This window comes from Roseovarius salinarum, from assembly GCF_002834145.1.
GTDB classification, from domain to species: domain Bacteria; phylum Pseudomonadota; class Alphaproteobacteria; order Rhodobacterales; family Rhodobacteraceae; genus Roseovarius; species Roseovarius salinarum.
In genome coordinates, this window is sequence record NZ_PHNT01000017.1 from 1 (window position 1) to 54,917 (window position 54,917).

The window sequence follows — 54,917 nt, forward strand, 5'->3', positions numbered from 1 at the left end:
CGCCGGCCAGCGCGGCCGGCACGACGAACAGCGCCAGCGCCCAGCCCCGCGCCGCGGCGACCAGTTCGGCCTCGGGCCGGCGGGCCGCGCGCAGCAGCCGGGGCGCGGCGGCCTGCACCGCGCCGTAGAGGATGATCCACGCGGCCATGAAGCTGCCCACCATGAAAAAGGCGGCACGGTCTCCCGCCCCGGTGCCGTCAGACAGGACGGCATAGAAGTAGACCGGGATGCCGACGACGAACCACACGTCGCGCGCGCCGAACAGGAACACGCGCGCCGCGCTCAGCCAGTTGACGTTCGCGGACTTCGAGAAGACCTCCGAGAACTTCGCGTTCTTGCGGCCCGTTGGCAGCCCCGGCGGCATCGCGGCGGCCACCGCCGCCAGGATCACCGCCAACACGGCGGCCATGCCCAGCACCGCCCATGCGAACCCCAGCGTCGCCAGCAGCGCCGCGCCCAGAAGGAAGCCCAGGCCCTTCACGGCGTTCTTGGAGCCGGTCAGGACGGCGACCCAGCGGAAGAGACCGGCGTTCTCGCTTAGCGCGAGCAGCTTGACGGCGGATTTCGAGGACATCTTGGCAAGGTCCTTGGCCACGCCGCTGGCGCCCTGGACCGCCATCACATAGGCCACCGAGAGGCCCACCGCCCAGCCGGCGTCGAGCTGCGCCAGCGCGACCAGCGCCGCCACCTGCAGCACCAGCCCGGCATAGAGCGTCGAGGTCAGCCCGAAGCGCGCCGCGATCCAGCCCGCCGAGAGGTTGGTGACCATCCCCGCGATCTCGTAGAGCACGAAGAGGTAGGCCAGCTGCACCGGGGTGAAACCCAGCGTGTGGAAATGCAGCAGCACCAGCATCCGCAGCGCGCCGTCGGTCAGCATGAAGGCCCAGTAGGCCGCCGTCACGGCGATGTAGGCGGACAATCCCGCAGGCCGCGTCACAGCGTGCTCCCGACCATCAGCGCCACGTCGACGAGCCTGTGGGCATAGCCCACCTCGTTGTCGTACCAGGCGTAAACCTTCACCTGCGTGCCGTTCACCACCATGGTCGAGGGCGCGTCCACGATGCCCGAGCGGGTGTCGCCCTCGTAATCGGCGCTGACGAGGGGGCGGTCCTCGTAGCCCAGGATGCCGGCCAACTGACCCCCGGCGGCCGCCGCGAACAGCGCGTTGACCTCGTCCGCAGTGGTTTCACGTTCGACCTCGAACACGCAATCGGTCAGAGAGGCATTGAGCAGCGGCACACGTACCGCGTGGCCGTTCAGCCGGCCCTCGAGTTCCGGGTAGATCAGCGTGATCGCCGTGGCGCTGCCCGTGCTCGTCGGGATCAGGCTGTTGAGCGCCGAGCGCGCGCGGCGCAGATCCTTGGCGGGGCGGTCCACGATCGTCTGCGTGTTGGTCACGTCGTGGATCGTGGTCATGCTGCCGTGGCGGATGCCGAGGCCCTCGTGCAGGACCTTGACCACCGGGGCCAGGCAATTGGTCGTGCAACTCGCCGCGGTGACGATGTCATGCGATTCGGGGTCGTAGGTGCCGTGATTGACACCGTAGACGATATTGGCCGTCGGCCCGTCCTTGACCGGTGCCGAGACGACGACCTTCCTGACGCCGGCCGCGAAATAAGGGGCGAGCGCGGCCCGGGACTTGAAGACGCCCGTGCAGTCGATCACAACGTCGATGCCGTGCAGCGGCAGCCCCGACAGGTCGTGCGCCCCGACGAAGGGCAACCGGGTGCCGTCGATCGTGACGCTGTCCTTGTCATGGGCAAAGGCTGCGTCCCAGCGCCCGTGCACGGTATCGAATTCCAGAAGATGCGCATGCATCTCCGGGTCGCCCACCGCGTCGTTGATCCAGGCGACATCGGCACCGCGGTCAAGCAGCGGGCGCAGGGCCAGCTTGCCCACGCGCCCCAGCCCGTTCAGGGCATATGTGGTCATGACTGCACCTCGCCGTCATGCGTCGCGATATCGTCGACGGCGGCCTGAAGGGCCACGCGGTCAAGCGTCCCGAGCGGCAATGCCGCGAAGGCCCGCATCCGGTTCTTCAGCATGCCGTAGGCCTGCTGGAAGGCGAGGCTCTTCTCGGCGTCGCTGCCCGTGGCCTTGACCGGATCGGGCACGCCCCAGTGCGCGGTGATCGGCTGCCCCGGCCAGGGCGGGCATTCCTCGTTCGCGGCGCGATCACAGACCGTGAAGACGAAATCCATCGCCGGCGCATCCGGCCCCTGGAACTCGGCCACGGTCTTGGCGCGCAGCGGTGCGGTGTCGTGGCCTTTCTGTTCGAGCACCTCGAGCGCGAAGGGGTTGAGCTGCGAATAGGGCCGGGTGCCGGCGGAATGCACGACGAACCGGTCGCCGGCCATGTCGCGCAGCAGCGATTCGGCAAAGATCGAGCGGGCGGAGTTGCCCACGCAGATGAAAAGGACGTTGTAGCGGCGGTCGGGCATCTCGGGATCTCCGGCAAGGGTCGACAGGTCGAGGGGCGGGCAAAGGTCCGGGCGGGCCCGGCAGCAATCGGCGGCAAGGAAACGCAGGAGGTCGCGGACGGCCGGCATCTCGATCCGGTAGCGCAGCGAGGTGCCGACGCGCCGCTGCGCGATGAGACCGGCTTCGGTGAGGGCGGAAAGATAGACGGATGTCGTGGATGGCTTGAGCACCAGCGCGCGGCCGATCTCGCCGGCCGCCACCTCGTCCGGGTAGCGGCGCATCAGAAGCCGGAACACGGCCATACGCTGCGGGTGGGCGAGCGTGGCGAGTTGTGTCAGCGATTCCCTTTCCATATTTCATGAATATATGAAATATTACGGCGATCAAGCCCTCCCGGCATGCGAAAGCACGGTTTCCATCACGGCGCCTTTCCGAAGCGGAGCGCGCAGGGCGCGCGCATGATGTCTCGTCCGCGGCCTTCGGCCGCGTCCTCGGGGTGCCTCCGGCGGGAGTATTTCCGCCAAGGTGAAGCGGGGGGATCAGTGCGCGCCGAAGCGCAGCACCTCGCGTTCGGTGACGATCATGTCGAGGGGCTGATCGGTGGGTTCCAGCGGCAGGGTCTCGGCCTCCTGCGCGGCGTAGGCAAAGCCGATGGCGCGCGTCGGGCGGCGCGCCCGGAGCTTTTCGAGCGTGCGGTCGTAGAACCCGCCGCCGTAGCCCAGCCGCCCGCCTTGCCGGTCGAAGGCCACAAGGGGCACGATCAGGACCTCGGGTTCGAGGAAGTCGTCCACCTGCGGCACCATGGCGCCGAACGGGCCTTCGCGAAGCGGGCAGCCGGGCCACCAGCGCAAGAACTTCAGCGGCAGCCCCTTGCCCTGGATCACCGGGACGCCCACGGGACCGTGCGCCGCGGCCTGCGCCATCGCGGGGCGCGGATCGATTTCCGTGCGGATCGCCATGTAGCCCGACAGCGGCACGCCGCGGTGGTCGGCGAGCACCTCGCACAGCAGCCGGGCCTCGTCCGGCCCGGCGGCGTCGTGGGCGGTCTTTCGGCGCGCGAAGGCGGCCCTGCGCGCTTCGGCCTTGATGGTCTTGAGGTCGGTCATGTCAGGATCACCGCGGCGAGTCCGAGAAAGGCGAAGAAGCCGACAACATCCGTCACCGTGGTGACGAACGTCCCCGAGGCGAGCGCGGGGTCGATGCCGACACGGTCAAGGATCACGGGGATGACCGTGCCCGCGAGCCCGGCAACGACAAGGTTTATCACCATGGCGGCGGCGATGACGTACCCCAGTTGCGGCCCGCCGAACCACAGCACCCCGACGCCGCCCATGACCACGGCGAAGGCCAGCCCGTTGAGCAGGCCCACCAGGCATTCGCGGCGGATCACGCGCCAGACGTTGCTGCCGGTCAGGTCCCGGGTGGCGATGGCGCGCACCGCCACCGTCAGGCTTTGCGTGCCGGCATTGCCGCCCATCGAGGCCACGATGGGCATCAGCACCGCCAGCGCCACGAACTGCGCGATCGTGGCCTCGAACTGCGCGATCACCACCGAGGCAAGGATCGCCGTCGCCAGGTTGACGGCCAGCCACGGGAAACGCCGCCGCGTGGTATCGATCACGCGGTCGGTCAGCCGGCCCTCGCCCACGCCGGCCAGGCGCAGGATGTCCTCTTCGTGCTCCTGGTCGAGGACGGCCATGGCATCGTCGATTGTGATGACGCCGACGAGGCGCTCGTTCTCGTCCACCACCGGCGCGGAGATCAGGTGATACTGGTTGAAGGCATAGGCGACATCGGCCTCGTCGCGGGTGACGGGGATGACGTGGAAAACCTCCTCGACCAGGTCCTTGAGCAGCACCTCGCGGCGCGAGCCCATGATCTTGCCCAGCGTCACGTTGCCCACGGGCCGCAACCGCGGGTCCACGAGGATGACGTGGTAGAACTGGTCGGGCAGGTCGTCGCGGTCGCGCAGAAAGTCGATCGCCTCGCCCACGTTCCAGTGCTCGGGCGCCATCACGACCTCGCGCTGCATGAGGCGACCGGCGGAATACTCCGGGTAGGTCAGCGATTTCTGGACCGCCGCGCGATCGCTGTCCTCGAGTGCACCGAGAATCGTTTCCTGTTGGCGGTCCTCGAGGTCCTCCACGAGGTCGACCACGTCGTCGGATTCCAGATCGCGCACGGCATCGGCCAGGACCTCGTCGGGCAGCAGCGCGATCACTTCCTCGCGCAGCGACTCGTCGAGCTCCGAAAGGACGTCACCGTTGAAATCCGGCCCGTACAGCTCGAGCAGGCGGCGCCGGTCGAAGGCGTTGACCTGCTCGAGCAGGTCGGCGATGTCGGCGGCGTGCATCGACGCCATCTCGTCGAGCAGCCGGTCGCGGTCGCCGGTGTCGACGGCGTACATGATCGCGGCAACGGACCTGGGATCGAGCTCGTAGGCGTCGTCGCCGCGCTCGGTGTCGGCCTCGGCCTGGTCGTCCTGATCGGTCATCTGCGCCCCCTTCGTCCGCGGCCCGGCCTAGGATTAGTGAAGCGGCCCGACGAAGACAATCGCCCCGCGCCGCGCAGGCGTTTCAGCAGCCGGGCCGGCCCAGAACCATCACCCATGTGCTGTCCGGCCCCAGCACCAGCCCGTAGCCGGTGACGCGGCGGTTGAGCAGGTTGCGTCGGTGCGGGCGGGACTTCATCCAGCCCGCCAGCACCGCCGACAGGCTGCCCCGGCCCCTCGCAAGGTTCTCGGCCACCACGCAGAAGCCGTAGCCCTGCCGGCGCACGCGGTCGCCCACCCCAGCCCCGTCCGAACCGGCGTGTCCGAAGAACCCGCGGGCGGCCATGTCGCGGGCATGCGCCACCGCGGCCGCGGCCAGCCTGTCATCCACCCGCAACGCGCCGCGCCCGTGCTGCGCGCGGATCGCGTTGATCGAGGCCCGGGCCGAGACCCCGAGGTCGGTCACGGCCTGGGCGCCCGCGGGCGCGGCGACGGCAAGCGCCACCATCAGAAGCAGGATCACGCGGGCACTTCGGCGCATGGCGACCTCTGGTTGCTGTTGAAAACGTGCCCCGAGTCTACCCCTGGGCCGGCCGCCGTGCCAGCGCGTTGTGCCAAGTCAACAGCGCCGGCAGACCACGGGTGGCCGGACGGCCATCCTTCACCGCGGCACGGCCTTCGACGAACAGGTCGCGGACCCGCAAGCGCGAACGTGACGGGATCCCGGGTGCCGGCGCTTTCCGGGCCGGAGATGTCGCGGGCCAGGATATCGGCCCGGGCACCCGGCGCGATGCGCCCGAAATCGGGGCGGCCGGGGACATCGGCGCCACCGCGCCTGGCGATCTTCAGCGTGGCACGCGGGCGTCCCGCATTGCCCCGACCCGCGCGATGACACCGTCGCGGATCAGGATGTCGGCGCCGTCCAGTGGGCTGCGGGCATCGTCCATCGTCGGGACGTGGTCGGCGCGCGACGGAAAAGGGGCGAAGAGCCGCGCGCGTTCGTCACCCTTGGCCCGACCGCCCGAGGCCGATCAATCCACCGCTGCCGGCTGATCGAAGTGCGCGAGACGTTCGAGGGCCTCTTCGTGCTGCCGGCGGCCGGCGGCGGCGATCACCCGTCCGCCGTTGTGCGCCGGCCCGCCCCGCCAGTCGCTCACGATACCGCCCGCGGCGGTGATGACCGCCTGTGGCGCCTGGATGTCGTAGGCGTTGAGCCCGGCCTCGATCACGAGGTCGACGTGCCCGGCGGCCAGCATCGCGTAGGCATAGCAGTCCATGCCGTAGCGCGTCAGCCGCGCGGCGCGGGCCACCCGGGCGAAGGCTGCCGTTTCGGCCGGGTCACCCACGTCGGGCGAGGTGGTGAAAAGGATCGACTCCGCCAGCGGCCGGTCGCCCCGGACGCCGAGCGCGCGCCGGCCCATCGGCCCCTCCATCCGCGCCCGGCCCAGGCCGCCCTCGAACCGCTCGCCGATATAGGGCTGGTCGATGAGCCCGTAGAGCGGCCCTGAATCGTCCGAGAGCGCGATCAGCACCCCCCACGTCGGCGTGCCTGACAGGAAACCGCGGGTGCCGTCCACCGGATCGAGCACCCAGGTCAGCCCCGACTCGCCCGGCACGGCGCCGAATTCCTCGCCCATGATCCCGTCGCGCGGGCGGCGTTCCGCCAGCACCGCGCGCATCGCGCGCTCGCCTGCGCGGTCGCCTTCCGTCACCGGGTCGAACCCCCCGGCGTCCTTGTTGTCGGCATGAAGGCCGTCCGACCTGAAATACGGAAGGATCGCGGTACGCGCGGCATCGGCCATCGCGTGGGCCGTGGCCGGAATGTCTGGGTCGGTCATGCGCCTGCCGCTCCGGGTCTTGGGGGTGGCAGGCCCGCCACCGCCGGGTCGCCGCGTCAGGCGACGTCGCTGAGAACGCGGGCGAGATCGAACAGGCGGCGTCGCTGGTTCTCGGGAATGGCGTAGTATGAGCGCACGAGTTCCAGCGCCTCCTTGTTGGCCAGAAGATCGGACGGCATGGAGTAGTCCGCGCGCGCCTTGCCGCCGCTGCCGTCGAGCCCTTCGAAGAAGAAGGCAACGTCGACACCCAGCGCGTCGGCGATATCCCAAAGCCGCGAGGCGCTGACGCGGTTCGCGCCGGTCTCGTATTTCTGGATCTGCTGGAACTTGATGCCGACGCTTTGTGCCAGCTGCTGCTGCGTCATCCCCGTGAGCCACCGGCGGTGGCGAATGCGTTTACCGACATGCACGTCGACCGGATGCGTCATAACCAACTCCTTCGTAATCATCACCCACGAGGGCAAGCCCCGGGCCGGGCGTTTCGCCAAACCCCCACGCACCCGCCGCGCGCGACGCCTGGACGCTTATCGGTGCAACCACCCTGTAATGCGCGGCACATTATCCAGACAAGATTCCCAAATCAACCTATAACACACCACGCATGAGAGACCTATACGAAATGGATGCAATCTGCACGGGCACCTATGCTTCCGGATAGGTCGCGTTCGGGCCGCGTTTGACTCGCGCGGGAGGATCGGTCAAATCGCGGTGGCCGTCGCGGCCGGACACCGCAGCAGGACGAGGGGCAGGGCTTCAAGATGCGCGCATTCCGGATCACCGCGCCCGATGCCGGCGCAACTCTTGCGGAGGGTCTGCCGCGGCCCGAACCCGGCCCGGGAGAGTTGCGGTTGCGCATCCACGCCTGCGGGCTCAATTTCGCCGACCTGCTGATGATCGAGGGCAAGTACCAGGACATGCCGGAGCCGCCCTTCACGATGGGGATGGAGGTCGCCGGAGAGGTCGACGCCCTCGGCCCCGGCGTATCGGGGCCGGCGCCGGGGACGCGTGTGGCTGTCTTCGGCGGCCATGGCGGGCTGGCCGACTACGGCTGTTTCCCCGCCGACCGCGCGGTGCCGCTGCCCGACAGCATGGATCACACCGAGGCCGCGGCCTTCCAGGTGGCCTACTGCACCAGCCACGTGGCGCTCGAGCACCGCGCGCGCCTGCAGCAGGGCGAGACGCTGCTGGTGCTCGGCGCGGCCGGCGGCGTCGGGCTGACCGCAGTGGAAATCGGCAAGCTGAAGGGCGCGCGCGTGATCGCCTGCGCGCGCGGACGCGACAAGCTGGCCGTGGCCCAACGGGCCGGTGCCGATCACCTCGTCGACGCCGAAACCGAGGACATCCGCCAGGCCTGCAAGGATCTCGGCGGGCTCGACGTGGTCTATGACCCCGTGGGCGGGGAGCAGTTCCGCGCCGCCTTCCGCGCCTGCCGGCCCGAGGGGCGGATCCTGGCGATCGGCTTTGCGTCGGGCGACGTGCCCCAGATCCCGGCCAACCACCTGCTGGTGAAGAACCTCAGCGTCCTCGGCCTCTACTGGGGCGGCTACCTGCGGTTCCGCCCAGAGGTCCTGACCGGCAGCCTGGCCACATTGCTGCGCTGGTACGAGGCCGGCCGGCTGGCCCCGCACGTCAGCCATACCCTGCCGCTCGAACGCACGGAAGAGGCGCTGGACCTGCTGCGCCGGCGCAAGTCGACCGGCAAGGTCGTGGTCACGATGCGCTGACCGCGCGGGGCGCCGCCGGCCGCGCCGGGGACACCCCGAACCCCTGCCGGACCATCCCGGCGAGCCGTGCGATGATCTCGTCGCGCGCGGTGCCGCCACCGTACATGTTGATCTTCTGGTGCCCCAGGTCGGGCAGCCCCTCGCCCGGCGCGATCTGTTCCAGGTGCGGCGGCGCGTGCCCTTCGAGCATGGAGGTCACGGCGAGGTCGGCACTGACCGTGGCCTCGACGGTGCGGTCGGATTCCGATTCCACGGCCATCTCCCAGTCGATGCCGGCGGCGTCGAGGCGCGCGATGTCGCCGGCGCGGAAGACGCACTGCCGGCAATAGGCCAGCCGCAGCGGCCGCTGCCGGAAGGCCGAACCGCCCGGCGCCCCGATCCAGCGCAGCGGCACCTCGCCCAGCGTTTCCGCGCCCGGGCCGACCTCGGCCTCGGTGGTCAGGATCAACTCGACCTCGCCCTTGTCGTGGGCGCGGCGCAACTCGGTGGTGTGCGAGGAGTTCAGATTGACCTTCACCCGTGGGAAGGCCGCGTTGAACTGTTGCAGCACCCGCGGGATCACGGGGTAGACGATGTCGTGGGGCACCCCCAGCGTGACCTCCCCTTCCCAGACAGTGTCGGTCAAGCGGCCGACCGCTTCGTCGTTGAGGGCGATCATCCGCCGTGCATATCCCAGAAGCTGCTCGCCCGCCGGCGTCAGCGTGACGCGCCGGTTGCCACGATCCAGCAGGGCCAGGCCCAGCGTTTCCTCGAGCCGCTTGAGCTGCATCGACACGGCCGATTGCGTCAGGTTCAGAGTGGCGGCCGCGCGGGTTACGCCCCCATGATCGGCAACCGCCATGAAGGACCGCAGCGTGGTGGTGTCCAGATTCCGCATGTATCACGACCCCTGATGTGTTGCCCATTAAACATTCATTTTTCAAATGAAGCAGATCATGCCAGAAACATCAACAGTCGAAATGAAACCGGCGCATTGCATCACGCGATGAAAAGGAGGCCGCCATGACCCTACTGGAACAGACACGCCGCCGCGCGGGTTGCCCCCCGGCACGGCGGCACGGCCTGCGTGCGCTGGCCGCGCTTTTCCGCCAGCGCCAGGCCCTTCGGCGGCTGGAGGATGCCGCCCTGGCCGACCTCGGGCTGACGCGCGACGAGGCCGAGCGCGAGGCGCGCCGCGCGCCGTGGGACGTACCCGACAGCTGGCGTTGCTGACCCTGCGAAAACGGCGCGTGGCCGGCCGGAAAGCCTTGAAAAGCCGCCGTGCCTGACCGATATTGTCGGTGACTGGCCCTGCCGGGCCCGCGCGTTCACAACTCGGAGGCATAGATGGCTGAATTCGACACGATCCGGTCGGCGGCGGGCGCCCGCTCCGCCCAGATCGACCAGGGCCTGCGCGCCCACATGAACAAGGTTTACGGCACCATGTCGGTGGGCATGTTGCTGACTTTCGCCGCGGCCTGGGCCGTGGGCAACAACGCGGCGATGATGAACACCCTGTTCACGGGGTTCACACGCTACATCGTCATGTTCATGCCGCTGATCATGGTCTTCGCCTTCAGCGCCGCGATCAACCGCCTGTCGGCCGCCGGGGCGCAACTGTTCTTCTACGCCTTCTCGGCGGTGATGGGTGTCTCCATCAGCTACATCTTCGTGGTCTTTACCGACTACTCGATCGCGCAGGTGTTCCTGATCACCGCGATCGCCTTCGCGGGCCTGTCGCTGTGGGGCTACACGACGAAGAAGGACATCTCGGGCTGGGGCAGCTTCCTGATCATGGGGCTGATCGGCCTGATCGTGGCCTCGATCGTGAACATCTTCCTCGGCTCGCCCGCCATCATGTTCGCCATCTCGATCATCGGCGTGCTGATCTTCGCGGGGCTGACGGCCTATGACACGCAGGACATCAAGAACGAGTATCTCGCCCACGCCCAGCACGGCGACAGCGAATGGCTCGGCAAGTCCGCGATCATGGGCGCGCTGAGGCTCTACCTCGACTTCATCAACATGTTCATGATGCTTCTCAGCCTGCTCGGCGGGCGCGAATAACGCCGATCCCTCCGGATCGCCAGGGAAGGGCCGGTCGCAAGCGACCGGCCCTTTCGTTTTGGCGCCGCCCCGCGGGCACCGACGCGGGCCGGCGGCGCGGTCGACGTGCATGCGCCACCTCGTCGTCCACCCGCGCTTTCATGCTTCGCGCAGACGGCCGGAACGAAAAAGGCCGCGCCAACGTGGCACGGCCCTTTCCAAAGTCCGATGCTGGGCAGGATTACTTGATCTTGCCTTCCTTGTACTCGACGTGCTTGCGCGCGACGGGATCGTACTTCCGGATCGTCATCTTCTCGGTCATGGTGCGGGCATTCTTCTTGGTCACGTAGAAATGGCCCGTGCCCGCGGTCGAGTTCAGGCGGATCTTGATGGTCGTCGGTTTCGCCATAATCGGGTCTCCTGCGGCGGGCGGCCTTGCGCGCCCCGTGGTATCTGTCGTGAGGCCTGCCTTTTACCCGGGACGCGCCCCGAGTCAACCGGCCGGGCGGCCAAATTTCACGCGCGGAGGGCCTGTAAGCCGGATTCTGTCCAGGGGGAGGCCCCTTGGATGGCCATTCCTCTGGACGCGCGGTTGCCCGCGCGCCTCGAGCTGCCTACCCGGATCCCGGGCCAAGGCGGCCCATGCGGGATCCCTATTCGGCATTGCTCCCGGTGGGGCTTGCCGTGCCGGCCCTGTTGCCAGGGCCGCGGTGGGCTCTTACCCCACCGTTTCACCCTTGCCGGCCCGGGGGCCGGCGGTCTGTTTTCTGTGGCGCTTTCCCTCGGGTTGCCCCGGCCGGGCGTTACCCGGCACCGTTGCCTTGTGGAGTCCGGACTTTCCTCGGGGGGCATACCCCCGCGGCCATCCGGCCCTCCGCGCAAGGGTGACTTAGGCAGTCGCCGCGCCCTGGTCAACGGGAAAGCGGCGCGCAAGATCGGCGGCGAGAGCGGCATCGACAGCGTCCGGTGCCCCGCCCCGTGCCGCCGCCCAGGGGCGAAACCGCAGGCGAAAGGCGCGCAGGATCCAGGTGCTGCCGACAGATGTGTCGTAGCCGAAAGCGGCCGCATCGGTGGCGAAGCGGGCCGGGTCGCCGCAGCGGCCGCCCGCCTCCGCCGCGGGCCAAACGGCAAGCCCCGCACGGGCAAGTGCGCCCCAGTCGAACCGGGCGCCGGGGTCGGATTTCCGCGCCGGCGCCATGTCGGAATGGCCGATCACGCGTGCCGGCGGGATCGACCGGCGCGTCATCACATCGTACAGCAGCGCCTCGAGCGCGGCCATCTGCGGCGCCGGGAAGGGATGCGCGCCGGTGTTCACAAGCTCGATACCGATGGAGCGTGAGTTGACATCGTCCACCCTGCCCCACCGGCCGGCCCCGGCGTGCCACGCGCGCTCGGCTTCCTCCACCAGTTGAAAGGTCGTGCCGGTCTCGTCGACCAGGTAGTGGGCGGACACGGCCGCCGATGGCTCACACAGGCGCGCCAGCGCCGCCCCGGCGTTCGCCATGCCCGTGTAGTGCAGCACCACGAGATCGGGGCTGGCCCCGCCGCGGCGCGCGCCGTAATTCGGCGATGGATGCCGGATCAGCCGGCCGGCCACCGGTGGCTCACCCGCCGAGGGCCTGCCGGAAAGGTTCCGGATCCCACGAACAGGCATAGCCGTCGCCATCGGGATCAAGGGCCTTCCGATCGCGTTCGGGCCCACCCATGTCGAGGAACGCGGCCTGCGCCTTGTCGGGCGACGGGTATTTCGCGCAGTTGCGCTGGTTCCTCGCCTCCAGGTTGAAGCCACGCCGCTTGTAGACCTGCGTGCCCACGGGGTGGCTGGTGGACAGCGCGTAGGCCACGATGTTGGGACCGGTGTCGCCACGGCGCGCGGGCAGCGCGGTCGGCTCGACGACCTCGTACTGTTCGCGAATGCGCGCGATACGCTCCGCGTCTTCCTCGATGGAACGCTCGGCGTCCACCGCCTCGAAGTCGTTTTCGCGCGAGATCCCGCTGGCTGTCGTCACAGCCTCGGGCGGCGGGTTGCCGGGCGCGGCATGCACCACCGGCTCGCCCGAGTTGGCCTGCGTTTCCGCGAGCGCGGCCCGCGTCTCGGCGGCCAGCCGCGCGCCGTCGTCGCCCTGCGCGCTCCGGTCGGTGACCGTCGCATCGCCAGCCGGCGCAGCCGCGGTGCGCCCGCCGCTGCGCGCGTCGTCGCCCGGTGCCAACGGTTCGGTCGCGATGGTGCCCGGCGCCGCCAGCGGCTGCCCGGCAACCCGGGAATCGCGGGCCGTCTTGCGGCTTTCGTACTGCGCCGGGCGGTCGAACCCGGGGCCGCTGTCGGGCACCTGCGGGCTGCACGCGGCAACGCCCAGCAAGGCCGTGCCAACAATCAAGATGCGCATCTGCTTTTTCCTGCCACGCCTGTTTTGAAGCGGGGTTCTACCACCATTTCCCGGGCTTGGCTACAAAGCCCGCGGCCGTCTCGAGGCTGTGGGCACAATTCAGCAGATCGCCTTCTTCCCACGGCCGGCCGATGAGTTGCAGGCCCAGCGGCAGACCGGACTTGTCCTGCCCGGCGGGCACGCTGATGCCCGGAAGGCCCGCCAGGTTCACCGGCACGGTGAAGACGTCGTTGAGGTACATCTGCACGGGATCCTCGTCGCCGACCTCGCCAAGGCCGAAGGCGGCCGAGGGCGTGGCCGGGGTCAGGATCGCGTCGACGCCAGCCTCGAACGCCTGTTCGAAGTCGCGCTTGATCAGGGTGCGCACCTTGCGGGCACGGTTGTAGTACGCGTCGTAGAACCCCGCCGACAGCACGTAGGTGCCCACCATCACGCGGCGCTTGACCTCGTCGCCGAAGCCTTCGGCGCGGGTCTTTTCGTACATGTCGACGATGCCCTCGCCCTTGTCGAGCGTGGCGCGGTGACCGTAGCGCACCCCGTCGTAACGTGCGAGGTTCGATGACGCCTCGGCCGGCGCGATGACGTAGTAGGTCGGCAGCGCATACTTCGTGTGCGGCAGCGAGATGTCGCGGATCTCGGCACCGGCGTCCCGCAGCATCTCGATTCCGCGCTGCCACAGCGCCTCGATCTCGTCGGGCATGCCGTCCACGCGGTATTCGCGGGGGATGCCGATGACCTTGCCGCGGATGTCGCCCGTCAGCATCGCCTCGAAATCGGGCACGGGCAGGTCGGCGGAGGTCGAATCCATCGGGTCGTGGCCGGCCATCGCCTGCAGCATCAGCGCCGCATCGCGCACCGACTTGGTCATCGGCCCGGCCTGGTCAAGGCTGGAGGCGAAGGCCACGATCCCCCAGCGCGAGCAGCGCCCGTACGTGGGCTTGAGCCCGGTGATCCCGGTGAAGGCCGCGGGCTGGCGGATCGAGCCGCCGGTGTCGGTGCCGGTGGCGGCCAGGCATAGGTCGGCGGCCACGGCCGCCGCCGAGCCGCCCGAGGAGCCGCCGGGGGTCAGCCGGCGGTCATCCACCTTCCACGGGTTGACCGCGTCACCGTAGACGCTGGTCTCGTTCGAGCTTCCCATGGCGAATTCGTCCATGTTCAGCTTGCCCAGCATCACCGCGCCCGCATCGAAAAGGTTGCGCGTGACGGTGGATTCGTATTCCGGGCGGAAGCCCTCGAGGATGCGGCTGCCCGCCTGGCTGGCCGTGCCGCGGGTACAGAACAGATCCTTGATGCCGACGGGGATGCCGCACATCGCCGGCGCGTCACCCCGTTGCAGCCGCGCGTCGGCGGCGCGGGCCTGGTCCAGCGCCTGTTCGGGCGTGTCGTGGACGAAGGCGTTGAGGGCCCTGCCCCCCTCGGCCGCCGTCAGGCAGGCCTCGGTCAGCTCGACCGAGGTGACATCGCCGGCGCGCAGCCGGTCGCGGGCCTGGGCGATGGTGAGGGCGTTGAGTTCCCGGGTCATCATTCCACCACCTTGGGCACGGCGAAGAAGCCCTCGCGCGCATCGGGCGCGTTCGACAGGACCTTGTCGGTCTGGCCGCCGTCGGTCACCTCGTCGGCGCGACGCTTGAGGCGCATGGGCGTGACGCTGACCATCGGCGCGACGCCGTCCACGTCGACCTCGGCCAGTTCGTCGATGAACCCCAGGATGCGGTTGAACTCCTGCGCCAGCCCGGGCAGCGCGTCGTCGTCCACGCGGATGCGCGCCAGCCGGGCCACGCGCGCGGCGGTCTCGGTATCGATCGACATCGTCAACTCTCCGTTTCAGGCCACGGGGCCTGCGTTTAGCGCCCACGCGAGGGTTGCGCAACCACGTGGACACGATAGACCTCGATCATCCAGCCCAGCATCGCCGCGTTCAGCAGATGCCAGCCGAAATGGGTGCCCAGGGGCACGATGGCGCAGAGCGGCGCGTCGAGGCTGCGCAACAGGATCGAGACCGCCAGCAGCGCGGCGCCCACCGCCAGCCCCCGCGCCGTGGCCGGCGCGCGACGGGCCAGCGCCACGGCATAGCCCGCGATCAGCAGCGGCAACGGCAGGTAACCGGCCGACACCCCCACGACCGGCAGCCCCGCCAGCAGGGGCACGGCCGCCGCGCACACCGCGAGCGCCAGCACCGTGCCCAGCGCCGCCCGCGCCGGGCCAAGCCCCCAGAAGGCGCGGTTCGCCGCATAGAGGTAAAGGGTCACGAAGGCGGCGATCGGCACCACGTCGGCCAGCCCGGCCCAGGCGCGCGCCACGGTGTGGAACAGGAAGCTGCCCAGGCCGATCAACGCCAGCACCACGGCCAGCACCCGCGCCAGGCCCGTGTCCGCGCCGTTCAACCGGCGCCAGACGACCACTGCGGCCACCACGAAGGCAAGGTTGGTCAAGGCGTTCACGGGCTCGGCCCAGAGGGCCGGGGTGAGCCTTTCGCAATAGGCATCCACGGTTCTTGTCCAGTCCAAGGGTCTTTTCTCCGCCCGCCGGGCTGTTAGGCTGCCCGGGGACAAACCTAGGGAGGCTGACATGAAAATCACATGGCTCGGGCACGCGTCGTTCCGCATCGAGATCGGCGGGCAGGTCCTGCTGATCGATCCCTGGCTGGAGGGCAACCCGATGCTGCCGGCCGAAAGCCACGATGCCGCCATCGCGGGCGCCACGCACATCCTGCTGACACATGCGCATTTCGACCACGTCCAGGACGTCCTGCCGATCGCGCGCACCCGCAAGCTGCCGATCGTGGGCCAGTTCGACCTGATGTCCTACTGGGAAGAACACGAGCACATGACGACCCTGGGCTTCAACAAGGGCGGCACGTTGGACCTGGGCGGCGTGCAGGTGACGATGGTGCACGCGGTGCATTCCACCAGCTTCGGCACCGACAAGGGCCCCGACGTGCCGGGCACCGAGTGCGGCTACATGATCGCGGGCGAGGGCCACACGATCTATGTCTCGGGCGATACCGACGTGATGGCGGACATGAAGGTGTTCCATGACCTGCACGCACCGGATATCGGCATCCTCTGCGCGGGCGGCCATTTCACCATGGACATGCGGCGCGCGGCCTATGCCGCCAAGACCTTCTTCGATTTCAAGACGGTGATCCCCTGCCACTACCGCACCTTCGATTTCCTCGAACAGTCGGCCGACACGCTGGTCGAGGCGCTGCCGGGCGCGGACGTGATCGAGCCCGAGGTGATGACGCCCATCGAGATCTGAGCGCCAAAGGGGGCGCTGCCCCCTCTTGGCCTTCGGCCAATTCACCCCCGGAGTATTTCGGGCAAGATGAAGGGGCGGGCGATCCGCCCTTCCCCGCCGGGGCGCTTTGCGGTATCGCGCGGGACATGAGCGGCACCGAGCACAAGGGCGAGCGCATCGCCAAGGTCATCGCCCGCGCCGGCCGCGCCAGCCGGCGCGAGGCGGAACGGCTGATCTCCGCGGGGCGCGTGGCCGTCAACGGCCGCACCATCGAGCGGGCCGCGCTCAACGTCACGGACAAGGACAAGGTCACCGTGGACGGCATCGCGCTGGACGCGCCCGAGCCGCCGCGGCTGTGGCTTTACCACAAGCCGGCGGGGCTGGTGACGACGGCCCGAGACGAACAGGGACGGCCCACCGTCTTCGACGAATTGCCGCCCGGAATGCCGCGGGTGATGAGCGTCGGGCGGCTCGACATCAACTCCGAGGGGTTGTTGCTGCTCACCAACGACGGCGGCATCAAGCGCAGGCTGGAACTGCCCAGCACCGGCTGGCTGCGCAAGTACCGCGTGCGCGTCAAGGGGCGGCCCACCGACGACACCGTCGCGCCGCTGCGCGAGGGGCTGACGCTCGACGGGGAGCGGTTCCAGCCGATGCAGGTGTCGATCGATCGCCAGCAGGGCGCCAACGCCTGGATCACGGTGGGCATCCGCGAGGGCCGCAACCGCGAGGTGCGCCGCGCGATGGAGGCGGTGGGACTTTCGGTGAACCGGCTGATCCGCGTCTCCTACGGGCCTTTCCAGCTGGGCAATCTCGGGCCCGGCGCCGTGGAGGAAGTGCGCCCGCGGGTACTGCGCGACCAGCTCGGCCCCGAGGCCGGGCGAAGTGACGGCGGCGGGAACGGCAAGGCGCCCGAACGCCGGCGGGTGAGGCGCAAGCGCCGCGGCTAGGGCCCATTTCCCCGGGCCGGCCCGTTTCATCTTGCTTTGACACGGGTCTGCGTTATTGCGGCGGTGACGGACAGACCTTGCATGGAGCCGATCCGATGGCCGACCTTCTGACACTGGAAACCCTGGGCAACCTGCTGATGCTGTGCTTCCTGCAGGCGGTGCTGGGCTTCGACAACCTTCTGTACATCTCGATCGAGAGCAAACGCGCACCGGTGGCACAGCAAAGCGCCGTGCGCTACTGGGGCATCATCATCGCGGTGGCGCTGCGCATCGTGCTGTTGTTCGCGATGGTCCGGCTGATCGACGCGCTGGCCGAGCCGTTCCACGTCTTCGACTGGACGGGCGTGCTGGAGGGCGGCGTGAACTTCGCCACCTGCGTCTTCATCCTGGGCGGCATCTTCATCATCTACACGGCGGTCAAGGAGATCGGCCACATGCTCACGATCGAGCGGCTCGACACCGACGTGAACGACAAGCCCGGCAAGTCGGCAACGCAGGTCATCATGATGATCGTGACGGTGAACCTGATCTTCTCGTTCGACTCGGTGCTGTCGGCGCTGGCGATCACGGATGTCTTCGTGGTACTCGCCTTCGCGATCCTGCTGTCTGGCGCGGCCATGCTGCTGCTGGCCGAAAGCGTGACGCAATTCCTCGAGAAGAACCGGATGTACGAGGTGCTGGGCCTGTTCATCCTGCTCATCGTCGGCGTCGTGCTGCTGGGCGAGGCCGGCCAGGCCGCGGCACACGCCGCCCACGACGACAGCCTGGCGCTGAGATTCTTCGGCTACGAGGTCGTGCCGATGTCCAAGACCACCTTCTATTTCTCGGTCGTCGTCCTGGTCGCCACCGAGGTGATCCAGTCGGGCTACCGCCGCAAGCTTGCAGCCGAGCGCCGCAACGCAGGCCGGCACTAGAACGGGGCGCGGGCATCGACTATGTTTCCGGCAGGAAAGGACGGTTGCGATGGCGAGGCTCCTGATGCTCCTGGCGCTGGCCGTGATCGCCGCGGCGCTGCTGGTCGCCGCACTGGCGACGGCGACCCGCGGGATCGAGCAGGCCGAAGGCGCGCTGAGGAAAGGGAACATGGTACAAAATGTCGCCTACATCGCGCTCCTGGTGCTGCTGACGGGCATCGTGACCGGCTGGATCGGGGGGCTGTAGGGCATGGCGCACCGTTACGGCGGCAAATACAGCCCCGGCGGCGACAACGCCGAGGCCTCCAGACCGGGGCCTTACGACGGGGCGCGCGTGGACCCCGTCGGCGCGCGCTGCAATCTTCTGCTGGTTCCACCGGTGGTGCTGGCCGTCCTGTCGCTGGACGACGGGGCGACCGGGTTGGCCGCCGGGCTGGCCGGCGCGGCGCTGCTGGGCCTTGGCGCGTGGCTGCTGCGCGACGGGCTGCGCGCCGAGGCCGCCTATGACGCGCGCAATGTCGCCCGCCGCCCCGCCGTGCCCCGCAAGCTGTTCGCGGCCGCGCTGACCGGGCTGGGCACCGCGGCGGCCGCATGGCGGATCGAGCCGGGGCTGCTGGCACCGGCGGTCTATGGCGCGGCGGCCGGCGTGCTGCACGTCGCGGCCTTCGGCACCGACCCGCTGCGCGACAAGGGATTGGGCGGCATCGACGACTTCCAGAACCGGCGCGTGGCCCGCGCCGTCGACCAGGCCGAAAACCACCTGTCGGACATGGCCGACGCGATCAGCCGGGCGGGCGACCGGGAACTCGAAGCCCGGGTGGAGCGGTTCCAGACCACGGCACGTCACCTGTTCCGCACCGTCGAGGAAGACCCGCGCGACCTGACGGCGGCGCGCAAGTACCTGTCCGTCTACCTGCTGGGCGCGCGCGATGCGACGGTGAAGTTCGCCGACCTTTACAGCCGCCGGCGCGACCCCGAAGCGCGGCGCGATTACCTGCGCCTGCTCGACGATCTCGAACAGAATTTCGCTGCGCGCACCGAGAAGATGCTGCTGGATGACCGCAGCGACCTGACAGTCGAGATCGACGTGCTGCGCGAGCGGCTTCAACGCGAGGGCATCCGCCCGGCCCCACCCGAAACCGAGGAAAACGCAAATGTCTGACACCATCCGCCAGCAAGCCGAGCAAAGCCTGGCCGACATCGAGGAAATCAGCCGCCACACCCTGCCCGAGCCATCGGAGGCCGACGCGGTGGTTCCGATGGAGAAGGCCGATGCCGACGCCCGCAGCGAGATCGCCCGGCGCATGGAGGAAATCGACCTGGACGACACCAATTCGATCGTCGCCTTCGGGTCCGGGGCACAGGCGGAATTGCAGGAGATCTCGCAGTCGATGCTGTCGGGGGTGCGCAACAAGGACGTGGGCCCGGCCGGCGACAGCCTGCGCGGGATCGTGACCACGATCCGCGGTTTCTCGGTCTCGGAACTGGACGTGCGGCGCGAACGCAGCTGGTGGGAGAAGCTGATCGGCCGTGCCGCGCCGGTCGCCAAGTTCACCGCCCGCTACGAGGAGGTGCAGGGCCAGATCGACCGCATCACCGAGGACCTGCTGGGCCACGAGCACCAGCTGATGAAGGACATCAAGTCGCTCGACATGCTCTACGAGAAGACGCTGGACTTCTACGACGAGCTGGCGCTCTACATCGCCGCCGGCGAGGAGAAGCTGCGCGCGCTCGACACCGAGGAAATCCCTGCCAAGCAGGCCGCGGTGGACGCCGCGGCCGAGGACGACCAGGTCATGGCCGCGCAGGAACTGCGCGACCTGCGCGCGGCGCGCGACGACCTCGAACGCCGGGTGCACGACCTCAAGCTGACGCGCCAGGTCACGATGCAGTCGCTGCCCTCCATCCGGCTGGTGCAGGAAAACGACAAGAGCCTGGTGACCAAGATCAACTCCACGCTGGTCAACACCGTGCCGCTGTGGGAAACCCAGCTGGCGCAGGCGGTCACGATCCAGCGCTCCGCCGAGGCCGCGAAGGCCGTGCGCGAGGCCGGGGACCTTACCAATGAACTGCTGACCGCCAACGCCCAGAACCTGCGCGAATCCAACAGGATGGTCCGCGAGGAAATGGAACGCGGCACCTTCGACATCGAGGCGATCAAACAGGCCAACGCCGATCTGATCGGCACGATCGAGGAAAGCCTGCAGATCGCCGACGAGGGCAAGGCGCGCCGCGCAGAGGCCGAGAAGGAGCTGCAGAAGATGGAAACCGAACTGCGCGACAAGCTGTCTGCCGCGAAGGCGCGCGAGACCGGCGCGGGCGACACGGCCGCCACCAGCGTTCCGAAGGCATCGTGAGGCCGGCGTGACGGACCTGCGCAGGATCACATCTGCGGTTGCCGGGGCGCTGCTGGCTCTGACGCTGGGCGCCTGCACGCCCTTGACGGGCATGCTTGGCTCCGCGCCGGAGCAACGCCCCCCGCAGCCATCGGCCACGGGCGAACGGGAAGATGACCGTCCCTCCAGCCGCAGCCGGGCGCTTGCGCGGCACTACGCCCGGGTGCAGGAGGATCTTCTGGCCAAGGGGCTGTTGCGCACCGACGGCGGCGGCGCCGACACGCCGTTCTACGACACCGACCTGCAACGGAATTTCGAACGCATCGCCTTCTACGACGAGTATGCCCGCGACGGCGGGCTGCGCGCCTCGGACGGCCGTGCCAGCCGGCTGCGCAAGTGGGCACGGCCGGTGCGCATGTCGGTGGAGTTCGGCGCGTCGGTGCCCGACGACCAGCGCGAGACCGACCGGCGCATCATCGCGGACTATGCCGCGCGGCTGTCGCGCGTGACGGGCCATCCCATCCGCACCGGCGCGGGCAACGCCAACTTCCACGTGCTGGTGATGGGCGAGGACGACCGCGATGCCGCGATCACGCGCATCAAGACGCTGGTGCCGCGGATCAACGCGTCGTCGCTGGCGCTCTTCCGCACGCTGCCGCGGTCGATCCACTGCCTCGTGATCGCCTTCTCGGGCGGCGCGGGCGACTATTCCTACCGCAAGGCCATCGCCTTCATCCGCGCCGAGCACCCCGACCTGCTGCGCCGGTCCTGCGTGCACGAGGAACTGGCGCAGGGCCTCGGGCTGGCCAACGACAGCCCCGAGGCGCGCCCGTCGATCTTCAACGACGACGACGAGTTCGCCCTGCTGACCACGCACGACGAGAAGCTGCTGGAGGTGCTCTACGACCCCCGGCTCAAGCCGGGCATGAGCGTCGAGGAGGCCCGCCCGATCGTGCGGCGCATCCTCGACGGTTTCTCGGGGCCCGTGTAACCCACAGGAGACCAGACAGGATGGGCATTTTCGATTTCCTCACCGGCGAGTTCATCGACGTCATCCACTGGACGGACGATACCCGCGACACCATGGTCTGGCGGTTCGAGCGCGAGGGCCACGAGATCAAGTACGGCGCCAAGCTGACGGTGCGCGAGGGGCAGGCGGCGGTCTTCGTGCACGAAGGCCGGCTTGCCGATGTCTTCACACCCGGTCTCTACATGCTGGAGACCAACAACATGCCGGTGATGACGACCCTGCAACACTGGGATCACGGTTTCCGCTCGCCCTTCAAGTCCGAGATCTATTTCGTCAACACGACGCGGTTTTCCGACCTGAAATGGGGCACCAAGAACCCCATCATGCTGCGCGACCCCGAATTCGGCCCCACGCGCATCCGCGCCTACGGCACCTACACCGTGCGCGTCAGCGACCCCGCGCGGTTCCTGTCCGAGATCGTGGGCACCGACGGCGAGTTCACGATGGACGAGATCAGCTACCAGATCCGCAACATCATCGTGCAGGAGTTCAGCCGCGTGATCGCGTCCTCCGGGATTCCCGTCCTCGAGATGGCCGCCAACACCCGCGACCTGGGCAAGCTGGTGGCCGAGGCGATATCGGACACGATCGCGGATTACGGGCTGGCCCTGCCCGAGCTTTACATCGAGAACATCTCGCTGCCCCCGGCGGTGGAAAAGGCGCTGGACAAGCGCACCTCGATGGGGCTGGCCGGCGACCTTGGCGATTTCTCTCAATACTCGGCGGCCGAGGCGATGTCGGAGGCCGCCGCAAACCCGGCCGGCGGCGGCGCCATGGGGGCCGGCCTCGGCGCGGGAATGGGGCTGGCGATGGCCCGGCAGATGACGGGCGGGCGGCCCGGAGCCTGGGGTGCGCGGCCCACCGGCGACACCGCAAGGACCGCGCCGCCGCCCCCGCCGGTGGAACATGTCTGGCACATCGCCGAACAGGGCCAGACGCACGGCCCCTATTCCAAGGCCGCGATGGGCCGGATGGCGCGCGAGGGCAGCCTGACACGCGACAGCATGGTCTGGACCCCGGGGCAGGATGGCTGGATGCGCGCGGAGGACGTGGCCGAGCTGGCGCAGCTTTTCACCGTCATGCCCCCGCCCCCGCCGCCGTCCGCGCCGAAGGGGTGACACAGTGGTGAGCACCCCGCCCCCGCCGCCGCCCGCGCCCGAGGCGTCCGCGCCTGCCGCGCCGGCGGCGGCACGGTCCGAGCACCGCTTTCCCTGCGATCAATGCGGCGCCGACTATCGCTTCGACGCCGAGACCGGGCGGTTGCTGTGCGACCACTGCGGCCATGCGCAGGAGATCGCGGGCGCGGGGCCGTGGGACTCGCCGCTGGCCGAACTCGATTTCGACAGCGCGCTCGCCGACAGCCTGCCCGCCCAGGAAACCGAGGAAACCCGCGTCCTGAGCTGCCCCAACTGCGGCGCCCAGGTCGAGTTCGACACCAATCTGCACGCGGCCGAATGCCCGTTCTGCGCCACGCCCGTCGTCACCGACACCGGCACGCACCGCCATGTCAAGCCACGCGGCCTGCTGCCCTTCGCCCTCGACGAACGTGCCGCGCACAAGGCCATGACCGACTGGCTGGGCACCTTGTGGTTCGCACCCGGCGGGTTGCAGGACTACGCCCGCAAGGGGCGGCGAATGCAGGGGATCTACGTGCCCTACTGGACGTTCGACGCCGACACCGCCTCGCGTTACCGGGGCGAGCGCGGCACCGTGTATTACGAAACCCGCAGCGTCGTGCGCGACGGCAAACGCGAAACCGTGCGCGTGGCCAAGGTGCGCTGGCGCCCCGTCACGGGGCGCGTGGCACGATTCTTCGACGACGTGCTGGTGCTTGCCTCCACCTCGCTGCCCAGGCGCTTCACAGACGCGCTGGAACCCTGGGACCTCGCCGCGCTGGAACCCTACCGGCCCGAGTTCCTTGCCGGTTTCCGGGCCGAGGCATACACTGTCGAACTTCGGGACGGCTTCGCCCGGGCGCGCACGCGAATGGACCGGGTGATCGCCCGTGACGTGCGCTTCGACATCGGCGGCGACCGCCAGCGGATCCATGACATCGACACGCAGGTGTCCGACGTGACCTTCAAGCACATTCTTCTGCCGGTCTGGGTGGCCGCCTACGCCTACCGCGGCAAACCCTACCGCTTCGTCGTCAACGGCCGAACGGGGCTGGTTCAGGGCGAACGGCCCTGGTCGGCCTGGAAGATCGCCGCGGCCGTCCTGGCGGGCGCGCTTGCGGCCGGCGCCGTGGGTTACGGCATTGCCATCAACCAGGGGGCATTCTGATGGACGGAACGCAGACCGAACCGGATTTCGCCGCGCTCGAGCGCATCCTCGCCGAGCGCTACAGCTGCCGCGCGTTCCGGCCCGACCCCGTGCCCGATGACACGATCGCGCGCATCGTGCGGGCGGCGGGGCGCGCGCCATCATGGTGCAACGCCCAGCCTTGGCAGGTCACGGTGACGCGCGGGGCGGAAACCGACCGGTTCCGTGCGGCGCTGCTGGCCACCGCGGAAAGCACGGCACCCGCCTCGGACCTGCCGTGGCCCGAGAGCTACCCGGGGGTCTACGGCGCGCGCCGGCGCACCTGCGGCTTCCAGCTCTACGAGGCGGTGGGCATCGCCCGCGACGACCGCGCGGCGCGCAAGGAACAGTCGATGCAGAACTACCGGCTGTTCGACGCACCCCATGTGGCCATCGTTCATTCCGAGGCCGCGCTCGGCCCCTACGGCGCCATGGACACCGGCGGCTTCGTCACCGCCTTCACGCTCGCCGCGACCGCGCTTGGCGTGGCGACCATCGCGCAGGCCTCCGTCGCGGCCTTTCCCGGCTTCATCCGGGCGCACTTCGGCCTCCCGGAAACCCGGATGATCCTGTGTGCCGTTTCCTTCGGTTATGCGGACCCGGACCACCCGGCCAACGCGTTCCGCACCGAACGCGCCGACGTGGCGGACATCATGGACACGCGCGGCTGACCGGCGCGGCCCCGGCGCCGCGCGGGCGCCGGGGCGAATGGGCGTCAGCCCTTGGAAATCTTGATCTTGCGGGCCTCGGGGGACTGCGGCGTGCGCTTGGGCACGGACAGCGTCAGGACCCCGTCCTTCAGGCCGGCCTCGATCTTGTCGCCGTCGGCGTCGGCCGGCAGGCGGAAGGTCCGGCTGAAGGCGCCGTACTGGCGTTCGGAGAAGAACCAGGTATCGCCTTCCTCCTGGTGCTCCTGGCTTTTCTCTCCCTTGACGGTGACCACCCCGTCATGCACCGAGATGTCGATGTCCTTTTCCGACACCCCCGGCAGCTCCACCGAGATCCGGTAGGCATCGTCGCTCGCAGAGGCGTCCGAGGCCGGCGACAGCCACTCGGCCACGCGCGTGCCGAAGTTGCGAAGCGGTTCATAAAAGGACGGCCAAAGGCCGGTCGACTGGGATTTTTCCACCATTCTCCGGACTCCTTTCAAGGTTGGTCGGGTGCATGTTGCAAACGGTTGCCGCCATCCGCCTTGATCGGCGTCAAACCGGTGTGGGCGACAGCGTTCTCGGGTCGATATAGGAAGCGCCAGCAGCAGTTTAAGGGGGCGCTTGGGTCTTGCGCGACGCGGCGGAATGGCCGATGCCTGTCACCCGGAAAAACGAAGGAGACCCGACCATGCGCGCCCTGCTGCAACGTGTCGCCCATGCCTCGGTCAAGGTCGAAGGCGAACTGATCGGCCGGACGGGACCCGGCCTGCTGGTGCTGGTCTGCGCGATGGACGGCGACACCGAGGCGCAGGCCGAGCAACTGGCCGCCAAGACGGCCAAGCTGCGCGTCTTTGCCGACGACGCGGGCAGGATGAACCGCGCGCTCTCCGACACCGGGGGCGGGGCGCTGGTCGTCAGCCAGTTCACGCTGGCGGCCGACACACGCCGCGGCAACCGCCCCGGGTTTTCCGCCGCCGCCGCACCGGAGGTCGGCGAACGGCTTTACCACCACTACGCGCGGGCGCTCGCCGCGCATGGCGTGGCGGTGGAAACCGGGCGGTTCGGCGCCGACATGAAGGTGGAGCTGCTCAACGACGGCCCGGTGACCATCTGGCTTGAGGTCTGAACGCCGCTCAGGGTTCGCGCAGCGCCTCGCGCGACTTGTAGAGCGGCTTGAGAAGGTACTGCAGGACGGTCTTGCCGCCGGTGTGAAGCTCGACCTGCGCGCGCATGCCCGGGCGCATCTCGATGCCTTGCTGGCGGTCGGTCATCGCGTTCTTGTCGACGCGCAGCGTGACCTTGTAGTGCGGATCGCGCTTGCCGTCCGGGGCGTTTTCATTCTCGAAGGTGTCGGCCGAGATGAAATCGACCGTCCCCTTGAGCGTGCCGAAGATCGTGTAGTCATAGGCCGTCAGCTTGATCGTCGCCTCCTGCCCCTTGCGGATGTTGGCGATGTCCTCGGGCGCGACGCGCGCCTCCACCAGCAGCTCCTCGCCCATCGGGATGATCTCGAGGATTTCCTCGCCGGGCCGCACGACCCCGCCGATGGTGGTGACGGCCAGGTTGTTGACGATCCCGCGCATCGGGCTTTTCAGGACGGTGCGGTTCAGCTGGTCCTGGCTGGCCTTGAGTTGCTGGCGCAGCTTGTCGAGCTCGCGCAGCGTTTCCGAATAGGCTTCGGCGCGCTCCAGTTCCGTCTGGGTGACGATCTCGTCGTGGCGCTTGCGCGCGTCGGCATGGGCCTTGCGCGCGCGGGTCACCTCGATCAGCGCAACGATCTTCTTGTCGAGCATGTTCTCCATCAGCGCGCGTTCCTCGGCCGCCTGTTCGAGCACGCGCTTGGCGCCCTCGCGCCGCTTGACGTAATCGGACTGCCGCGCCGCAAGAAGCGCGCGTTCCGAGGCGACGATGCGCGGCGACCGCCGCGCAAGGTCCTCGGGCACGGTGAAATCGAACTGGCCCGCCAGCTCGGCCTCGAAGCGCAGGCGCCGCACCTCGAGCGCGTCGATCCGGTCGCGCAGCTCGGCCACCGACGACTTGAACTGCGTGCCGTGCAGCCGGGCGACCACCTCGCCCTTGTCCACCACGTCGCCCTCGGACACCAGGAGCTCGCTGAGGATGCCGCCCTCGAGGTTCTGGATGATCTGCGGCCGCGACGAGGCGATGAAGGTGCCGTCGGCGCGCACGATCTCGTCCACCCAGGCGAAGGCCGCCCAGAGCAGGAACAACCAGACCGTTGCCGCGCACAGCCAGATGGTCAGGCTGGGACCGCGCAGTCTCCACGCCAACTGCCCGGCTCGGTCGAGGGCGCGTGCCGCCGTCACCTCAGCCCCCATCGCCCGCGGCCGCGCCGCCGGCGCGGGCCAGGTGCGCCATCACCTCGTCACGCGGGCCATCCACGGCCATGCGCCCGTTCTGCAACACCGCCGTGCGCTGGGCGAGCTTCAGGATCGGCATGCGGTGGGTGGCAAGGATCGCCGTCCGTCCCTCCAGCCAGCTTTCCAGCCGGCTGACCAGCGTGCGCTCCAGCGTCTGGTCCAGCGCCGCGGTCGGCTCGTCCAGCAGGCAGACCGCCGGGTCCTGCAGCCACAGCCGCGCCCAGCCGATCGACTGGCGCTGCCCCGCCGAGAGCCCCTTGCCGCCGTCGCGGATCTCGAGGTCCAACCCCTTGGGATGGCCCTTCACGAAGGGGCCCAGCCCGGCGAAATCCAGCGCCCGCAGCAGGCGGTCGTCGTCACGCTCCAGCAGGTTGAGATTGAGGTTGTCGCGCAGTGTCCCCGTGAACAGGCGCACGTCCTGCCCGAGGTAGCCCACCAGCCGGCGGATGTCGCGCGGGTCGATCTGGCCCATATCGGTGCCATCGAGCGCGACGCGTCCGCGGTCGGGCGCGTAGAGCCCCGACAGGACCCTGAGCAACGTGGACTTGCCGGACCCGTTCGCGCCCAGCACCGCCACGGTCTGTCCCGGCGGGATGGACAGGGCGGGAATGTCCAGCACCGGCGGCCCCTCCGCATCGTAGCTGAACTGCATCTCGCGGATCTCGTAACCGCCCTCCAGCGTCTCGCGCCGAAGGTAGCGCCGCCCCGGCGTGGCGTCCTGCTCGGCCAGCGCGATGGCATCCAGCCCGTCGAGCGCCGACTTCGCGTTGCCCCAGCGTGCCATCGTGCCGGCCAGTTGCGTCAGCGGCGCCAGCGTGCGGCCGGTCAGGATGCTGACGGCGATGATGGTGCCCACGGTGAATTCACCGGCGAAGACGAGGTAGGTGCCGGCGATGATCGCGGCGACATAGGTCGCCTGCTGCACCCCCTGGCTCCAGAACGTCAGGTTCGAGGCCAGTCGGCGCTGCTCGCGCGAGGTCGCGGCCGACTGGTCCGTCAGGTCCTGCCACTGCCGGCGGAACCGGTCCTCGGCGCGCTGCGTCTTGACGGTGTCGAGCTCGAAGATCGCCTCGTGCAGCAGGCGCGAGGCCCGCGCGCCCGCGCCCTGCGCATCGCGCGTGACCCGCATCATGTGCTTTTGCAGGAACAGGCCCGGCACCACCATCAGCACGCCGCCCAGGATCAGCACCCAGACCACGTTGCCCGCGATCGAGGCCACGAGCGCGAGGAACACGAAGATGAAGGGGATGTCGGCCAGCGTGCCGATGGCCGAGGCGGTGAAGAAATCGCGGATCGCGCCGAATTCGCGCATGGCGCTGAACAGCTTGCTGGGCGCGCGGGCCGCCAGGGCCGAGCGCATGCCCAGCATCCGCTCCATCAGCAGGCCCTGCACGCGCGATTCGATCTGGCGGCCCGCGCCGTCCAGCAACCGCGCCCGCGCGATCTTGAGCATCGCCTCCATCACCAGCGCGAGGCCCGCGCCCGCCGCCAGCACCCAAAGCGTGGCCTGTGACTGGTGGGGGATCACGCGGTCATAGACCTGGAGCGCGAACAGCGCGACCGCGACGGCCAGAAGGTTGGCCATGAACGAGCCGAGCGCGACCTCGGCCATCGGGCGGCGCAGCCGGTGAAACTCGCCCCAGAACCAGTGCGGCGCCTCGGCGCCGTCGCTGTCGTCTGCCCGCGCAGGCGCTTGCGCCGTGACCACCGTCCCGGTGAAAACCGGGTCGAAGTCCGCGCGCGGCACGGTGGTGCGGTTGTCCGGGCAGGTCGTGTCATGGATTTCCAGCGCGCCGTCCCGGCGCCCCAGCACCAGCACGTATTGGCCGCTGGTCATCTCGGCCAGCGCGGGCCAGGTGTCCGCGTCGGTGGTTTCGACCGTTTCGGCACGGGACGGAAGCCCGCAGGCCGACAGGCCGGCGGCCAGCGCCCGGGGCGTGGGCCGGTCGTCCGCGCCGTCCAGGGCGCCGTCGGCGGCCATTGCCTCGAGGATGTCCCGCGCGGGCACGCTGGCCCCCAGCAGTCCCGCGTAGGCGGCGGCAAGCTGTGCCCGCGCACGCGTGCGGGGGCCGACCCGGGCGACGCCGGCCGCCCGCGCGGGCGCGGCATCGGCATTGGACACCGGGCGCAGCCGCCTGGCGGCCCCGGGCGGCATGGTCACTGACACGGGCGCGCCGGTCAAATCTCGCTCCCGTCCGCCAGCAGCCCGAGATGGCGGGCGACCTCGAGCCGGGTCTGCGCCAGCTCGTGCTTGCGGGCGACGTGGTCGCGTTGCCGCTGCGCGAAGGTCTCGTAGACACCGACCACGTCCATGACCTGGCGCTGGCCGTTTTCGTACTGCGCCTGGAACAGCTCGAGGGTGCTCTTGGCGCGGCGTGCAAGCTCGCTCGTCTCGGCGACCTGCCGCGACAGCGCGACCAGCCGCTGGTCCATCCGGCGCAGGTCGCGGTCGGCATCCTCCTTGGCCTGCCGCACGCGGCGGGACGCGGCCTCCTTCTGCGCCTCGATCGCCTTCAGGCGCGCGCCCGTGCCCAGCCCCAGCAACCCGTCACCGCCCAGTTGCAGGCCCATGCCGCTGCCGTCGTCCCCGAGGCTGCCACCGGCGGTGACCCCCGGCAACTGATCGGCGCGGTCGATGCGCGCGCGCGCGATGTCGCGCGCGCGCATCGCCTCGGCCGCGAGAACCTCCAGCGGGACGGCGTCGCCCGCCGCCACGCGCACGTCGCTGAGCCCCTCGACCTCGTCCAGCGGGTGCACGGACATCGCGTTGAGTTCCGCGAGCCCGGTGGTCGCGACTTCGCGTTGCGCGGACAGTTCGGCGCGGATCTCGGCCAGTTTCTGGCGCACCACGTCCAGATCCGAGCGGTCCGAGATGCCGCCGCGCACGCGCTCGCGCATGATCCGCTCGAATTCCTGCATGTCCCGCAGCGCGCGGCGCTCCAGGCCGACACGTTCGCGCGCCTCGGCCGCGTCGAGATACAACGACAACGCCTCGGCCAGCCGGTCGTTGGTTGCCTCGGCCAGCTTGACGGCGGCCACCTCGACATCCGCGGCCGCGAAGGCGCGTTCGGCCTTCTTGCGCCCGTGGTCGAACAGGACCTGCTCGACCAGCAGGCGCGAGACGACGTCGTCGAGGCTGGTCAGGGTGATCTCTGGGCCGACGCGCGGCAGCCAGTTCTTGGCGGCCGCCTGCGCCCGCAGACGCGCGCCGCGCAGTTCGGTGGCCTGCGTGCGGCTGTCGGCCTCGAGGACGGCGCGCGCCACCCGGTCGAAGCTGCCACCCGGCGGCAGCGCGCTGCGCCGCGCCTTCAGGTCCGCAATGATGGCCGAGGACTCCGCCTGTGCCTCGCGGTCGGCCGCGAAGAGCGACTGCGTCGTGTCGCGGAACCGCGACACGATTCCGCCGTCCTCGCCCGGGCCGGTCGCGCATCCCCCGAGCGCCAGGGTGACAATTGCCAGAAGGCCCCATGTGCCGGTTGTCTGCGTCTTTGTCATGCTGTGTCGCTCCAGCGGTCGGTCGGCGGGCGGGACGGGGGCTGCGGTCAGGTCTGAACGGTGACATCCTCGTCGACGATGACCGTCGCATCGCCGCCGAAGCTGTATATGTCGTAGGCATCGCCATCGATCTGCGTGTCGCCCGTGTCCTGCGCGCCGGCCAGCGTCACGGTGTCGTCGGCCCCGCCATGCACGACGAGCGTGTCGGAGGTGTCAGACAGCGCAGTCACCTCCGCCTCGGTGGCCGTCATCTCGGCGTTGTCGCCGAACCGCAGGTCCACGGCGGAGACGTCGAACTGGTCCAGCGCGGCGGAGTCGAGCTCGACCTCGCTCGTCGCCGTCTCGTCGAGGACGACAAGGGTGCTGGAGGCGTTTCCGGCATCGTCGGTACTGGTCACCACGAGTTGCGAGCCGTCGGGCACCGTCGTGGGATCACCCGAGCCGTCGAGGAAATGATGGTCGGACTCACCCAGGAATTCGTCCTGCGTGGTGTGCAATGGCACGGCGCTGACCGATCCGTCCGGCTCGATCTCGTGGACCGTCACCGTTTCCTCGGTTGTCTCGGTGGTCACGTTCCGGTACCCGCCCCCCTGCCGGAAATAGCCGACGATCCCCGGCGCGTCGGGCACATCGGTGTCGACGGTCAGCGAATCCTCGATGCTGGTCGTGTTTCCGGCGGCGTCCGTCGCGGTGACCTTGAAGCTCTCGGTGCTCTCGCCCTCGGGGATGTCGCCGGACGGGATGTCCAGCGTCCAGTTGCCGTCACCATCCACATCCGCGTCATAGGTCTTGCCGAAGATCTCGACCTGCACCGCCGAGCCGGCCTCGACCTGCCCGGCCAGCGTGATCCCGTCCCGCGCTTCCGCGGCGTTGACCGTCCCGTCGGTTGCGACCGAAGCCGCATCGGCCGACAGGGTATTGACCCGCGTGTCGACGGTGACGGTGTCCTCGATCGTCTTGGTGTTGCCGGCGGAATCCGTCACCTCGACGGTCATGTCCGCGGTGTATTCGCCCTCGGCCAGGGCCCCGGCTTCGAACTGCGCGGTCCAGTTGCCGTCGTCGTCGACCTGCGCCTCGCGCGTCACCCCGTCGATCGTGACCCCGACCGTCGAGCCCGGCTCGGCGGTGCCCGTCACCTCGAACCCTGCGTCCGCGGTGGCCTTGTTGACCACATCGGTGCCATCGGTCGAAACCGCGACGTCGAGATCCTCCATGCCGGTGTCCTCGACCCGCGTGTCGACGTTCACCGTCTTGTCCACACGGCGCGTGTTGCCCGCGGCATCGGTGGTGATCGCGACGAGCTGCGCGTCGTAGCTGCCCCGAGGGATCTCGCCGGCGGCGAACTCCACAGACCAGTCGCCGTCATCGTCGGCGGTCACGGTTCGGGTCGTGCCCTCGAACGTGACCTCGACCTCGGCGCCGGGATCGGCGCGCCCCCCGACGGTGATGCCAGAGGCCGCCTCGTCGGCGTTGACCGTACCGTCACCACCCACCTGCCCGGCCTGCACGGAAAGCGTGCCGGCCTCCGTGTCGACAGCGACCGTATCCTCGATCGTGCGGACGTTACCGGCGGCATCGGTCGCCGTCGCGATCAGTTGCGTGGTATAGGTGCCTGCCGCGATCTGGCCGGCGGTGAACCCGGCCGTCCAGCTGCCGTCGGCGGCAACCGTCGCCTGCGTCACGGCGTCGCCGAGTTGCACGGAGACGCTGGACCCCGGTTCGGCCGTGCCCGTGACCTCGAGGCCGGACTGCATCTCGGCCTGGTTGACGACCGCATCGCTTCCGCCGACCTCGCCCGTCCAGGCAAGGCCCTCGACGACGGTATCGATGGCCACCGGTTCCTTGATGGTGGCGCTGTTGCCGTGCGCGTCGGTGGAAACGACGGTCATCTGCGCGGTCTGCACGTCTTGCGGCAGGTCCGCGGCTTCGAAAACGACCGTCCAGTCGCCGTCGGGACCGACCTGCGTTTCATGGGACACGCCGCCAATGGTCACCTCCACCGTTGCGCCGGGCTCGCCCGTGCCGGAGATTTCCAGCCCGTCGGCGAAGGCGCCCGTCGCGCTGTCCTCTCCGGTGCGCACCGTGCCGCCGGTCACGTCGAGTGCGGGCGGAGTGAAATCGACGACGACCTCCGGCCCTTCGATCTCGGTCGTGCCACCGCCGGCGCCGATCACCGTCACGACGGCGGTGTGGGTGCCTTCCTGCGGCAGGTTGCCGGAGAAATCGGCCGTCCAGGTGCCATCGCTGCCGGCCACCGTCTCGACAGTGCTGCCGCCGATCGTGACTTCCAGCGTGGTGCCGGGCACCGCCTGCCCCGAGATGACGTAAACGTTCGTACCGCCGGAGAAAACAACGGTGTCCATATCAACGCTCGGCGCCGGCATCTCGGGAAGGTCCGGGAGAACCCCGGCAGGCGGGCTGCCCGGTTCGGCCGGCACGGGCACGGACCCGTCCTCGTTCGACGTGAGCGCGGCCGCTGCCGTCACCGAGGCCACGCCGGCACCGGTGGCGCCCAGCAGCGCGTTGCCGCCCAGGAGCCCCATGCCCAGCATCGAGACGGTTTCCTCGTCCTCGGGTTCGGCCGCGGCCACCTCGTTGCCACCGAGAAAGATCAACTCCTCCGAGGGGCTCCACTTGCCCCATTGCGCCGTTGCACCGTATTGCGCGTAAAGCGCGCCGTCGTCGCCCTGGATCAGGGTCACCTCGTTGAGGTAACCGTCCGAGCTTATGAACAGCCGGCTTGCGGGGGCGCCGTCCGCGCCGAAGTAATCCTCGAGCACGATCACCCGCCCGTCGGCGAGAACGATCTCGAGATCGGATCCCGCGCGCAGGAAGCCGTTGATGTCCGACTGCCGAATGTTGAAAGAAATTTCCTTGCCCCGGCCAACCCCGATCACGGTCGGGTTGTCACTGGCCGGCACCGTCCCGAAATCGGACGCACCGGATTCGGCGCGAACGACGAAATCAATCGCCTTCATGCTGCCACCACTCTGCCTCAAATCGCCGGGCTCGACTGCCCGAACTTTACTATTTTGCACAAAGTACCCGTTTTGCGACGCAATCTCCAGACATTTCTGATGCCCTGCCACATTTCCGCCGCAATTCGGGGGATTTACACGGCATAGCTCAGGCACCGGATGAAAACTCGCCCTATGCGTGTCGGCCACGGCAAGCGAGCGCGTCCTTTTCGCAACAACGGCCTGCGCGCCATTGGCGGGGCCGGGATGCACGCCGGTCTCGCACGGCCTGCGCGGGCCGCTTTTTGGCTTGACGGAAAAGGCTTTGCGCCACAGGGTGCCGCAGGTTCCGCAAATGGAGAAGACGGCCCGTGTCGACGCAGCTTGCCGATACAGTCGCCCTGCTGGGCGATCTGATTGCCTTTCCGACGGTGTCCGAGTTCAGCAATCTCGACATGATTGCGTACCTCGCGCACCGGCTGGAACAGGCCGGCGCGCATGTCGATGTTTTCCACGACGAATTCGGGCACAAGGCGAACCTTTTCGCCACCATCGGCCCCACCGACGCCGATGGCGGGATCGTCCTGTCCGGGCATTCCGACGTGGTGCCCGTGGCAGAGCAGGACTGGGCCAGCCCGCCGTTCGAGCTGATCGAACACGACGGCCGCCTTTACGGCCGCGGAACCTGCGACATGAAGGGCTTCATCGCGGCGGCGGTCGCCATGGCGCCCGTTTTCGCGGACCGTGTCGGGAAGCGGCCCGTGCACTTCGCCTTCACCTACGACGAGGAGGTCGGCTGTTTCGGGGCGCGGGCGCTGGCCGAGAGCCTGCGTGACCGCGGCATCAGCCCCGGCGTGGCGATCGTGGGCGAACCCACGTCCATGCGCATCATCGAGGGCCACAAGGGCTGCTACGAATACACCACGCATTTCCACGGGCTGGCCGGGCACGGCTCGAACCCCGACCGCGGCGTCAACGCGGTGGAATACGCGGTGCGCTACGTCAACCGGCTGCTCGAGCTGAAGGAGGCGCTGCGCCTGCGCGCCCCCGCCGACAGCCGCTTCGACCCGCCGTGGACCACGATCAACACCGGCAGCCTCGTGGGCGGGGTGGCGCACAACGTGATCGCCTCCAATGCCTCGGTGGAATGGGAAATGCGCCCGGTCCGGGCCGCGGATGCGCAGTTCGTCAAGGACGACCTGAAGCACTATTGCGAGGACACGCTGCTGCCGGCGATGCGCGCGATCTGCCCCGACGCGGAGATCACCACCGAGGTGATCGGCGAGGTACAGGGGCTCGAACCCGCCAGCGAAAGCGAGGCCCGCCGCATCCTCGAGGAACTGACGGGCACCGACACGGCGGAGCTTGTCGCCTTCGGGACCGAGGCGGGCATCCTGCAATCGTGCGGCATGTCCACGGTGGTATGCGGCCCCGGGTCGATCGAGCAGGCCCACAAGCCCGACGAGTTCGTCTCGCTCGACCAGCTCCAGCAGTGCCTGGACATGCTGGACCGGCTGGGCGACAAGCTGGCCGCCTGACGGCGTGCCGCCGGTGGCAAGGGGGCGCTGCCCCCTCGGCCTTCGGCCTCACCCCCGGAGTATTTCGGGCAAGATGAAGACCCGTTCAGCGCCGCCGGAACGTCAGGTAATGCGGCCGGCGCCCTTCCTGCAGCGCCTTCTGCTCGTAGCGGGTGGACAGCCAGCCCGCCCAGGGCTCGCGCCAGTCCCCCGGCCTTTCCGCCAGCCAGTCGAACCCATGGGCCGGCACCTGTTCGAGCGTCTGGCGCGCGTAGTCGGGGATGTCCGTGGCCACGTGGAACAGCGCGCCGGGTTGAAGGATCCGCGAAAGCGGCACCAGGTGCTCTGGCGTGACGAAGCGGCGGCGATGGTGCTTCTTCTTCGGCCAGGGATCGGGGTAGAGCAGGAAGCCCCGCGCGACCGACGCCTCGGGCAGGACATCGAAAAGGTCGCGGACGTCGCCGGGGTGTACCGCGATGTTGTTCACCCCCGCCGCGCGGATCTTGCCAAGCGCCATGGCGACGCCGTTGACGTAGGGCTCGCAACCGAGGATGCCGACATCCGGGTGGGACCGGGCCAGGTGGACCATGTGCTCGCCCCCGCCGAAGCCGATCTCCAGCCAGACGGGGCGGCCACCGAACACCGCGCCCGGGTCGATGGGCCGGCGTTGCGGGTTGTCCTCCCAGCTGACCGGGCCGGGCGAGAGGCGCGGCAGATCCTCGTCGAGATAGGCTTGCTGCGCGGGGCGCAGGCCCTTGCCCTTGAAGCGGCCGTAGAAGTTGCGCCACGGGGCGCCGGAGGGATGCCTTTCGCTCATGTGGCGCGGGTTTAGCGGGGACGGACACGACGTGCAATCACAGGCGGGCGGGCGGCACCCAAGCCAATGGGCGGGCCGGCGCCGCGCGGGCTGCATCATCATTGATCACGGTCGCGAATACACTTGATGGAGACGATCGCGCGTCGCTGCAAACCTCCGCCGCGGCGACGGTTGCCGGCGGGTCATACCGCGCGTTTCAACGCCTCGGCCAGGTCCGTGCGCTCCCAGCTGAAGCCGCCGTCGGCCTCGGGCGCGCGGCCGAAGTGGCCATAGGCCGCCGTGCGCTGGTAGATCGGCTTGTTCAGGTCGAGATGTTCGCGGATCCCGCGCGGGCTGAGGTCCATGCAGTCGGCGATCGCCGTCTCGATCTGCGCCGCCGTCACCTCGCCGGTGCCATGCGTGTCGGCGTAGATCGACAGCGGCTTGGCCACGCCGATGGCATAGGACAGCTGGATCGTGCAGCGTTCGGCCATGCCGGCGGCGACCACGTTCTTGGCCAGGTAGCGGGCGGCGTAGGCCGCGGAGCGGTCGACCTTCGTCGGGTCCTTGCCCGAGAACGCGCCGCCGCCGTGCGGCGCGGAACCGCCGTAGGTATCGACGATGATCTTGCGGCCCGTCAGCCCGGCGTCGCCGTCCGGCCCGCCGATCACGAAGGTCCCGGTGGGGTTGATCCACCACTCGGTGGCCTCGGTGATCCAGTCGGCCGGCAGGACATCGCGGATGTAGGGCTCGACGATCTCGCGGATGTGCGCCGAGGTCTGGTCGGCCTCGGTGTGCTGGGTCGACAGCACGACCGAGCGCACCTCGACCGGTTTGCCGTGAAGATAGCGCAACGTGACCTGGCTTTTGGCGTCGGGGCCCAGCGTGGGTTCCGCGCCGGATTTCCGGGCCTCGGCGAGGCGGCGCAGGATCGCGTGACTGAACTGGATGGGCGCGGGCATCAGCGCGTCGGTCTCGTTGGTGGCGAAACCGAACATGATCCCCTGGTCGCCGGCACCTTCCTCGCGCCCCGCCTCGCCGGTGACACCCTGTGCGATATGCGCGGACTGCTCGTGCAGGTAATTGTCGATCTCGCAGGTATTCCAGTGGAACTTGTCCTGCTCGTAGCCGATGTCGCGGATGCAGTCGCGGGCGATCTGCGGCACGTGGTCCATGAAGGTCTTCAGGCGCCCCTGGTCGGTCAACCCGACCTCGCCGCCGATCACCACGCGGTTGGTCGTCGCGAAGGCCTCGCAGGCCACGCGCGCCATCGGATCCTCGGCCAGAAAGGCGTCGAGGATGGCGTCGGAAATGCGGTCGCAGACCTTGTCGGGGTGCCCCTCCGAAACGGATTCGGAGGTGAAGATGTAGTTCTGTCGGGACATGAGAAGCGCTCCATTGGATACATCCGTCACGCCAGGAAGCCGTTGTGACGGGGTTGAAGCTCGTTACGCAGAACGTGCGACGAGGTCAATCGCATTTTCCGCCTGCCGTGCGGCGGCGCAGCGCACCGGCCAGCAGCAGCGCCAGAAGGGCGGCGGCGGGCACGGGCCAATCGCCCATGCGGGCATAGGGCGTTGGTGGCAATGCGGGCGGCAGCGCCGCGTCGCGCCAACCCGCCTGCCCCAGCGGCAACCGTGCCGTGATGCGGCCCGCGGCGTCGATCACGGCCGACACGCCGGTATTGGCCACCCGGACCATCGGCAGCCCCTGCTCGACACTGCGCAGGCGGGCCTGGGCGAGGTGCTGGTAGGGCCCGGACACGCGGCCGAACCACGCGTCGTTGGTCACGAGCAGGATGAAATCGGCCCGGCCGGGGGCCGCGGCCACGTCGCGCGGGAACACGCCTTCGTAACAGATCAGCGGCAGCGCGCGGCCCAGATCGCCCATGCCGATGAGTTGCGGGCCGGGACCGGGGGAATAGCCGTGACCGTCCTGCGCGGCCAGACCGCGCAGGCCGTACTGGCCCAGCACGTCGCCGAAGGGGATGTATTCCCCGAACGGAACAAGGTGATGCTTGTCATAAAGTGATCGAACCTTGCCGTTTGTCCCCAACACGATCAGGGAATTGTACAGGCGCCTGTCCTGGCGGCGCTGTATCCCCAGGGCCACCTGTGCCCCGCCCGCGGCCGTCGATATGGCCTCAAGCGTCCTTGCGGCATGGTTGTAGGGCACCGGGATCGCCGTTTCCGGCCAGACGATCAGGTCCGGGCGCCCCCCCTCGCCCGGCTGGCGGGTGAAGCCGATCTGGCGGTCGAAGAAACCCCGTGCCTTGGCAGGGTCCCATTTCTCGTGCTGGGGCGCATTGGGCTGCACCAGCCGGACCACGGGGGCGTCGGGCCCCGCCCCGGCCGGGGGCGCGACAAGCGGGCCGGTGGCGTAGAGGATGGCCACGACGGCCAGCCCGGTGCCCCCGGCGCGCCATTGGCCCGCCAACAGGGCCCACAGCGCCGCCGCGCCGGCCGCCGTGATCGCGGTCAGCCCCAGCGCGCCGGTCACCGACACCCACTGAAGCATCGGCGTGTCGATCCAGGCATGGCCGGGTTGCGCCCAGGGAAAGCCGGTAAGCACGCGGCCGCGCGCGGCCTCGGCCAGGACAAGCGCGCCCCCCCACGCGACAGCACCGCCGCCCACCGCCCGCGCCAGGCCAAAGGCCGCCGCCCAGAACAACGCCAACCCCCCGCTGAGGAAAACCAGAGCGAATGGCGCCATCCAGCCGTGCCGGGCGGCATCGACCAGGAAGGGTTCGACGATCCAGCTCAGCGAAAGCGCGAAATACCCCGCGCCGCCGGCCCAGCCCAGCGCGGCCGCCGTCCGCCAGTGTCCGCTTTCGCGGGAAAGCGCGAAAAGCGCCGCGAACCCGACGAGCGTCGCCGGCCAGACCCCGAGCGGCGCCTGCCCCAACGCGGCCAGCGCGCCCGCCGCGGCCGAGAGGCACAGGCGATACGCCGGCCGCCGGGACAGGGCCCAGCGGGCGGCACGGACTGGCGCGCGCACGCCCGTCAGCCTTCGCCGTGGCCGGGCAGCCGCACGCGCAGCCGCTTGATGCGGCGCGGATCGGCCTCGATCACCTCGATCTCGGTCCCGTTGGGATGCTCGACCACCTCGCCGCGCACCGGCACGCGGCCCAGAAGCATGAACACCAGGCCGCCGAGCGTGTCGATTTCCTCCTCGTCCACGCCTTCCACCGACGTGAGCGACAGGCCGATCTCCTGTTCGAACTCCTCGAGCGGCGTCTTGGCCAGCGCCATGTAGAGGCCCGGCGCCTCCTGCGTCCAGTACCGGCCCTCGTCGATGTCGTGCTCGTCCTCGATCTCGCCGATGACCTGCTCGATCAGGTCCTCGATTGTCACCAGTCCGTCCACGCCGCCGTATTCGTCTATGACCAGCGCCATGTGGCGCCGCTCGCTCTGCATTTTCTGAAGCAGCACGCCGATGGGCATCGAGGGCGGCACGAAAAGAAGCGGGCGCAGCATCTGCTTGAGCGAAAACCGCCCGCCCGTCCCGTTGAACCCGTGGCGCAGCGCGAAATCCTTCAGGTGGACCATGCCCACCGGCGAATCCAGCGTGCCCTGATACACAGGAAGGCGGGTCAGGCCGCTTTCGCGGAACACGTTGACCAGTTCGTTCCGGGTTGCCGTAACGGGGACGGAGACGATGTCGGCCTTGGGGATCGCGACATCCTCCACCGCCATCCGGCGCAGATTGATCATTCCGTGCTGCGCTTCGCCGGATCCGGAATCCGCGTCGGTGGAATCGTCCTCGTCGTCCGAGGCGCTGAAAGCGCCGATTATGCGGCTGAAGAAGCCGCCGTTGTCTTCCTGGTCTTCATGGCCTTCGACCTGCGCGCGCCGCGCCGCGTCCGAAGATCCGTCGATGCTTTCGCCCATTTTCCCTTTTCCGGTGACGGGACCCGTTCCTACCTATATGGGTCAGGAACCCCCAGTTTGCCAAGTATGACCGTTTCGGTCCGTTCCATGAGGGTGGCATCACGGTCACGCTCATGGTCGTAGCCCAGCAGGTGCAGCACGGCATGGACGACCAGGTGCATGACGTGGTCCTCCAGCGGTGTGCCGGCGGCCCGTGCCTCTTGCAGGCAGGTGTCGTAGGAGATGGCGATATCGCCGAGTTCCGCCGCCTCACCGGCCTCGGGGGGGCGGGGCATGCCTCCGTCCTCCGTGGCGGCGCGTTCGGCGCTCGGCCAACTGAGCACGTTGGTGGGTCGCTCGCGCCCGCGGAAATCCGCGTTGAGCGCGGCGATACGCGCATCGTCACACCCCAGGACGACGATCTCGAAATCCGCCGGGTCGAGGCCAAGGTGCTGCAGCGCCGCCGCGGCCGCGCGGCCGGCCAGCGCGGGCAGGTCCGCGTCACGCCAGCGGTCGTCCTCGATCACGGTCTCGACAGCGCCCGGGGCCGGGCCGTCGCCGAATGCGCCGTCGCATGGCCGCGTGGAAAGACCGTGTTCAGCCATCGGCCTCGTAGGCCTCGATGATCGCGGCGACCAGCGGGTGGCGCACCACGTCGGCAGCCGAAAAATAGGTGAACCCCACGCCCGCTATGGACTTCAGAAGGCGCTCGGCATCGTGCAACCCGCTGGTCACGCCGCGCGGCAGGTCCACCTGGCTTCGGTCGCCGGTGACGACCATGCGGCTGCCCTCGCCCAGCCGGGTGAGGAACATCTTCATCTGCATCGAGGTCGCGTTCTGCGCCTCGTCGAGCACGACGAAGGCGTTGCTGAGCGTCCGCCCCCGCATGAAGGCCAGCGGCGCGATCTCGATCCGGCCTTCCTCCATCAGCTTGGCCAGCTGCTTGCCGGGCAGGAAATCGCGCAGCGCGTCATAAAGCGGCTGCATGTAGGGGTCGACCTTTTCCTTCATGTCGCCGGGCAGGTAGCCCAGCTTCTCGCCCGCCTCGACGGCGGGGCGCGCGAGGATGATGCGATCCACCCTGCCCTCGATGAACATGGAGACACCGACGGCAACGGCCAGGTAGGTCTTGCCGGTGCCCGCCGGGCCGATACCGAAGGCGAGATCCCTGGAAAACAGCGTCTTGACGTATTCCTTCTGCGCCTTCGTCCGGGGCTCGACCAGCTTCTTTCGGGTCTTGATCTCGACCGGGCCGCCGCGGAACATCTCGAGCTGGTCGCCGTCGCGCGTGCGGCCTTGCGGCTGCGTCTGCGGGCCCATGCGCACCGCCCGGTCAAGGTCTCCGTGATCCAGCGGCTTGCCCGACTCCAGCCGTTCGTAAAGGCTTTGCAGAACACGCACGGCTTCCTGCGCCGCCTCGGGTTCGCCCACCACCGCCAACTGGTTGCCGCGGCGCATGATCTGCACGGCAAGCTGCTCCTCGAGTTCGGCGAGGTTGCGATCGAATTCGCCGCACAGGTCGATCAGCAGGCGGTTGTCGGGGAACTCGGCCACTTCCTCGTGCATGGCCTGAGGATCGGGTGCCTGCGGCAGCGGGGTTGTGGCCAATCAAGTCTCCTTCGCTGGGGCCTGATCCGATGGTGCCAACTCGGGCCTCCCTGCGCAAGCGCGTGCCGCCGCATTTCCAGCCAACGCGCAAAGAAAAGCCGCAGACGCGCACGCCTGCGGCCGTGTCCCGCACCCTGCCTGCGGGCTCAGATCGGATCGGAGACCGTCGTGCCTTTCTTGTAGGGGCCGGTCGCAACCGTCGGCGGTGCCGTACCCGAGCACACCGGCTTGCCGTACTTGTCGAGCCGCTGCGACAGGTAGCCTTCGGCGCCGTCGTCGATGATCCAGTGGTCGCAGCCCCTCGGGTCGATCCAGACGCCGGCCTTGAGCTGGCTGAGGTGCTTGGAATCGATCCCGCGATCGACGGTCTTGTTCTGCTTGTTATCCACGCAACCGGCCGCGAGCAGAGCGGCGGCGATCACGCCGGCGAGTTTGAAAGCCTTCATGGTAATCCCCTCAGCGAATGCAGATGATTTCGACGCGGCGGTTCTTGGCCATGCCGGCCGCGGTGTTGTTCGACGCTTTCGGCATGCGCTCGCCGTATCCGCGCACGTCGGCGATCCGCACGCCGGCGTTGCGGGCGACGCGGGCCACTGCATTGGCGCGGCGCAGCGACAGGGCCATGTTGTACTGGTCGGACGCCCGGCTGTCGGTGTGCCCCGTGATGACGTAGGAGGTGGCGTTCGCCTGCCGGAAGAACGACAGCAGCCGCTGGCGCCCGTCGCGGCTGATGTGCGAGCTGTCGGTGCGGAACAGCGTGTCGGAATTCATCACGCCGCAGACGTTGCCGCGCCGGCAGACGGGAATGCCCTGGCGATTGACGTGGGGGGTCATGTACCCTTCCCAGCCGTCGTCCATGACCCAGTGTTCGCACCCGTCCGGATCGACCCAGATCGTCGGCACGTAGGATTCGCCGACCACGGTGCGTTGCGCGCCCTGCGCCTGCACCTCGCCGGCTGCCGCGATGCCCAGTGCGACCGCGCAAAGGCAGCCGAGCAATGCGCGCGCCGTTTTCATGATACCCTTCGTCACAGCAACTGTCCCCTTGTCAGTTCCCCCGGGTCCGGGCGCCGCCACGGCAGCATGTGACGACGCAGCCCGATTTATCGTTTCAGTCTAGCAAGTTCGCAGGCAATGTGAAGAAATATCGGCGGCCTGCCGCGACCAACGAACGTCACCGGGGCGCGGGCGCCACGGGCTGCGCAGCAGCACGGCGCGCAAAAAACGCTTTAATTTCAGGAATCTGCGCTCTGCCCTTCAGGCGGCGGGCATGCGCGCCAGCCGCCCGCCCAGCGAATTCGGTCCGCTCTCCGTGATTTCAACCGAGGCGAGTTCGCCGGGCGCGAGGGAAGAATCACTCACGTGTACGGCGTGCAGGTATTCGGATTTTCCGACCATCTGGCCCGGCTGGCGCCCTGATTTTTCGAAAAGCACCTTGACGTTATGGCCGACCATTGAATCCTGCACCGCGCGCTGCTGGCGCGTGATGAGCGACTGCAGTCGCTGCAGGCGTTCCGCCTTCGCGTCCTCGTCGACCTGCGCGCGTTCGGCCGCCGGCGTGCCGGGGCGCTCCGAATACTTGAACGAGAAGGCGTAGCCGTAGTTGACTTCCTCGATCAGGTCGAGCGTGGCCCGGAAATCCGCCTCGGTCTCCTCGGGGAAGCCCACGATGAAATCGCCCGAGATCAGGATATCGGGGCGCGCGGCGCGGATGCGCTCTATCAGCCGAAGGTAGCTTTCTGCCGTGTGCTTGCGGTTCATCCGCTTGAGAATGCGGTCGCTGCCCGACTGGACCGGAAGATGCAGATAGGGCATGAGTTTTTCGCATTGCCCATGTGCCGCGATCAGGTCGTCGGTCATGTCGTTCGGGTGGCTGGTGGTGAACCGGATGCGTTCCAGCCCGTCGATGTCGTTGAGCGCCCAGATCAGCCGCGCGAGGCTCCAGTCGCCGCCCTCCGGGCCCTCGCCGTGATAGGCGTTGACGTTCTGGCCCAGCAGCGTGATCTCGCGGACGCCGCGTTCCACCAGGTCGCGCGCCTCCTCCAGCACGCGGGTGGCCGGCCGGCTGACCTCGGCGCCACGGGTATAGGGCACCACGCAGAAGGCACAGAACTTGTCGCAGCCTTCCTGCACGGTCAGGAACGCCGTCGGCCCGCGGCGCGCTTTCGGCCGATTGCGCAGCGTGTCGAACTTGTCCTCGACGGGGAAATCGGTGTCGAGCGCCTTCTTGCCGTCGCGAACGCGCGCTTCCATCTGGGGCAGCCGGTGGTAGCTTTGCGGGCCAACGACAAGGTCAACCATGGGCTGGCGGCTCATGATCTCCTCGCCCTCGGCCTGTGCCACGCAGCCCGCCACCCCGATCTTGAGATCCGGGTTGGCCTCGCGCAGCGGCTTGAAGCGGCCCAGCTCGGAATACACCTTTTCGGCTGCCTTCTCGCGGATGTGGCAGGTGTTGAGCAGGATCATGTCCGCGTCCTCGGGGCTGTCCGTCTGCCGGTACCCCGCGGCGCCCATGGCTTCGGCCATGCGTTCGCTGTCATAGACGTTCATCTGGCAGCCGTAGGTGCGAATGTAGAGCTTCTTGGCGTCGGTCATGGGCAAGCCCCCGTGGATTACAGGGCGTCTGCCTACATCAAAGCCGGGGCGGCTTGCAATGCATGGCGATTTGCCCGACGTTCCCGGGCCAAGAACAGGAGGCGGCGCATGCGCTACGGGACCCTCAACGACTTTCTGGCGAACGGACGACGGGACGCCCTGGCCGAAGGGCCGGTCGCCATCATCATCGTGGAGGACGCGACCGAGGTGGATTCGACGGCACGCCACCACCTCGACGCCGGTTTCCGGTCCGTCCTGATGCTGATGCCAGACGCGTTGGAGCTGGCCGACGACTTGGCCGGGCGCGTTCACCGCATCGGGTTCCAGACCGGAGGCGGCGACGGGCATCTGGACGCGATCAACCGGCTCATCGCGTCCGCGCCCGGCTTGTGGATGTATTACTGCTTCAACGCGGAATACCTGTTCTACCCCTTCTGCGAGACCCGCACCGTCGGCGAGATGCTGACCTTCCATGCCGAGGAACGCCGCGAGGCGATGCTGACCTATGTCATCGACCTTTACGCCGGCGACCTCGAGCGACACCCCGACGCGGTGTCGCTGGAAGACGCGCACATGGACCGCTCAGGGTATTACGCGCTTTCGCGCGCGGACCGCTACGGCACCGACCACGACATGGAGCGGCAACTGGATTTCTTCGGCGGGCTGCGCTGGCGCTACGAGGAGCACATCCCCCGCGACCGCCGCAAGATCGACCGCATCGCGCTGTTCCGGGCCAAGCCGGGGCTGGAGCTGCGGGCCGATCACACCTTCAACGACGAGGAATACAACACCTATTCCTGCCCTTGGCACCACAACCTGACCGCGGCGATCGCGTCATTCCGCACCGCGAAGGCGCTCAAGCGCAACCCCGGTTCGACCTTCGATATCCCCACGTTCAAGTGGTACAACTCGACACCGTTCGAGTGGCATTCGCAGCAGCTTCTCGACCTCGGGCTCATCGAACCCGGCCAGTGGTTCTAGCGCCGCCATTGCAAAAAGACGGCCGCGCGGGCGTTGTTATCCACACCCGGCCGCCGGCCGCCTTCGAGGATGCGACGGTTACTCGAGGCTTTCCTTGCCGCGAGCCCTGGCCTGTTCGCGGGCACTGGGGTGGGCAGAGGCCACGAAGGGCACTTCCGATACCGTCGCCGGCACGGGGCGACCCGGCTGCTCGGCGTAGACCTCGGGCAGTTCGACCTCGACCGCGCTGCCGATCTCGGACAGATCCCACGGCACGTAGCCCAGCGCGATGTTCGTCTCCAGCTCGGGTGACCACCACGGCGAGGTCACGAAGCCGCAGCGTTCACCTGCCGGGTTGCGGATCAGCCAGAAATCGGGGGCGTAGTCCGTGATGGGCTTGCCGCCCATCTTCAGCCCCACGAGCTTGAGCGCGAAGGGATAATCCCCGGCCTCGATCCGGGCGCGCTGCTCTTCCAGCGCCTCGCGGCCGATGTAATCCGCCTTCTTCTTGCGCGGCACCTGGTAGGCCAGGTTCACCTGGAAGGGCGATGTTTCGGCGTCCATGTCCTGCCCCCACGACAGGATGCCGGCGGCGATGCGGCGGTGATGGGCGGGCGCGATCACACGCAGCCCGTAGCGCGCGCCGACCCCGCGCAGCGCGTACCAGACGCGTTCCGCGGTTTCATGGGCATTGCGCACGTAGACCTCGTAACCCTTCTCGCCGGAAAACCCGGTCTGGCTGACCACCACCGGGCAGCCGCCGATCTCGGTTTCCAGAAGCCCGTAATAGGGGATCTCGCGCACCTCGTCGCCTACGACATCGGCCATCATGTCTTCCGACAAGGGCCCCTGGATCTGCAGGGGGGCGACATCGATCTCGTCGATCTCCACCTCCCAGCGGCGTGGCGTGTTCACCCCCTGGAGCCAGAGCATCAGGTCGCTGTCGGAAATCGAGAACCAGAACTCGTCCTCGGCCAGCCGCAGCAGCACGGGGTCGTTCAGGATGCCGCCGCGGTCGTTGCACAGGATGCAATACTTGCCGTGCATCGGCCGGATGCGCGTGGCGTCGCGCGTGATGACGGTGTTGACGAAGCTTTCGGCGTCCGGCCCCTTCACGCGGATCTGCCGCTCGACCGCCACGTTCCACAGCGTGACACCGTGAACGAGCGAACGATACTCGGCCATGGCGCCACCGTCCTCGGGGCGGGCATAGCCGCGGGGGTGATACATCCGGTTGTAGACGGTCGCGCGCCAGACGCCGGCCTCCACCGACAGGTGCCAGAACGGCGATTTGCGCACGCGGGTCGAAATGAGCATCTGCACCGGGGTCGGGCCCGACTGGCGCAGGTTGAAGGGCACGTGCCGGTCGGACTGGTCGACGCCCGGAACGTTGGGATGGTTGCGCTTTTGCTGTGTCATGCCTTCCGCGTCTCCTGTGTTGCCCCGGCAAAGATGGGGGCGCCCCCAGCGGCCCGTCAACGCGGCCTCACGCGAAAGGGAACCGCGGGGCGCTACCCGCCGCCGCCCGCGGCCGCGCTGTCGAGCTTCAGGCGACGCACGCCCGCGGCGGCGCCCGACGTTCCCTGCCCCACCGTCACGCGCTTGAAGCCGCGCGAGTCGTCGATGGTGAAGCTCGGCGGAACGCCTGCGGAAGGCGCGGCGGGCGCCCGGGGCGCGGCGCGGTGCGGAGGCGCCGACGGTGCATCCTGCGCAACCGTGTCGGACGAGCCCGCGGTCCGGGCCCCGGCGGCCGGTGCCGTCGCGGGATCGGCCGAAGCCATCCGCTGCGTCCCCAGGGTTGCCTGAAGGTTTGCCAGCCCGGTCCTGAGTTTCGGCCCGATCACCGGATCCGACCACAGCACGGCCGACACCATCACCAGGAAAACCGGCGCCAGCAGCCGCGCGGCGATGCGGGCGCGGCGGGCGCGCTTGAACCGGCGCAACGCGCGCGGGTCGATATCCGTGGGCAGATCGCTCATGCGGACCACGCTACCGCGGCGCAGTGGCGGAAATGCGGCGCCGCGCGGGCGATTCGCGGTCCTGCGCGCCTGTCAGAGGTTTTCGGCCTGCGGCATGCCCAGCACGTGGTACCCGCCGTCCACCTTGATGACCTCGCCCGTCGTGCAGGCGCCGGCGTCGGAGGCCAGGTAGACCGCCGTGCCGCCGATCGCCTCGAGCGTGGCGTTGGCCCGCAGCGGCGCGTTCTCCTCGGTATGCTTGTAGGTGCGCCGCGCGCCGCCGATGGCCGCGCCCGCGAGCGTCTTCATCGGCCCCGGGCTGATCGCGTTCACGCGGATGCCGTCGGGGCCCAGATCGTTGGCCAGGTAACGCGTGGCGGCCTCCAGCGCGGCCTTGGCCACGCCCATCACGTTATAGTTGGGCACCACGCGGTTCGACCCCTGGTAGGTCAGGGTCAGCAACGTGCCGCCGCCGTCCTTCATCAGCGGGTGCGCCCGGCGTGCCACGTCGATGAAGGAATAGGCCGAGATTTCCATCGAGTGCTTGAAGTTGCGCCGGCTGGTGTTCATGAAGCGGCCCGTCAGTTCGGACTTGTCCGAATAGGCGATGGCGTGCACCACGAAATCGATCGTGGGCCAGCGTCCGGCCAGCGTCTCGAACGCGGCGTCGAGCGACGCGTCGTCGGTCACGTCCACGTCGAGCAGGATGTCCGAGCCAAGCGACGCCGCCAGCGGCTCCACCCGCTTGGCGAAGTTGTCGCCCTGGTAGGAAAACGCAAGCTCGGCGCCCGCCTCGTGCATCGCCCTGGCGATTCCCCACGCGATGGAGCGGTCGTTCGCCACCCCCATGATCAGGCCGCGCTTGCCCTGCATCGAATTGGTCATATGCGTGTCATCCGTGATACTTGCTGAGCAGCATCGACCCATTCGTGCCGCCGAACCCGAAACTGTTGGTCATCACCGTGTCCAGGCCCGCGTTGTCCACGCGGGCCGTCGCGATCTCGGCCGGGTTTATGCCCTCGTCGAGTGTCTCGACGTTGATCGACGGGATGATGAAATCGTGTTCCAGCGCCAGCAGGCAATAGATCGCCTCCTGCGCGCCGGTCGCGCCCTGACTGTGACCGGTCATCGACTTGGTGGAACTGACGGGCGGCGTCGTGCCCGTCCCGAAGACGCGCCGGACGGCCTCCACCTCGCCCACGTCGCCCACTGGCGTCGAGGTTCCGTGGGCGTTGATGTACCCCACCTTGCGGTCCTCCGGCAGGGTCTGCAGCGCCAGTCGCATCGCGCGTTCTCCGCCTTCGCCCGAGGGCGCGACCATGTCATGGCCGTCGGATGTCGCGGCATAACCGGTGACCTCGGCATAGATCTTCGCGCCGCGGGCCAGGGCGTGTTCGAGGTCCTCCAGCACGACGATCCCGCCGCCGCCCGAGATCACGAACCCGTCGCGATCGGCGTCGAAGGCGCGGCTGGCGCGTTCGGGGGTGTCGTTGAAGCCGCTCGACATCGCGCCCATCGCGTCGAACAGGCAAGACAGCGTCCAGTCCAGCTCCTCGCCGCCGCCGGCGAACATCACGTCCTGCTTGCCCATCATGATCTGCTCGGCCGCGTTGCCGATGCAGTGCAGCGAGGTCGAGCAGGCCGAGGTGATCGAATAATTGATACCCTTTATCGCGAAGGCTGTGGACAGGTTGGCCGATATGGTCGACGACATGCACTTGGGCACGGCGAACGGGCCGATGCGCTTGGGGCTGCCCTTGTCCAGCACGGTCTGGTGCGCTGTCAGCATGGCGCTGGTGGACGGCCCGCCCGAGCCCGCCACGAGCCCGGTGCGCGGGTTGACGATCTCGGTCTCCTCCAGCCCCGCATCGGCAATGGCCTGGTTCATGGCGATGTAGGCATAGGCCGCCCCCGGCCCCATGAACCGCAGGGTGCGCTTGTCGACGTGTTCGGTCACGTCGATGTCCACGGCACCCGCGATCTGGCTGCGGAAACCGTGCTCGGCCATTTCCGGGTTTGCCGTGATCCCCGACCGACCGTCCCTGAGCGCGGCCAGCACCTCTTCGGCGTTGATCCCGATGCTCGAGACGATGCCCAGTCCGGTTACGACGACGCGGCGCATGGCGCCCTCCTTTCGCGTTCTTGGATCAGCTTTCGGACAGCGCGACCTTCATGTCCTTGACTTCATAGATCACGTCCCCGTCGGCCTCGACGCGGCCGTCGGCCACCCCCATGGTAAGCCGCCGCGTCTGCACGGCCTTGGTGAAATCGACGTAAAAGGTCAGCATCTTGCGGTCGGGCCGCACCATGCCGGTGAGCTTCACCTCGCCCACGCCCAGCGCGTAGCCGCGGCCCTGCCAGCCCCGCCAGCCAAGGTTGAAACCGGTCAGCTGCCACAGACCGTCGAGACCGAGGCAGCCGGGCATGATCGGATTGCCGGGAAAATGGCATTCGAAGAACCAGAGGTCGGGATGAATGTCGAATTCGGCGACGACATGCCCCTTGCCGTGCGGGCCACGGTCGCCGGAAATATCGGTAACGCGATCCACCATCAGCATCGGCGGCAGGGGCAACTGCGCGTTGCCGGGGCCGAAAAGCTCCCCGCGGGCGCATTTCAGCAGGTCCTCCTTGTCGAAACTGGTCGGATAATCGGCCATGCCGCCGGCCCCCTGTTGAAACACCCCGAAAATTCGTCGCCGGTGACCCCTACCACCGCAAATCTGTGCCGTGCAAGCCGCCGTCGCGGGCCGCGGCGGCCTGCAGCGCGATGAAATTTGTTTGAAATCATGCGCCCCGCGCTCCTATATTGAGAGTTGATCGAAAGGATGCAAGCCGAGATGACACCACAGGCGACGACAAACGGGACGCGATGGCTGAACGCGGCGGGCGTGCGGCCCACCCGGCAGCGGGTCGCGCTGGCCGCGCTTCTGATCGGCGACGGGCAGCATCGGCACGTGACGGCCGAAAGCCTGTTTTCCACCGCGCGCGACATGGGCGAAAGCGTGTCGCTGGCCACGGTCTACAACACGCTGCGCGCGTTCTGCGACGCCGGCCTCGTGCAGGAGGTCAAGGTCGACGGCGCGAAAAGCTATTTCGACACCAACACCCATGACCACCCGCATTTCTACTGGGAAGACGACAACGTGCTGACCGACGCCCCCGCCGACCAGCTCGAGATCACCAGCCTGCCGGAGGCCCCCGAGGGCGCCGAGATCGCGTCGGTCGATGTCGTCATCCGCCTGCGCCGGACCTGACGCGCCGGCAAACGGCGGCGGTGCCGCGCCGGTGAACCGCCGATCACGCCAATGAAGGGCCTGCCATGCGCGCCGTGACCTACAGCCGGTTCGGACCGGCCAGCGATGTTCTGAAAACCGCCACCGTCGAACGCCCGGCCCCGGCGCCGGGCGAAGTTCTGGTGCGGCTGAGCCACTCGGGCGTCAACCCGTCCGACGCCAAGGCCCGGGCCGGCAGCCGGCCCGGCGTGACAAGGCCGCCCTACCCGGTCATCGTGCCCCATTCCGACGGCGCTGGCGTGATCGAAACGGTGGGGCACGGCGTGGACGAGTCCCGCGTGGGCCAGCATGTCTGGATCTACAACGGCCAGTGGCGGCGGGCCATGGGCACGGCGGCGGAATACATCGCGATCGGCGCGGAGCAGGCGGTGCCGCTGCCCGACGGCATCGACCCGCGGGTCGGGGCCACCCTGGGCATCCCGGGGCTCACGGCGGCGCATTGTGTCTTTGGCGGCGGAGACGTCGCGGACAAGACCGTGCTGATCAGCGGCGGGGCCGGCGCCGTGGGCCACAACGCCGTGCAGATGGCACGCTGGGGCGGCGCGCGCGTCGTGGCGACCTGTTCGGCGCGTGACATGGAGCGCGTGCGCGCCGCCGGTGCGGCCCATGTCTTCGACTACACCGCCCCCGACCTCGCGCAGAGGATCGCCGACGCTGTGGGCGCCGTGGACAGGGCTGTCGAGGTCGAGTTCGGCGCCAATGCGGCCATGCTGGGCGAGGTGCTGGCCGAGAACGGCCACGTCGCCGCCTACGGATCGGCCCGCGACATGACACCGACGCTGCCCTTCGGCCCCTACCTGTTCAAGGCGATCACCATCGAAATAGTCCTGATCTACCTGCTGCCCATGGCCCGGCGGAAGGCCGCCATCGACCGGCTGCACGCCGCGCTGACCGGTGGCGGGCTTGATCCGGCCATCCACGCGACGTTGCCTCTGGAGGACTGCGCGAAAGCGCATGATCTGGTCATGGCGGGCGGCCGGGCCGGTGCCGTGCTGCTGGAAATCGGCTGACGGCCGTCAGCGCGTGGCGTCCGTCCCGCCGCCGCGGGCGAGATGCCGCCGCCATGCCTCCAGACCCTCGTGGAAGCCTTCCGCGTCGCCGTAATCAAGGAACTTGGGATAGCGCTCGTGCGTACCGGCCACGTGCGTGGCGTGCTTGATCGGGCACCAGAAGCCCTCGGTGCGCGAGGCTACCTCGCGCACCCAGGCGATCACCCCGTTGGCATAGCCGCAGTAGACACAGTTGAGTTTCTGCACGCCGTTGAGATACGCAAGCCGGTGCCGGTCGACGCGCAGGTAGGGCGCGTGCGGCACCCTGGGTATGCCGTAGACCGGAAAGCAGATCGCCTGGTACACCCAGACGCTCAGGTGAAGTGCCGCGATCGGCACGACGAGCGCGTAGATGACAGGCGCCGTCACCACCGTCATCGGGCGGGTCCGACGCACGAACGTCAGGAACCGGGTACGCAGTTCGCGGTGGCGCCGCCGCGCCTCTTCCTCGAATACGACGCGCCCGTTCTCCAGCCGATAGCGGAACGCTTCGCGGCGGGCGGCGAATTCCGATTCGAGCTGGGCCTCCAGCGCCCGGATGCGCGCGATGATATCGTCCGTGCGACCTGTCATGACACACCCTTTGCAAAGGCAGGTGACGGACAGTCTATCACGCCCGCGCGCCACGCGGCAGTCCCGCGCGGCGCCGGCCCAGGCAGATGGGCCGGGCGCCGCGGGGTCCTTGCGGCTCGGTCAGGAGATCTCGACGAGCTCGATCGCGAAGGTCAGGTCACGGCCGGCCAGCGGATGGTTGGCATCCAGCGTGACTTCTTCCTCGGTGACGTTCACCACCGTCACGGGCATGACCTGCCCCTGGGGCGTCTGCACCTGCAGCTGCGTGCCGAGGTCGAGTGGAATGTCATCGGGGATCTCCGCGCGCGGCACCGCCTGCTGGGCATTCGGATCGGGCTGGCCGTAGGCTTCGTCTGCGGGGACCTCGACGGTCTTCTTGTCGCCCACCGACATGCCCGGCAGGGCGTTGTCCAGGCCCGGGATGATCTGCCCCGAACCGACGGTGAACTCCAGCGGGTCCTTGCCCTCGGAGCTGTCGAAGGTCTGGCCGTCGCTCAACGTGCCGGTATAGTGAATACGTACAGTGTCGCCCGATTTTACCTGGGTCATATAGGATCCAATTCTGATGGGATGGGTTTGCAAGGCCGCGGCGTCCCGCGGGTTCTTGTGCGACAGCGTTCAGGGTATCGCTGAATCGCGGCAAAGGCAAACAGATCGCGGCGCGGTGCGGCGCCCCTGCAAGCCACCGCGCGCCCCTCCGTCGGGCCGGGCCGCACCGGGTCTTTTCGAGGCGCGGCATCCGTGCCACTGTGGCCACGCCGGACAACGCCGCGGGAGGGGCCATGCCGATCACGACCTGCATCTTCGACGCCTACGGCACGCTGTTCGACGTGTCCGCGGCCGCCCGTCAGGCCGCGGCCGAGCCGGGGCGCGAGACCTTCGCCGCCCACTGGCCCGCAATCGCGCAGAACTGGCGGCTCAAGCAGCTTCAATACACCTGGCTGCGTGCCGTCACCGGCGACCACACGGATTTCTGGGCGGTCACGCAGGACGGGCTCGACTGGGCGCTGGAGGCCGAGGGCCTGGCTGGCGACGCGGAACTGCGCGCGCGCCTGCTGCAGCTTTACCGGGAGCTCGAGGCCTACCCGGAGGTGCCCGGGATGCTGCGCGCGCTCAAGGCGGCGGGCAAGGCCACCGCGATCCTGTCGAACGGCGAACCAGAGATGCTTTCCGCAGCGGTGCAATCCGCCGGTGTCGGCACGCTGCTCGACGCGGTGCTGTCGGTGGAAAGCGTGGGCGTGTTCAAGCCAGCGCGCGCGGTCTACGACATGGTGGGCGCACAGTTCGGCTGCACCAACCAGGACGTGCTGTTCGTCTCCTCGAACGGCTGGGATGCGGCCGCCGCGGCCGGCTACGGCTTCACCACCGCCTGGGTCAACCGCGCCGGCGAGCCGGAGGAGCGCCTGCCGGCCCGGCCGCATCACCAGCTTTCCGACCTTGCCGACATCCCACGTCTCGCGAGCGCCTGATGCCCAAGTTCCGCACATCCGACGGCCTGGCCCTGCATTACGAGGACGACGGCGAGGGCCGGCCCGTCCTGTGCCTTGCCGGTCTGACGCGCAACGCGCGCGATTTCACCTTCCTGGCACCGCACATGCGCGATTGCCGGCTGATCCGGCTGGACAGCCGCGGGCGCGGCGAGTCGGACTACGACCCCGATTACATGAACTACAACGTGATCCGCGAGGGCCACGACGCGATCGAGCTGCTCGATCACCTGGAACTGGACCGCGTGACGGTGATCGGCACCTCGCGCGGCGGTCTGATCGCGATGGCGCTGGCCGCCAGCCACCCCGAACGGCTGGCCGGCGTGGTCCTCAACGACATCGGCCCCGTCGTGGGGCCGGCGGGGTTGGCACGGATCATGGATTACGTGGGCAAGGAACCGCCCTATACCGACTACGAGGATGCCGCCGACGGGCTCCTGGCCGCCTCCGGCGACGAGTTCCCCGGCGTCCCGCGCGAACGCTGGCGCGCGCAGGCCGAGAACATGTGGGTCGAGAAACCCGGTGGCGGGCTCGGGTTGCGCTATGACGCCAACCTACACCGTGCACTGCTGGAACAGTCCGCCTCGGGCGCACAGCCGGATCTTTGGATGTTCTTCGAGGCGCTGGCCGAGATCCCGGTGGGCGTGCTGCGCGGGGCGAACTCCGACATCCTCGACCCCGGAACCGTCGAAGGGATGCACCGGCGCCACCCCGGCCTGATCTCGGCCTCGGTGCCCGACCGCGGCCACGTGCCCTTCCTCGACGAGCCCGTGTCGCTCGACCTGATCGGCCGGCTCATGGAGAGGGCGGCGTGAGCGACATCGCCCGCATCCGCGCCGCCGCCGGCCGGCTGGCGGGGCACGCGCGGCGCACACCGCTTCTGTCCTCGCCTTTCCTCGACGAGATCGCCGGGCGCCACGTGCTGGTGAAGGCCGAATGTCTGCAGCACACCGGCAGCTTCAAGTACCGCGGCGCGCGCGCCGCCGTCTCGGCGATGGCGCCGGACGCGCGCGCCAAGGGCGTCATCGCCTATTCCAGCGGCAACCATGCCCAGGGCGTGGCGCAGGCGGCGCGCGATTTCGCCGTGCCGGCGGTGATCGTCATGCCCGCCGACGCGCCACGCCTGAAGATCGCCAACACCCGCGCGCTGGGCGCGGAGGTGGTGCTTTACGACCGGGCCGGCGGCGAAAGCCGCGAAGACGTCGGCGCGCGCATCGCGCGGGACCGCGGCCTGACACTGATAAAACCCTACGACGCGCCCGAGGTCATCGCCGGCCAGGGCACCTGCGGGCTGGAGATCGCGCGGCAGGCGCGCGAGGCAGGCGTGGAGGCGGCCGATGTGCTGGTCTGTTGCGGCGGCGGCGGGCTGACCGGCGGCATCGCCCTGGCGCTGGAGGCCGAGGCGCCGGGGCTGCGCCCCCGCCCCTGCGAGCCGGCGGGATTCGATGACACCGCGCGGTCGCTGGCGGCGGGGCGCATCGAGCGCAACGCGACGGAATCGGGCAGCATCTGCGACGCGATCCTGACACCCTTGCCGGGCGAGCTTACCTTCCCGATCCTGCGCCGGCTGTGCGGCCCCGGCCTCGTGGTCACCGAGGACGAATGCCTGCATGCCATGGCGCTGGCCTTTCACCGGCTGAAGGTCGTGGCCGAACCCGGCGGCGCGGTCGCGCTGGCCGCCGCACTGTTCCGCCCCAAGGAGATCGCGGGCGACGCGGTGATCGTCACGATCTCGGGCGGCAACGTGGACGCGCAGGTCTTCGAGATCGCGCTGCGGCAGCACGGGCACACGCCATGACGGATTTCACCATCGCGTCCTTCAACGTGAAGAACCTGATCGGGCCCGGGCGGGAATACTACCGCTTCCAGTCCTACACGCCCGAGGAATACGCTTGGAAGGAGGACTGGCTGGCCGACCAGCTGCTGAGCATGAACGCCGACGTGGTGGGGTTCCAGGAGATCTTCGAGGAGGACGCGCTGCGCGCGGTGATCGACGAGACGAACACCCGCGCCACCGCCCTCAACGCCGCGACTGTGCCTGACCGCGCGAAGCGCTATCACCGCAAGGTGATATT

Annotated in this window: 58 protein-coding genes, 1 other RNA gene and 1 riboswitch (1 of these 60 running past the window's edge); of the genes, 22 read left to right on the forward strand and 37 right to left on the reverse strand. The window is 68.9% G+C overall.

Annotated elements, in window-relative coordinates; genetic code table 11:
- The 8 genes from CEF10_RS13910 to CEF10_RS13945 all read right to left on the reverse strand — a co-directional run.
- Positions 1–877, reverse strand: an 877-nt coding sequence (locus tag CEF10_RS13910; RefSeq protein ID WP_232796521.1) for an MFS transporter, incomplete at its 3' end; no start/stop codon positions are given.
- A gap of 56 nt (positions 878–933) precedes the next feature.
- Positions 934–1,932 carry an ArsJ-associated glyceraldehyde-3-phosphate dehydrogenase gene (locus tag CEF10_RS13915; protein WP_101068785.1) on the reverse strand — a complete coding sequence of 333 codons (999 nt, stop codon included), beginning with the start codon at positions 1,930–1,932 and terminating at the stop codon, positions 934–936.
- Complete coding sequence (locus CEF10_RS13920) at positions 1,929–2,774, reverse strand: arsenate reductase/protein-tyrosine-phosphatase family protein (RefSeq protein WP_101068786.1); 846 nt, start codon at positions 2,772–2,774, stop codon at positions 1,929–1,931. Before CEF10_RS13920 ends, CEF10_RS13915 begins: the two co-directional genes overlap by 4 nt.
- 186 nt (positions 2,775–2,960) lie before the next feature.
- On the reverse strand, positions 2,961–3,527 hold the full coding sequence (locus tag CEF10_RS13925) for a 5-formyltetrahydrofolate cyclo-ligase (protein ID WP_101068787.1): 567 nt from the start codon (positions 3,525–3,527) through the stop codon (positions 2,961–2,963).
- A complete protein-coding gene (mgtE, locus tag CEF10_RS13930; protein WP_101068788.1) occupies positions 3,524–4,915 on the reverse strand; it encodes a magnesium transporter in 1,392 nt (463 codons plus the stop codon). Before mgtE ends, CEF10_RS13925 begins: the two co-directional genes overlap by 4 nt.
- An 82-nt stretch (positions 4,916–4,997) precedes the next feature.
- On the reverse strand, positions 4,998–5,453 hold the full coding sequence (locus CEF10_RS13935) for a CAP domain-containing protein (RefSeq protein WP_101068789.1): 456 nt from the start codon (positions 5,451–5,453) through the stop codon (positions 4,998–5,000).
- A 490-nt stretch (positions 5,454–5,943) separates the two neighbouring features.
- Positions 5,944–6,750 (reverse strand): inositol monophosphatase family protein, encoded by an 807-nt coding sequence (locus tag CEF10_RS13940; RefSeq protein ID WP_101068790.1) that lies wholly within the window; start codon positions 6,748–6,750, stop codon positions 5,944–5,946.
- 56 nt (positions 6,751–6,806) lie between these two features.
- Complete coding sequence (locus CEF10_RS13945; protein ID WP_101068791.1) at positions 6,807–7,178, reverse strand: helix-turn-helix domain-containing protein; 372 nt, start codon at positions 7,176–7,178, stop codon at positions 6,807–6,809.
- 330 nt (positions 7,179–7,508) lie between these two features.
- Between CEF10_RS13945 and CEF10_RS13950 the strand changes: the two genes are divergently transcribed.
- Entirely contained in the window at positions 7,509–8,474 is a 966-nt protein-coding gene (locus CEF10_RS13950) for an NADPH:quinone oxidoreductase family protein (protein ID WP_101068792.1), read from the forward strand.
- On the opposite strand, the gene CEF10_RS13955 is transcribed toward CEF10_RS13950, so the two are convergent.
- On the reverse strand, positions 8,461–9,351 hold the full coding sequence (locus CEF10_RS13955) for a LysR family transcriptional regulator (RefSeq protein ID WP_101068793.1): 891 nt from the start codon (positions 9,349–9,351) through the stop codon (positions 8,461–8,463). The two genes, CEF10_RS13950 and CEF10_RS13955, sit on opposite strands and share 14 nt — an antisense overlap.
- A 125-nt stretch (positions 9,352–9,476) precedes the next feature.
- Here CEF10_RS13955 and CEF10_RS13960 point away from each other — a divergent pair, with 125 nt between their 5' ends.
- On the forward strand, positions 9,477–9,686 hold the full coding sequence (locus tag CEF10_RS13960; protein WP_101068794.1) for a DUF1127 domain-containing protein: 210 nt from the start codon (positions 9,477–9,479) through the stop codon (positions 9,684–9,686).
- Between the two features lie 114 nt (positions 9,687–9,800).
- Complete coding sequence (locus CEF10_RS13965; RefSeq protein WP_101068795.1) at positions 9,801–10,520, forward strand: Bax inhibitor-1/YccA family protein; 720 nt, start codon at positions 9,801–9,803, stop codon at positions 10,518–10,520.
- 220 nt (positions 10,521–10,740) lie between these two features.
- Here the strand turns inward: CEF10_RS13965 and rpmG are convergent, their stop codons facing one another.
- The 7 genes from rpmG to CEF10_RS14000 all read right to left on the reverse strand — a co-directional run bounded on the left by rpmG (position 10,741) and on the right by CEF10_RS14000 (position 15,393).
- Complete coding sequence (gene rpmG, locus CEF10_RS13970) at positions 10,741–10,908, reverse strand: 50S ribosomal protein L33 (RefSeq protein WP_010441901.1); 168 nt, start codon at positions 10,906–10,908, stop codon at positions 10,741–10,743.
- Between the two features lie 109 nt (positions 10,909–11,017).
- An RNA gene (gene rnpB / locus CEF10_RS13975) (RNase P RNA component class A) lies at positions 11,018–11,377 on the reverse strand.
- Positions 11,378–11,388: 11 nt separating this feature from the next.
- Positions 11,389–12,096: an N-acetylmuramoyl-L-alanine amidase gene (locus tag CEF10_RS13980; protein ID WP_232796517.1), complete on the reverse strand. Its 708-nt coding sequence runs from the start codon at positions 12,094–12,096 to the stop codon at positions 11,389–11,391.
- A gap of 7 nt (positions 12,097–12,103) precedes the next feature.
- Positions 12,104–12,886: a hypothetical protein gene (locus CEF10_RS13985; protein ID WP_101068797.1), complete on the reverse strand. Its 783-nt coding sequence runs from the start codon at positions 12,884–12,886 to the stop codon at positions 12,104–12,106.
- Positions 12,887–12,923: 37 nt separating this feature from the next.
- Entirely contained in the window at positions 12,924–14,408 is a 1,485-nt protein-coding gene (gene gatA / locus CEF10_RS13990) for an Asp-tRNA(Asn)/Glu-tRNA(Gln) amidotransferase subunit GatA (protein ID WP_101068798.1), read from the reverse strand.
- Positions 14,408–14,695, reverse strand: coding sequence for an Asp-tRNA(Asn)/Glu-tRNA(Gln) amidotransferase subunit GatC (gene gatC / locus CEF10_RS13995; RefSeq protein WP_101068799.1), 288 nt, complete (start codon positions 14,693–14,695; stop codon positions 14,408–14,410). The genes gatA and gatC overlap by 1 nt, the downstream gene beginning before the upstream one ends.
- Before the next feature lie 35 nt (positions 14,696–14,730).
- Positions 14,731–15,393 (reverse strand): ceramidase domain-containing protein, encoded by a 663-nt coding sequence (locus CEF10_RS14000; protein WP_101068800.1) that lies wholly within the window; start codon positions 15,391–15,393, stop codon positions 14,731–14,733.
- 61 nt (positions 15,394–15,454) lie between these two features.
- On the opposite strand from CEF10_RS14000, the gene CEF10_RS14005 reads away from it, so the two are divergent.
- The 10 genes from CEF10_RS14005 (at position 15,455) to CEF10_RS14050 (ending at position 24,328) form a co-directional block, all read left to right on the forward strand.
- Complete coding sequence (locus CEF10_RS14005) at positions 15,455–16,147, forward strand: metal-dependent hydrolase (protein WP_101068801.1); 693 nt, start codon at positions 15,455–15,457, stop codon at positions 16,145–16,147.
- A 125-nt stretch (positions 16,148–16,272) separates the two neighbouring features.
- Positions 16,273–17,076, forward strand: coding sequence for a pseudouridine synthase (locus CEF10_RS14010; protein WP_101068802.1), 804 nt, complete (start codon positions 16,273–16,275; stop codon positions 17,074–17,076).
- 95 nt (positions 17,077–17,171) lie between these two features.
- Positions 17,172–17,990, forward strand: a complete 819-nt coding sequence (locus tag CEF10_RS14015; protein WP_101068803.1) for a TerC family protein — start codon at positions 17,172–17,174, stop codon at positions 17,988–17,990.
- A gap of 49 nt (positions 17,991–18,039) precedes the next feature.
- Positions 18,040–18,237: a hypothetical protein gene (locus tag CEF10_RS14020; protein WP_101068804.1), complete on the forward strand. Its 198-nt coding sequence runs from the start codon at positions 18,040–18,042 to the stop codon at positions 18,235–18,237.
- Positions 18,238–18,240: 3 nt separating this feature from the next.
- Complete coding sequence (locus tag CEF10_RS14025) at positions 18,241–19,152, forward strand: 5-bromo-4-chloroindolyl phosphate hydrolysis family protein (protein ID WP_101068805.1); 912 nt, start codon at positions 18,241–18,243, stop codon at positions 19,150–19,152.
- A complete protein-coding gene (locus tag CEF10_RS14030) occupies positions 19,145–20,347 on the forward strand; it encodes a toxic anion resistance protein (RefSeq protein WP_101068806.1) in 1,203 nt (400 codons plus the stop codon). Before CEF10_RS14025 ends, CEF10_RS14030 begins: the two co-directional genes overlap by 8 nt.
- A gap of 7 nt (positions 20,348–20,354) precedes the next feature.
- Positions 20,355–21,317, forward strand: a complete 963-nt coding sequence (locus CEF10_RS14035; RefSeq protein ID WP_232796518.1) for a DUF2927 domain-containing protein — start codon at positions 20,355–20,357, stop codon at positions 21,315–21,317.
- Between the two features lie 20 nt (positions 21,318–21,337).
- The gene (locus CEF10_RS14040; protein ID WP_101068807.1) at positions 21,338–22,474 is read left to right on the forward strand and encodes an SPFH domain-containing protein; all 1,137 of its coding nucleotides are present in this window, start codon (positions 21,338–21,340) and stop codon (positions 22,472–22,474) included.
- A gap of 7 nt (positions 22,475–22,481) precedes the next feature.
- Complete coding sequence (locus CEF10_RS14045) at positions 22,482–23,639, forward strand: TFIIB-type zinc finger domain-containing protein (RefSeq protein WP_101068808.1); 1,158 nt, start codon at positions 22,482–22,484, stop codon at positions 23,637–23,639.
- Positions 23,639–24,328: a nitroreductase gene (locus CEF10_RS14050; RefSeq protein ID WP_101068809.1), complete on the forward strand. Its 690-nt coding sequence runs from the start codon at positions 23,639–23,641 to the stop codon at positions 24,326–24,328. Before CEF10_RS14045 ends, CEF10_RS14050 begins: the two co-directional genes overlap by 1 nt.
- Before the next feature lie 44 nt (positions 24,329–24,372).
- On the opposite strand, the gene CEF10_RS14055 is transcribed toward CEF10_RS14050, so the two are convergent.
- Entirely contained in the window at positions 24,373–24,789 is a 417-nt protein-coding gene (locus CEF10_RS14055) for an Hsp20/alpha crystallin family protein (protein WP_101068810.1), read from the reverse strand.
- A 206-nt stretch (positions 24,790–24,995) separates the two neighbouring features.
- Here CEF10_RS14055 and dtd point away from each other — a divergent pair, with 206 nt between their 5' ends.
- Positions 24,996–25,433, forward strand: coding sequence for a D-aminoacyl-tRNA deacylase (gene dtd, locus CEF10_RS14060; protein WP_101068811.1), 438 nt, complete (start codon positions 24,996–24,998; stop codon positions 25,431–25,433).
- A gap of 7 nt (positions 25,434–25,440) precedes the next feature.
- Here dtd and CEF10_RS14065 read toward each other — a convergent pair whose 3' ends face one another.
- Genes CEF10_RS14065 through CEF10_RS14080 form a run of 4 tightly spaced genes read right to left on the reverse strand, consistent with a single transcriptional unit; the run spans position 25,441 to position 33,158 of the window.
- Entirely contained in the window at positions 25,441–26,631 is a 1,191-nt protein-coding gene (locus CEF10_RS14065; RefSeq protein WP_232796519.1) for an HlyD family type I secretion periplasmic adaptor subunit, read from the reverse strand.
- Position 26,632: 1 nt separating this feature from the next.
- Positions 26,633–28,840: an ATP-binding cassette domain-containing protein gene (locus tag CEF10_RS14070; RefSeq protein ID WP_101068813.1), complete on the reverse strand. Its 2,208-nt coding sequence runs from the start codon at positions 28,838–28,840 to the stop codon at positions 26,633–26,635.
- Between the two features lie 23 nt (positions 28,841–28,863).
- Complete coding sequence (locus CEF10_RS14075) at positions 28,864–30,180, reverse strand: TolC family protein (protein WP_101068814.1); 1,317 nt, start codon at positions 30,178–30,180, stop codon at positions 28,864–28,866.
- A 47-nt stretch (positions 30,181–30,227) separates the two neighbouring features.
- Positions 30,228–33,158 carry an Ig-like domain-containing protein gene (locus CEF10_RS14080; RefSeq protein ID WP_101068815.1) on the reverse strand — a complete coding sequence of 977 codons (2,931 nt, stop codon included), beginning with the start codon at positions 33,156–33,158 and terminating at the stop codon, positions 30,228–30,230.
- Between the two features lie 350 nt (positions 33,159–33,508).
- Here CEF10_RS14080 and argE point away from each other — a divergent pair, with 350 nt between their 5' ends.
- Positions 33,509–34,675 (forward strand): acetylornithine deacetylase, encoded by a 1,167-nt coding sequence (gene argE / locus CEF10_RS14085; protein WP_101068816.1) that lies wholly within the window; start codon positions 33,509–33,511, stop codon positions 34,673–34,675.
- Between the two features lie 85 nt (positions 34,676–34,760).
- Here the strand turns inward: argE and trmB are convergent, their stop codons facing one another.
- The 9 genes from trmB to miaB all read right to left on the reverse strand — a co-directional run bounded on the left by trmB (position 34,761) and on the right by miaB (position 43,522).
- Positions 34,761–35,471, reverse strand: a complete 711-nt coding sequence (gene trmB, locus CEF10_RS14090) for a tRNA (guanine(46)-N(7))-methyltransferase TrmB (RefSeq protein WP_101068817.1) — start codon at positions 35,469–35,471, stop codon at positions 34,761–34,763.
- Between the two features lie 182 nt (positions 35,472–35,653).
- On the reverse strand, positions 35,654–36,835 hold the full coding sequence (gene metK / locus CEF10_RS14095) for a methionine adenosyltransferase (RefSeq protein ID WP_101068818.1): 1,182 nt from the start codon (positions 36,833–36,835) through the stop codon (positions 35,654–35,656).
- A gap of 6 nt (positions 36,836–36,841) precedes the next feature.
- A riboswitch (SAM-SAH riboswitch) is annotated at positions 36,842–36,889 on the reverse strand.
- Between the two features lie 31 nt (positions 36,890–36,920).
- Complete coding sequence (gene lnt, locus CEF10_RS14100) at positions 36,921–38,447, reverse strand: apolipoprotein N-acyltransferase (RefSeq protein ID WP_232796520.1); 1,527 nt, start codon at positions 38,445–38,447, stop codon at positions 36,921–36,923.
- Between the two features lie 5 nt (positions 38,448–38,452).
- Positions 38,453–39,340, reverse strand: a complete 888-nt coding sequence (locus CEF10_RS14105) for a hemolysin family protein (RefSeq protein ID WP_101068820.1) — start codon at positions 39,338–39,340, stop codon at positions 38,453–38,455.
- 29 nt (positions 39,341–39,369) lie between these two features.
- Entirely contained in the window at positions 39,370–39,924 is a 555-nt protein-coding gene (gene ybeY, locus CEF10_RS14110) for an rRNA maturation RNase YbeY (protein WP_101068821.1), read from the reverse strand.
- The gene (locus CEF10_RS14115; protein WP_101068822.1) at positions 39,917–40,885 is read right to left on the reverse strand and encodes a PhoH family protein; all 969 of its coding nucleotides are present in this window, start codon (positions 40,883–40,885) and stop codon (positions 39,917–39,919) included. The genes ybeY and CEF10_RS14115 overlap by 8 nt, the downstream gene beginning before the upstream one ends.
- 188 nt (positions 40,886–41,073) lie before the next feature.
- A complete protein-coding gene (locus CEF10_RS14120) occupies positions 41,074–41,373 on the reverse strand; it encodes a hypothetical protein (protein ID WP_101068823.1) in 300 nt (99 codons plus the stop codon).
- A 10-nt stretch (positions 41,374–41,383) separates the two neighbouring features.
- Entirely contained in the window at positions 41,384–41,944 is a 561-nt protein-coding gene (locus CEF10_RS14125; RefSeq protein WP_101068824.1) for an OmpA family protein, read from the reverse strand.
- A 240-nt stretch (positions 41,945–42,184) separates the two neighbouring features.
- Positions 42,185–43,522, reverse strand: coding sequence for a tRNA (N6-isopentenyl adenosine(37)-C2)-methylthiotransferase MiaB (gene miaB, locus CEF10_RS14130; RefSeq protein ID WP_101068825.1), 1,338 nt, complete (start codon positions 43,520–43,522; stop codon positions 42,185–42,187).
- A gap of 108 nt (positions 43,523–43,630) precedes the next feature.
- Between miaB and CEF10_RS14135 the strand changes: the two genes are divergently transcribed.
- Entirely contained in the window at positions 43,631–44,503 is an 873-nt protein-coding gene (locus CEF10_RS14135) for a hypothetical protein (RefSeq protein ID WP_101068826.1), read from the forward strand.
- 78 nt (positions 44,504–44,581) lie between these two features.
- Here CEF10_RS14135 and CEF10_RS14140 read toward each other — a convergent pair whose 3' ends face one another.
- The 5 genes from CEF10_RS14140 to fabA form a co-directional block, all read right to left on the reverse strand.
- Positions 44,582–45,901, reverse strand: a complete 1,320-nt coding sequence (locus CEF10_RS14140; RefSeq protein WP_101068827.1) for a glycine cleavage T C-terminal barrel domain-containing protein — start codon at positions 45,899–45,901, stop codon at positions 44,582–44,584.
- Between the two features lie 92 nt (positions 45,902–45,993).
- Complete coding sequence (locus CEF10_RS14145; RefSeq protein ID WP_101068828.1) at positions 45,994–46,461, reverse strand: hypothetical protein; 468 nt, start codon at positions 46,459–46,461, stop codon at positions 45,994–45,996.
- A 72-nt stretch (positions 46,462–46,533) separates the two neighbouring features.
- Complete coding sequence (locus tag CEF10_RS14150) at positions 46,534–47,325, reverse strand: enoyl-ACP reductase FabI (protein ID WP_101068829.1); 792 nt, start codon at positions 47,323–47,325, stop codon at positions 46,534–46,536.
- Positions 47,326–47,332: 7 nt separating this feature from the next.
- Complete coding sequence (gene fabB, locus CEF10_RS14155; protein WP_101068830.1) at positions 47,333–48,562, reverse strand: beta-ketoacyl-ACP synthase I; 1,230 nt, start codon at positions 48,560–48,562, stop codon at positions 47,333–47,335.
- A gap of 25 nt (positions 48,563–48,587) precedes the next feature.
- Complete coding sequence (fabA, locus tag CEF10_RS14160; RefSeq protein ID WP_101068831.1) at positions 48,588–49,097, reverse strand: bifunctional 3-hydroxydecanoyl-ACP dehydratase/trans-2-decenoyl-ACP isomerase; 510 nt, start codon at positions 49,095–49,097, stop codon at positions 48,588–48,590.
- 180 nt (positions 49,098–49,277) lie between these two features.
- On the opposite strand from fabA, the gene irrA reads away from it, so the two are divergent.
- Positions 49,278–49,694, forward strand: a complete 417-nt coding sequence (gene irrA / locus CEF10_RS14165) for an iron response transcriptional regulator IrrA (protein WP_101068850.1) — start codon at positions 49,278–49,280, stop codon at positions 49,692–49,694.
- 65 nt (positions 49,695–49,759) lie between these two features.
- The gene (locus tag CEF10_RS14170; RefSeq protein ID WP_101068832.1) at positions 49,760–50,743 is read left to right on the forward strand and encodes an NADPH:quinone reductase; all 984 of its coding nucleotides are present in this window, start codon (positions 49,760–49,762) and stop codon (positions 50,741–50,743) included.
- Positions 50,744–50,749: 6 nt separating this feature from the next.
- On the opposite strand, the gene CEF10_RS14175 is transcribed toward CEF10_RS14170, so the two are convergent.
- Together CEF10_RS14175 and CEF10_RS14180 are read right to left on the reverse strand one after the other, a co-directional pair.
- Positions 50,750–51,355: a hypothetical protein gene (locus CEF10_RS14175; RefSeq protein WP_101068833.1), complete on the reverse strand. Its 606-nt coding sequence runs from the start codon at positions 51,353–51,355 to the stop codon at positions 50,750–50,752.
- Positions 51,356–51,475: 120 nt separating this feature from the next.
- Entirely contained in the window at positions 51,476–51,904 is a 429-nt protein-coding gene (locus tag CEF10_RS14180) for an FKBP-type peptidyl-prolyl cis-trans isomerase (RefSeq protein WP_101068834.1), read from the reverse strand.
- A 233-nt stretch (positions 51,905–52,137) separates the two neighbouring features.
- Here CEF10_RS14180 and CEF10_RS14185 point away from each other — a divergent pair, with 233 nt between their 5' ends.
- The 4 genes in view from CEF10_RS14185 to CEF10_RS14200 are tightly spaced (each overlapping or abutting the next) and all read left to right on the forward strand, a layout consistent with a single transcriptional unit that may run on beyond the window.
- Entirely contained in the window at positions 52,138–52,824 is a 687-nt protein-coding gene (locus tag CEF10_RS14185; protein ID WP_101068835.1) for a haloacid dehalogenase type II, read from the forward strand.
- Positions 52,824–53,657 (forward strand): alpha/beta fold hydrolase, encoded by an 834-nt coding sequence (locus tag CEF10_RS14190; protein ID WP_101068836.1) that lies wholly within the window; start codon positions 52,824–52,826, stop codon positions 53,655–53,657. The genes CEF10_RS14185 and CEF10_RS14190 overlap by 1 nt, the downstream gene beginning before the upstream one ends.
- Positions 53,654–54,640, forward strand: coding sequence for a threonine ammonia-lyase (locus CEF10_RS14195; RefSeq protein WP_101068837.1), 987 nt, complete (start codon positions 53,654–53,656; stop codon positions 54,638–54,640). The genes CEF10_RS14190 and CEF10_RS14195 overlap by 4 nt, the downstream gene beginning before the upstream one ends.
- On the forward strand, positions 54,637–54,917 hold the 5' end (the start) of the coding sequence (locus CEF10_RS14200; RefSeq protein WP_101068838.1) for an endonuclease/exonuclease/phosphatase family protein. Its footprint extends 922 nt past the window's final position; only the first 281 of its 1,203 coding nucleotides appear in the window; the start codon lies at positions 54,637–54,639; the stop codon falls past the right edge of the window. Before CEF10_RS14195 ends, CEF10_RS14200 begins: the two co-directional genes overlap by 4 nt.

What these genes read in the sequence shown, in the direction of transcription:
- CEF10_RS13915 (WP_101068785.1), bottom strand. Translation starts at nt 1,932, where the DNA reads ATGACCACATATGCCCTGAACGGGCTGGGGCGCGTGGGCAAGCTGGCC.
- CEF10_RS13920 (WP_101068786.1), bottom strand. Translation starts at nt 2,774, where the DNA reads ATGGAAAGGGAATCGCTGACACAACTCGCCACGCTCGCCCACCCGCAG.
- CEF10_RS13925 (WP_101068787.1), bottom strand. Translation starts at nt 3,527, where the DNA reads ATGACCGACCTCAAGACCATCAAGGCCGAAGCGCGCAGGGCCGCCTTC.
- mgtE (WP_101068788.1), bottom strand. Translation starts at nt 4,915, where the DNA reads ATGACCGATCAGGACGACCAGGCCGAGGCCGACACCGAGCGCGGCGAC.
- CEF10_RS13935 (WP_101068789.1), bottom strand. Translation starts at nt 5,453, where the DNA reads ATGCGCCGAAGTGCCCGCGTGATCCTGCTTCTGATGGTGGCGCTTGCC.
- CEF10_RS13940 (WP_101068790.1), bottom strand. Translation starts at nt 6,750, where the DNA reads ATGACCGACCCAGACATTCCGGCCACGGCCCACGCGATGGCCGATGCC.
- CEF10_RS13945 (WP_101068791.1), bottom strand. Translation starts at nt 7,178, where the DNA reads ATGACGCATCCGGTCGACGTGCATGTCGGTAAACGCATTCGCCACCGC.
- CEF10_RS13950 (WP_101068792.1), top strand. Translation starts at nt 7,509, where the DNA reads ATGCGCGCATTCCGGATCACCGCGCCCGATGCCGGCGCAACTCTTGCG.
- CEF10_RS13955 (WP_101068793.1), bottom strand. Translation starts at nt 9,351, where the DNA reads ATGCGGAATCTGGACACCACCACGCTGCGGTCCTTCATGGCGGTTGCC.
- CEF10_RS13960 (WP_101068794.1), top strand. Translation starts at nt 9,477, where the DNA reads ATGACCCTACTGGAACAGACACGCCGCCGCGCGGGTTGCCCCCCGGCA.
- CEF10_RS13965 (WP_101068795.1), top strand. Translation starts at nt 9,801, where the DNA reads ATGGCTGAATTCGACACGATCCGGTCGGCGGCGGGCGCCCGCTCCGCC.
- rpmG (WP_010441901.1), bottom strand. Translation starts at nt 10,908, where the DNA reads ATGGCGAAACCGACGACCATCAAGATCCGCCTGAACTCGACCGCGGGC.
- CEF10_RS13985 (WP_101068797.1), bottom strand. Translation starts at nt 12,886, where the DNA reads ATGCGCATCTTGATTGTTGGCACGGCCTTGCTGGGCGTTGCCGCGTGC.
- gatA (WP_101068798.1), bottom strand. Translation starts at nt 14,408, where the DNA reads ATGACCCGGGAACTCAACGCCCTCACCATCGCCCAGGCCCGCGACCGG.
- gatC (WP_101068799.1), bottom strand. Translation starts at nt 14,695, where the DNA reads ATGTCGATCGATACCGAGACCGCCGCGCGCGTGGCCCGGCTGGCGCGC.
- CEF10_RS14005 (WP_101068801.1), top strand. Translation starts at nt 15,455, where the DNA reads ATGAAAATCACATGGCTCGGGCACGCGTCGTTCCGCATCGAGATCGGC.
- CEF10_RS14010 (WP_101068802.1), top strand. Translation starts at nt 16,273, where the DNA reads ATGAGCGGCACCGAGCACAAGGGCGAGCGCATCGCCAAGGTCATCGCC.
- CEF10_RS14015 (WP_101068803.1), top strand. Translation starts at nt 17,172, where the DNA reads ATGGCCGACCTTCTGACACTGGAAACCCTGGGCAACCTGCTGATGCTG.
- CEF10_RS14020 (WP_101068804.1), top strand. Translation starts at nt 18,040, where the DNA reads ATGGCGAGGCTCCTGATGCTCCTGGCGCTGGCCGTGATCGCCGCGGCG.
- CEF10_RS14025 (WP_101068805.1), top strand. Translation starts at nt 18,241, where the DNA reads ATGGCGCACCGTTACGGCGGCAAATACAGCCCCGGCGGCGACAACGCC.
- CEF10_RS14030 (WP_101068806.1), top strand. Translation starts at nt 19,145, where the DNA reads ATGTCTGACACCATCCGCCAGCAAGCCGAGCAAAGCCTGGCCGACATC.
- CEF10_RS14040 (WP_101068807.1), top strand. Translation starts at nt 21,338, where the DNA reads ATGGGCATTTTCGATTTCCTCACCGGCGAGTTCATCGACGTCATCCAC.
- CEF10_RS14050 (WP_101068809.1), top strand. Translation starts at nt 23,639, where the DNA reads ATGGACGGAACGCAGACCGAACCGGATTTCGCCGCGCTCGAGCGCATC.
- CEF10_RS14055 (WP_101068810.1), bottom strand. Translation starts at nt 24,789, where the DNA reads ATGGTGGAAAAATCCCAGTCGACCGGCCTTTGGCCGTCCTTTTATGAA.
- dtd (WP_101068811.1), top strand. Translation starts at nt 24,996, where the DNA reads ATGCGCGCCCTGCTGCAACGTGTCGCCCATGCCTCGGTCAAGGTCGAA.
- CEF10_RS14070 (WP_101068813.1), bottom strand. Translation starts at nt 28,840, where the DNA reads ATGCCGCCCGGGGCCGCCAGGCGGCTGCGCCCGGTGTCCAATGCCGAT.
- CEF10_RS14075 (WP_101068814.1), bottom strand. Translation starts at nt 30,180, where the DNA reads ATGACAAAGACGCAGACAACCGGCACATGGGGCCTTCTGGCAATTGTC.
- CEF10_RS14080 (WP_101068815.1), bottom strand. Translation starts at nt 33,158, where the DNA reads ATGAAGGCGATTGATTTCGTCGTTCGCGCCGAATCCGGTGCGTCCGAT.
- trmB (WP_101068817.1), bottom strand. Translation starts at nt 35,471, where the DNA reads ATGAGCGAAAGGCATCCCTCCGGCGCCCCGTGGCGCAACTTCTACGGC.
- metK (WP_101068818.1), bottom strand. Translation starts at nt 36,835, where the DNA reads ATGTCCCGACAGAACTACATCTTCACCTCCGAATCCGTTTCGGAGGGG.
- CEF10_RS14105 (WP_101068820.1), bottom strand. Translation starts at nt 39,340, where the DNA reads ATGGGCGAAAGCATCGACGGATCTTCGGACGCGGCGCGGCGCGCGCAG.
- ybeY (WP_101068821.1), bottom strand. Translation starts at nt 39,924, where the DNA reads ATGGCTGAACACGGTCTTTCCACGCGGCCATGCGACGGCGCATTCGGC.
- CEF10_RS14115 (WP_101068822.1), bottom strand. Translation starts at nt 40,885, where the DNA reads ATGCACGAGGAAGTGGCCGAGTTCCCCGACAACCGCCTGCTGATCGAC.
- CEF10_RS14120 (WP_101068823.1), bottom strand. Translation starts at nt 41,373, where the DNA reads ATGAAGGCTTTCAAACTCGCCGGCGTGATCGCCGCCGCTCTGCTCGCG.
- CEF10_RS14125 (WP_101068824.1), bottom strand. Translation starts at nt 41,944, where the DNA reads ATGAAAACGGCGCGCGCATTGCTCGGCTGCCTTTGCGCGGTCGCACTG.
- miaB (WP_101068825.1), bottom strand. Translation starts at nt 43,522, where the DNA reads ATGACCGACGCCAAGAAGCTCTACATTCGCACCTACGGCTGCCAGATG.
- CEF10_RS14135 (WP_101068826.1), top strand. Translation starts at nt 43,631, where the DNA reads ATGCGCTACGGGACCCTCAACGACTTTCTGGCGAACGGACGACGGGAC.
- CEF10_RS14140 (WP_101068827.1), bottom strand. Translation starts at nt 45,901, where the DNA reads ATGACACAGCAAAAGCGCAACCATCCCAACGTTCCGGGCGTCGACCAG.
- CEF10_RS14145 (WP_101068828.1), bottom strand. Translation starts at nt 46,461, where the DNA reads ATGAGCGATCTGCCCACGGATATCGACCCGCGCGCGTTGCGCCGGTTC.
- CEF10_RS14150 (WP_101068829.1), bottom strand. Translation starts at nt 47,325, where the DNA reads ATGACCAATTCGATGCAGGGCAAGCGCGGCCTGATCATGGGGGTGGCG.
- fabB (WP_101068830.1), bottom strand. Translation starts at nt 48,562, where the DNA reads ATGCGCCGCGTCGTCGTAACCGGACTGGGCATCGTCTCGAGCATCGGG.
- fabA (WP_101068831.1), bottom strand. Translation starts at nt 49,097, where the DNA reads ATGGCCGATTATCCGACCAGTTTCGACAAGGAGGACCTGCTGAAATGC.
- irrA (WP_101068850.1), top strand. Translation starts at nt 49,278, where the DNA reads ATGACACCACAGGCGACGACAAACGGGACGCGATGGCTGAACGCGGCG.
- CEF10_RS14170 (WP_101068832.1), top strand. Translation starts at nt 49,760, where the DNA reads ATGCGCGCCGTGACCTACAGCCGGTTCGGACCGGCCAGCGATGTTCTG.
- CEF10_RS14175 (WP_101068833.1), bottom strand. Translation starts at nt 51,355, where the DNA reads ATGACAGGTCGCACGGACGATATCATCGCGCGCATCCGGGCGCTGGAG.
- CEF10_RS14180 (WP_101068834.1), bottom strand. Translation starts at nt 51,904, where the DNA reads ATGACCCAGGTAAAATCGGGCGACACTGTACGTATTCACTATACCGGC.
- CEF10_RS14185 (WP_101068835.1), top strand. Translation starts at nt 52,138, where the DNA reads ATGCCGATCACGACCTGCATCTTCGACGCCTACGGCACGCTGTTCGAC.
- CEF10_RS14190 (WP_101068836.1), top strand. Translation starts at nt 52,824, where the DNA reads ATGCCCAAGTTCCGCACATCCGACGGCCTGGCCCTGCATTACGAGGAC.